Annotated in this window: 56 protein-coding genes (2 of these 56 cut by a window edge); 31 read left to right on the forward strand and 25 right to left on the reverse strand. The window is 64.9% G+C overall.

The features are described from left to right. Positions 1-120 carry the start of an LLM class flavin-dependent oxidoreductase gene (locus ACSR1C_RS02225; RefSeq protein ID WP_460257684.1) on the reverse strand. 873 nt of this gene lie to the left of the window's left edge, so only the first 120 of its 993 coding nucleotides appear in the window; its start codon is at positions 118-120; the stop codon falls past the left edge of the window. A 312-nt stretch (positions 121-432) separates the two neighbouring features. On the opposite strand from ACSR1C_RS02225, the gene ACSR1C_RS02230 reads away from it, so the two are divergent. Beyond that, entirely contained in the window at positions 433-657 is a 225-nt protein-coding gene (locus ACSR1C_RS02230; RefSeq protein WP_460257685.1) for a hypothetical protein, read from the forward strand. Between the two features lie 41 nt (positions 658-698). Here the strand turns inward: ACSR1C_RS02230 and holA are convergent, their stop codons facing one another. The 4 genes from holA to ACSR1C_RS02250 form a co-directional block, all read right to left on the reverse strand. Next, a complete protein-coding gene (gene holA / locus ACSR1C_RS02235) occupies positions 699-1,718 on the reverse strand; it encodes a DNA polymerase III subunit delta (RefSeq protein ID WP_460257686.1) in 1,020 nt (339 codons plus the stop codon). Next, entirely contained in the window at positions 1,715-2,209 is a 495-nt protein-coding gene (lptE, locus tag ACSR1C_RS02240) for an LPS assembly lipoprotein LptE (RefSeq protein ID WP_460257687.1), read from the reverse strand. The genes holA and lptE overlap by 4 nt, the downstream gene beginning before the upstream one ends. Continuing rightward, positions 2,196-4,748: a leucine--tRNA ligase gene (gene leuS, locus ACSR1C_RS02245; protein WP_460257688.1), complete on the reverse strand. Its 2,553-nt coding sequence runs from the start codon at positions 4,746-4,748 to the stop codon at positions 2,196-2,198. Before leuS ends, lptE begins: the two co-directional genes overlap by 14 nt. Positions 4,749-4,826: 78 nt before the next feature. After that, a complete protein-coding gene (locus tag ACSR1C_RS02250) occupies positions 4,827-5,330 on the reverse strand; it encodes a DUF3576 domain-containing protein (RefSeq protein WP_460257689.1) in 504 nt (167 codons plus the stop codon). 264 nt (positions 5,331-5,594) lie between these two features. On the opposite strand from ACSR1C_RS02250, the gene ACSR1C_RS02255 reads away from it, so the two are divergent. The 3 genes from ACSR1C_RS02255 (at position 5,595) to ACSR1C_RS02265 (ending at position 9,552) form a co-directional block, all read left to right on the forward strand. Then, positions 5,595-6,596 carry a porin gene (locus ACSR1C_RS02255; RefSeq protein WP_460257690.1) on the forward strand — a complete coding sequence of 334 codons (1,002 nt, stop codon included), beginning with the start codon at positions 5,595-5,597 and terminating at the stop codon, positions 6,594-6,596. Between the two features lie 134 nt (positions 6,597-6,730). Continuing rightward, the gene (locus tag ACSR1C_RS02260) at positions 6,731-8,887 is read left to right on the forward strand and encodes a sulfotransferase (RefSeq protein ID WP_460257691.1); all 2,157 of its coding nucleotides are present in this window, start codon (positions 6,731-6,733) and stop codon (positions 8,885-8,887) included. Positions 8,888-8,898: 11 nt separating this feature from the next. Then, a complete protein-coding gene (locus ACSR1C_RS02265) occupies positions 8,899-9,552 on the forward strand; it encodes a YggS family pyridoxal phosphate-dependent enzyme (protein ID WP_460257692.1) in 654 nt (217 codons plus the stop codon). Between the two features lie 70 nt (positions 9,553-9,622). Here the strand turns inward: ACSR1C_RS02265 and ACSR1C_RS02270 are convergent, their stop codons facing one another. Continuing rightward, entirely contained in the window at positions 9,623-10,129 is a 507-nt protein-coding gene (locus tag ACSR1C_RS02270) for a L,D-transpeptidase family protein (protein ID WP_460257693.1), read from the reverse strand. Beyond that, positions 10,126-11,217, reverse strand: coding sequence for a GTP cyclohydrolase II (ribA, locus tag ACSR1C_RS02275; protein ID WP_460257694.1), 1,092 nt, complete (start codon positions 11,215-11,217; stop codon positions 10,126-10,128). Before ribA ends, ACSR1C_RS02270 begins: the two co-directional genes overlap by 4 nt. A gap of 165 nt (positions 11,218-11,382) precedes the next feature. On the opposite strand from ribA, the gene ACSR1C_RS02280 reads away from it, so the two are divergent. The 5 genes from ACSR1C_RS02280 (at position 11,383) to ACSR1C_RS02300 (ending at position 14,871) form a co-directional block, all read left to right on the forward strand. Then, complete coding sequence (locus ACSR1C_RS02280; protein WP_460257695.1) at positions 11,383-12,069, forward strand: response regulator transcription factor; 687 nt, start codon at positions 11,383-11,385, stop codon at positions 12,067-12,069. 173 nt (positions 12,070-12,242) lie between these two features. Continuing rightward, on the forward strand, positions 12,243-13,031 hold the full coding sequence (locus ACSR1C_RS02285) for an exodeoxyribonuclease III (RefSeq protein ID WP_460257696.1): 789 nt from the start codon (positions 12,243-12,245) through the stop codon (positions 13,029-13,031). Between the two features lie 71 nt (positions 13,032-13,102). After that, the gene (trxA, locus tag ACSR1C_RS02290; RefSeq protein ID WP_460257697.1) at positions 13,103-14,020 is read left to right on the forward strand and encodes a thioredoxin; all 918 of its coding nucleotides are present in this window, start codon (positions 13,103-13,105) and stop codon (positions 14,018-14,020) included. A 27-nt stretch (positions 14,021-14,047) separates the two neighbouring features. Continuing rightward, a complete protein-coding gene (locus ACSR1C_RS02295; protein ID WP_460257933.1) occupies positions 14,048-14,692 on the forward strand; it encodes an LON peptidase substrate-binding domain-containing protein in 645 nt (214 codons plus the stop codon). Further along, on the forward strand, positions 14,689-14,871 hold the full coding sequence (locus ACSR1C_RS02300) for a Trm112 family protein (protein WP_460257698.1): 183 nt from the start codon (positions 14,689-14,691) through the stop codon (positions 14,869-14,871). Before ACSR1C_RS02295 ends, ACSR1C_RS02300 begins: the two co-directional genes overlap by 4 nt. Before the next feature lie 10 nt (positions 14,872-14,881). On the opposite strand, the gene ACSR1C_RS02305 is transcribed toward ACSR1C_RS02300, so the two are convergent. After that, entirely contained in the window at positions 14,882-16,144 is a 1,263-nt protein-coding gene (locus ACSR1C_RS02305; RefSeq protein ID WP_460257699.1) for a UbiH/UbiF/VisC/COQ6 family ubiquinone biosynthesis hydroxylase, read from the reverse strand. 45 nt (positions 16,145-16,189) lie between these two features. Here ACSR1C_RS02305 and ACSR1C_RS02310 point away from each other — a divergent pair, with 45 nt between their 5' ends. From ACSR1C_RS02310 to ACSR1C_RS02325, 4 genes are all read left to right on the forward strand, one after another. Beyond that, positions 16,190-17,521 (forward strand): amidase, encoded by a 1,332-nt coding sequence (locus tag ACSR1C_RS02310; protein WP_460257700.1) that lies wholly within the window; start codon positions 16,190-16,192, stop codon positions 17,519-17,521. A 129-nt stretch (positions 17,522-17,650) separates the two neighbouring features. After that, entirely contained in the window at positions 17,651-18,832 is a 1,182-nt protein-coding gene (locus tag ACSR1C_RS02315) for an aminotransferase class I/II-fold pyridoxal phosphate-dependent enzyme (RefSeq protein ID WP_460257701.1), read from the forward strand. Positions 18,833-18,840: 8 nt separating this feature from the next. After that, positions 18,841-21,669 carry a DNA translocase FtsK 4TM domain-containing protein gene (locus ACSR1C_RS02320; RefSeq protein ID WP_460257702.1) on the forward strand — a complete coding sequence of 943 codons (2,829 nt, stop codon included), beginning with the start codon at positions 18,841-18,843 and terminating at the stop codon, positions 21,667-21,669. A 58-nt stretch (positions 21,670-21,727) separates the two neighbouring features. Next, complete coding sequence (locus ACSR1C_RS02325; protein WP_460257703.1) at positions 21,728-22,336, forward strand: LolA family protein; 609 nt, start codon at positions 21,728-21,730, stop codon at positions 22,334-22,336. Here the strand turns inward: ACSR1C_RS02325 and ACSR1C_RS02330 are convergent. Continuing rightward, positions 22,333-22,920 carry a transglycosylase SLT domain-containing protein gene (locus tag ACSR1C_RS02330; RefSeq protein WP_460257704.1) on the reverse strand — a complete coding sequence of 196 codons (588 nt, stop codon included), beginning with the start codon at positions 22,918-22,920 and terminating at the stop codon, positions 22,333-22,335. The two genes, ACSR1C_RS02325 and ACSR1C_RS02330, sit on opposite strands and share 4 nt — an antisense overlap. Before the next feature lie 78 nt (positions 22,921-22,998). Further along, entirely contained in the window at positions 22,999-23,880 is an 882-nt protein-coding gene (locus ACSR1C_RS02335) for an AEC family transporter (protein ID WP_460257705.1), read from the reverse strand. An 84-nt stretch (positions 23,881-23,964) separates the two neighbouring features. On the opposite strand from ACSR1C_RS02335, the gene hspQ reads away from it, so the two are divergent. Next, positions 23,965-24,291: a heat shock protein HspQ gene (gene hspQ / locus ACSR1C_RS02340; RefSeq protein WP_460257706.1), complete on the forward strand. Its 327-nt coding sequence runs from the start codon at positions 23,965-23,967 to the stop codon at positions 24,289-24,291. Between the two features lie 17 nt (positions 24,292-24,308). Here the strand turns inward: hspQ and ACSR1C_RS02345 are convergent, their stop codons facing one another. The 3 genes from ACSR1C_RS02345 to ACSR1C_RS02355 form a co-directional block, all read right to left on the reverse strand. Beyond that, on the reverse strand, positions 24,309-25,889 hold the full coding sequence (locus tag ACSR1C_RS02345; protein WP_460257707.1) for a gamma-glutamyltransferase family protein: 1,581 nt from the start codon (positions 25,887-25,889) through the stop codon (positions 24,309-24,311). Positions 25,890-26,114: 225 nt separating this feature from the next. After that, a complete protein-coding gene (locus ACSR1C_RS02350) occupies positions 26,115-26,609 on the reverse strand; it encodes an ATP-binding protein (RefSeq protein ID WP_460257708.1) in 495 nt (164 codons plus the stop codon). Continuing rightward, positions 26,606-26,950: an STAS domain-containing protein gene (locus ACSR1C_RS02355; RefSeq protein WP_460257709.1), complete on the reverse strand. Its 345-nt coding sequence runs from the start codon at positions 26,948-26,950 to the stop codon at positions 26,606-26,608. The genes ACSR1C_RS02350 and ACSR1C_RS02355 overlap by 4 nt, the downstream gene beginning before the upstream one ends. 92 nt (positions 26,951-27,042) lie before the next feature. Here ACSR1C_RS02355 and ACSR1C_RS02360 point away from each other — a divergent pair, with 92 nt between their 5' ends. The 5 genes from ACSR1C_RS02360 (at position 27,043) to ACSR1C_RS02380 (ending at position 30,527) form a co-directional block, all read left to right on the forward strand. Then, positions 27,043-28,215 carry a thiolase family protein gene (locus ACSR1C_RS02360; RefSeq protein WP_460257710.1) on the forward strand — a complete coding sequence of 391 codons (1,173 nt, stop codon included), beginning with the start codon at positions 27,043-27,045 and terminating at the stop codon, positions 28,213-28,215. A gap of 104 nt (positions 28,216-28,319) precedes the next feature. Next, the gene (locus ACSR1C_RS02365; RefSeq protein WP_460257711.1) at positions 28,320-28,766 is read left to right on the forward strand and encodes a GAF domain-containing protein; all 447 of its coding nucleotides are present in this window, start codon (positions 28,320-28,322) and stop codon (positions 28,764-28,766) included. Positions 28,767-28,841: 75 nt separating this feature from the next. Continuing rightward, entirely contained in the window at positions 28,842-29,465 is a 624-nt protein-coding gene (locus ACSR1C_RS02370; protein WP_460257712.1) for a LysE family translocator, read from the forward strand. Between the two features lie 2 nt (positions 29,466-29,467). After that, a complete protein-coding gene (locus tag ACSR1C_RS02375) occupies positions 29,468-29,836 on the forward strand; it encodes a GFA family protein (RefSeq protein WP_460257934.1) in 369 nt (122 codons plus the stop codon). A 43-nt stretch (positions 29,837-29,879) separates the two neighbouring features. Continuing rightward, complete coding sequence (locus tag ACSR1C_RS02380) at positions 29,880-30,527, forward strand: RluA family pseudouridine synthase (protein ID WP_460257713.1); 648 nt, start codon at positions 29,880-29,882, stop codon at positions 30,525-30,527. Positions 30,528-30,669: 142 nt separating this feature from the next. On the opposite strand, the gene ACSR1C_RS02385 is transcribed toward ACSR1C_RS02380, so the two are convergent. After that, a complete protein-coding gene (locus ACSR1C_RS02385; protein WP_460257714.1) occupies positions 30,670-32,109 on the reverse strand; it encodes an aldehyde dehydrogenase family protein in 1,440 nt (479 codons plus the stop codon). A 142-nt stretch (positions 32,110-32,251) separates the two neighbouring features. Between ACSR1C_RS02385 and ACSR1C_RS02390 the strand changes: the two genes are divergently transcribed. Next, complete coding sequence (locus ACSR1C_RS02390) at positions 32,252-32,905, forward strand: peroxiredoxin (protein WP_460257715.1); 654 nt, start codon at positions 32,252-32,254, stop codon at positions 32,903-32,905. Between the two features lie 47 nt (positions 32,906-32,952). Here the strand turns inward: ACSR1C_RS02390 and ACSR1C_RS02395 are convergent, their stop codons facing one another. The 9 genes from ACSR1C_RS02395 to rbfA form a co-directional block, all read right to left on the reverse strand. Continuing rightward, a complete protein-coding gene (locus ACSR1C_RS02395; protein WP_460257716.1) occupies positions 32,953-33,732 on the reverse strand; it encodes a glycosyltransferase family 2 protein in 780 nt (259 codons plus the stop codon). A gap of 265 nt (positions 33,733-33,997) precedes the next feature. Then, entirely contained in the window at positions 33,998-36,136 is a 2,139-nt protein-coding gene (pnp, locus tag ACSR1C_RS02400) for a polyribonucleotide nucleotidyltransferase (RefSeq protein ID WP_460257717.1), read from the reverse strand. Positions 36,137-36,354: 218 nt separating this feature from the next. Continuing rightward, positions 36,355-36,624 carry a 30S ribosomal protein S15 gene (rpsO, locus tag ACSR1C_RS02405; protein WP_460257718.1) on the reverse strand — a complete coding sequence of 90 codons (270 nt, stop codon included), beginning with the start codon at positions 36,622-36,624 and terminating at the stop codon, positions 36,355-36,357. A 139-nt stretch (positions 36,625-36,763) separates the two neighbouring features. Then, entirely contained in the window at positions 36,764-37,063 is a 300-nt protein-coding gene (locus ACSR1C_RS02410) for a DUF5665 domain-containing protein (RefSeq protein ID WP_460257719.1), read from the reverse strand. Between the two features lie 73 nt (positions 37,064-37,136). Continuing rightward, on the reverse strand, positions 37,137-38,093 hold the full coding sequence (locus ACSR1C_RS02415) for a calcium-binding protein (RefSeq protein WP_460257720.1): 957 nt from the start codon (positions 38,091-38,093) through the stop codon (positions 37,137-37,139). A gap of 160 nt (positions 38,094-38,253) precedes the next feature. After that, positions 38,254-38,760: a DUF1643 domain-containing protein gene (locus tag ACSR1C_RS02420; protein WP_460257721.1), complete on the reverse strand. Its 507-nt coding sequence runs from the start codon at positions 38,758-38,760 to the stop codon at positions 38,254-38,256. A gap of 128 nt (positions 38,761-38,888) precedes the next feature. Further along, a complete protein-coding gene (gene truB, locus ACSR1C_RS02425) occupies positions 38,889-39,794 on the reverse strand; it encodes a tRNA pseudouridine(55) synthase TruB (protein ID WP_460257722.1) in 906 nt (301 codons plus the stop codon). Between the two features lie 35 nt (positions 39,795-39,829). Then, positions 39,830-40,579, reverse strand: a complete 750-nt coding sequence (locus ACSR1C_RS02430) for a phosphodiester glycosidase family protein (protein ID WP_460257723.1) — start codon at positions 40,577-40,579, stop codon at positions 39,830-39,832. Next, positions 40,566-40,979 carry a 30S ribosome-binding factor RbfA gene (rbfA, locus tag ACSR1C_RS02435; protein WP_460257724.1) on the reverse strand — a complete coding sequence of 138 codons (414 nt, stop codon included), beginning with the start codon at positions 40,977-40,979 and terminating at the stop codon, positions 40,566-40,568. Before rbfA ends, ACSR1C_RS02430 begins: the two co-directional genes overlap by 14 nt. Positions 40,980-41,078: 99 nt before the next feature. On the opposite strand from rbfA, the gene dapB reads away from it, so the two are divergent. Continuing rightward, positions 41,079-41,888: a 4-hydroxy-tetrahydrodipicolinate reductase gene (dapB, locus tag ACSR1C_RS02440; RefSeq protein WP_460257725.1), complete on the forward strand. Its 810-nt coding sequence runs from the start codon at positions 41,079-41,081 to the stop codon at positions 41,886-41,888. A gap of 12 nt (positions 41,889-41,900) precedes the next feature. On the opposite strand, the gene ACSR1C_RS02445 is transcribed toward dapB, so the two are convergent. After that, complete coding sequence (locus tag ACSR1C_RS02445) at positions 41,901-42,083, reverse strand: DUF1674 domain-containing protein (RefSeq protein WP_460257726.1); 183 nt, start codon at positions 42,081-42,083, stop codon at positions 41,901-41,903. A gap of 72 nt (positions 42,084-42,155) precedes the next feature. Between ACSR1C_RS02445 and ACSR1C_RS02450 the strand changes: the two genes are divergently transcribed. From ACSR1C_RS02450 to ACSR1C_RS02495, 10 genes are all read left to right on the forward strand, one after another. Further along, on the forward strand, positions 42,156-43,436 hold the full coding sequence (locus ACSR1C_RS02450; protein ID WP_460257727.1) for an RsmB/NOP family class I SAM-dependent RNA methyltransferase: 1,281 nt from the start codon (positions 42,156-42,158) through the stop codon (positions 43,434-43,436). Between the two features lie 140 nt (positions 43,437-43,576). Then, complete coding sequence (locus ACSR1C_RS02455) at positions 43,577-45,283, forward strand: heparinase II/III family protein (protein ID WP_460257728.1); 1,707 nt, start codon at positions 43,577-43,579, stop codon at positions 45,281-45,283. A gap of 21 nt (positions 45,284-45,304) precedes the next feature. Then, positions 45,305-46,891: a bifunctional phosphoribosylaminoimidazolecarboxamide formyltransferase/IMP cyclohydrolase gene (purH, locus tag ACSR1C_RS02460; protein ID WP_460257729.1), complete on the forward strand. Its 1,587-nt coding sequence runs from the start codon at positions 45,305-45,307 to the stop codon at positions 46,889-46,891. A gap of 7 nt (positions 46,892-46,898) precedes the next feature. Further along, positions 46,899-47,369 (forward strand): signal peptidase II, encoded by a 471-nt coding sequence (gene lspA / locus ACSR1C_RS02465; RefSeq protein WP_460257730.1) that lies wholly within the window; start codon positions 46,899-46,901, stop codon positions 47,367-47,369. 79 nt (positions 47,370-47,448) lie between these two features. Continuing rightward, on the forward strand, positions 47,449-47,979 hold the full coding sequence (locus tag ACSR1C_RS02470) for a DUF3035 domain-containing protein (RefSeq protein ID WP_460257731.1): 531 nt from the start codon (positions 47,449-47,451) through the stop codon (positions 47,977-47,979). An 80-nt stretch (positions 47,980-48,059) separates the two neighbouring features. Further along, a complete protein-coding gene (locus ACSR1C_RS02475; protein ID WP_460257732.1) occupies positions 48,060-49,412 on the forward strand; it encodes a M16 family metallopeptidase in 1,353 nt (450 codons plus the stop codon). After that, positions 49,409-50,722, forward strand: coding sequence for a M16 family metallopeptidase (locus tag ACSR1C_RS02480; RefSeq protein WP_460257733.1), 1,314 nt, complete (start codon positions 49,409-49,411; stop codon positions 50,720-50,722). Before ACSR1C_RS02475 ends, ACSR1C_RS02480 begins: the two co-directional genes overlap by 4 nt. A gap of 164 nt (positions 50,723-50,886) precedes the next feature. Then, positions 50,887-52,719, forward strand: a complete 1,833-nt coding sequence (mutL, locus tag ACSR1C_RS02485; protein ID WP_460257734.1) for a DNA mismatch repair endonuclease MutL — start codon at positions 50,887-50,889, stop codon at positions 52,717-52,719. Beyond that, entirely contained in the window at positions 52,716-53,885 is a 1,170-nt protein-coding gene (locus tag ACSR1C_RS02490) for a DNA recombination protein RmuC (protein WP_460257735.1), read from the forward strand. Before mutL ends, ACSR1C_RS02490 begins: the two co-directional genes overlap by 4 nt. Positions 53,886-53,953: 68 nt before the next feature. Continuing rightward, complete coding sequence (locus ACSR1C_RS02495; protein WP_460257736.1) at positions 53,954-54,346, forward strand: DUF3775 domain-containing protein; 393 nt, start codon at positions 53,954-53,956, stop codon at positions 54,344-54,346. 3 nt (positions 54,347-54,349) lie between these two features. Here ACSR1C_RS02495 and ACSR1C_RS02500 read toward each other — a convergent pair whose 3' ends face one another. Continuing rightward, positions 54,350-54,781, reverse strand: partial view of a saccharopine dehydrogenase C-terminal domain-containing protein gene (locus tag ACSR1C_RS02500; RefSeq protein WP_460257737.1) — the end only. 714 nt of this gene lie beyond the right edge of the window; the window shows 432 of its 1,146 coding nt (coding positions 715-1,146); its start codon lies off the right edge, out of view — the gene reads right to left on this strand; the stop codon is at positions 54,350-54,352.

Consider the following 54,781-nt stretch of genomic DNA (forward strand, 5'->3'; position numbering starts at 1 on the left):
GTAGCGGTGAAACCCCCAGTCTTCGGCATGGCGGGCCAGATCGCGGGTATTGGTCAGCGCGTCGGCGGTGCTGTGCCCGTCGGGAACGGGGGCGAGATCGAGCAGGGAATAGGGGGGCATTGCGGGCCTTTCTGTTCGCTTGAACAATGTGGTCCACGCGGCCCGAAAGGAAAGAGGCGTGTGGGCGCAAAATATTATACGGCCGTACCGGCATGTCCTTGAAAACGGGTTCGTCCAGGCGTAAATTTCAAGTGAGATGTGACAAAGCCTGCCAGGCAATGCAGGCAAGGATCTCGAAGGTCGTTGCCCGACCGAAGGTGCCCCTAGAAACTTTGTATCGGGCGACGCGAACGTTCTGAAAATACCCCCGGTCTGATCTGGTTGGATCAGGCAGGAATCGTTCTAGGCGTGTCCGCGCAGCATTCTGTGCGGATGATCGCGATGTCGTGGCCGTCGGCCGCCTGCCCGCAGCAAGCAAAGCTTGTTCTTTCCGGGGCGGTCGCACTTTCGAAAGGAAATCCAATGAGTAAAGGTAACAAGCAGCACGGCAACAAGGAAGCCAAGAAACCCAAGCAGGAAAAGCCGAAGGTTCTGGCCACCGCGAATTCCAACGCGGGCAAGGCGCCTCTTGTCGTGGCGGGTAAGAAAATCAAATAATCCAATCGCCTTGCGGGCCGGTGCAACACCGGCCCAACTGCCTAGCGCCCGCCCAGCATCGCCAGCCGGATCAATGTGCGTTCGATCACCGCCATGGCGGGCGCGCGCGAGGTGGAGCGCAGTTGCAGATCGGTATCGGTCAGGATACCCAGCGCCTGTTCCAGCCGGTGCACCCCCCATTTCGACGCCTGCCGGGTCATCCGGTCGCGCCGCGGGCCAAACACCGGCGGACGCATCCGGGCGATGCCCGCCGACGGGCCGCCGGGATCACAGGCCGCCGCGTGCAGGGTGCGGAAGTGGCGGGTGGCGCCGATGCACAGGCCGACGGGCTGCACGCCCTGGCTTTCCAGCTTGCGCATGATCGGGCCGATCTCGCCGGTGCGGGCCTCGGCCACGATATTCAGCACATCGTCCAGCGCGGCCTCGGTCGAGGTCGGCGCGCAGGCGGCGACATCCTCGCTGCTGGCGGGGGTGGGGTCGCCGTATTTATAAAGCGCCAGCTTTTCGACGGTCTGGCGGAAATCACCCGGATCCAGCATCCGCGACAGCGCGGTCAGATCGGTCATCGCGTCGCGGTCGGCGGTGACGCCGGCCTTTGCCAGCTCGGCCTCGATCTCTTCGCGGGTGGGCGGGTCGTCATAGATGCCGACGGCATAGGCGTTATTGTGTCCCTCGAACAGCTTGCGCAGGGCCGAGCGGGCGTTGAGCTGTTTGGCGGTGACGATCACCTGCGCGTCGCCCTCGCGCCAGTCGGACAGGGCGGTCTTGAGCACATCGGCCAGCGCGTCGCCGGCATCTTCCAGAAAGGCCACGCGCGGGCCGGGGAAAAAGCCCTGCGCCTTGATCGCGTCGGACAGCAGCGCCGGGTCCGAACGCAGGTCCGAGGCGCTGATCCGGGTCAGGCGCATTTCCTCTTCGCCCTGGGGTCCGACCAGTGCCGCGATGACCTGTTGCCGTTTCAGCGCCACGCGCATCGCGTCGCCGCCATAGATCAGCAGCCCGGTGCGCTGCGGTTCGGGCCTGGCGAAATAGCGTGTGGCGTCCCGGGCGGACAGTTTCATAGCGACAGCGACCCGGCGCTGGCGATCAGCCGGGCGACGATCTGATCGGCCAGAATTACCATCAGCCGCTCATGCGCGTCCTGCTCGGCCGCCCGGGTGGATACGGTGGTGCCGGTCGCGGAATAGCCGGCGAAGTTGTTGACCCTGCCGCTGAGTGCGGGCGCCCCGGTGCGCCGGTCGGTCAGGGTGAACGCCACCTCGCCCAGCAGGTTATAGCGCGTGGTGACCTGTTCGGGCGTAATCGCCAACCCCTCGCGCTGGACCTCCAGCTCATAGTTCAGATCGTAAAGCGGCGCGTCGGGGCGGCCCAGCCGCTCCTCCAGCCGGCCCACCAGCGCAAAACTGTCGCGGTTGGTCGGGTCGGCGGCGCGGATGCGGCCATGCAACCCCCGCGCCGCGCCGTCGGTGCCATAGGCGGGCGCAAATCCACAGCCCGCCAGCGACAGGGCGGCCAGACCAAGAAGAACAGTGCGGCGGTCAGATAACGACATTGATGATGCGGCCCGGCACGACGATCAGCTTTTTCGGGGCGCCGCCATCCAGCGCCCTGATCACAGCTTTATGGGCCAGCGCCAGCTTTTCAACCTCTTCCTTCGGCATGTCCTTGGGAACGGCGATTTCCGCGCGGCGTTTGCCGTTGATCTGTATCGGCAGCGTCACCGTATCCTCGATCAGCATCGCGGGGTCGGCCTGCGGCCAGGGCGCGTTCGCGATCAGCCCTTCGCCGCCCAGCATCTGCCAGATCTCTTCCGACAGGTGCGGGGTCATCGGCGACATAAGCTGGGCCATGACCTTCATCGCCGCGCGCCGGGTGGCGGCCCCGGCCTTGGACTTGTGAACTGTGTTCGTGAAGGCATAGAGCTTGGCCACGGAGGTATTGAAGCCGAAGCTTTCGATCCCCATCGTGACCTCGTGGATCGCCTTGTGCGTCGCGCGCATCAGGTCGTCGTCACCTTCGCCGCCTCCCTCTTGCGCGGCAATGTCGCTGGCCATGCGCCAGACCCGGCCCAGATGCCGGAACGCCGCCTCGGCGCCCGAGGCGGTCCATTCCACATCGCGTTCGGGCGGGCTGTCGGACAGCACGAACCAGCGTGCGGTGTCGGCGCCGTAGGCGTCGATGATGTTGACCGGATCGACGACGTTCTTTTTCGACTTCGACATCTTGGCCGAGGGGATCACCTCTACCTTTTCGCCGGTGGCCCCCAGGCAGGCGCCGCTTTCCGTCCATTCGATATGCTCGGGCAGGTGATAGACCGGGCGGTCACGGTCATCGCGCGTGACGTAAATCTCATGCGTGACCATGCCCTGGGTGAACAGCGCCTCGAACGGCTCGATCGCCTTGGCGGGCAGATGGCCGGTGATCTGCATCGCGCGGGCAAAGAAGCGTGAATAGAGCAGGTGCAAAATCGCATGCTCGACCCCGCCGATATACTGATCGACGTTCATCCAATATTCGGCTTCGGCCAGGTCGGTGGGCGTTTTGGCGTGCGGCGCGGTGAACCGGGCATAGTACCAGGACGAATCGACAAACGTGTCCATCGTGTCGGTTTCGCGCCGGGCCGGCGCGCCGCAGGTCGGGCAGGTGCAATCGCGCCAGGTCGGGTGGCGGTCCAGCGGATTGCCGGGCGTATCGAATGTCACATCCTTGGGCAGCTCGACCGGCAGGTTTTCCTTTTTCTCGGGTACCACGCCGCAGGTGTCGCAGTGGATCACCGGAATCGGGCAGCCCCAATAGCGTTGCCGCGACAGGCCCCAATCGCGCAGGCGGTACTTGGTCACGCCGTGGCCCACGCCATTCTTTTCGCAAAAGTCCACGGCGCTTTCCACCGCCGCGTCGCCGGTCTGTTCGGCCTCGCCGGCAAAGCCGCGCAGATAGCGGACCGTTTCCGATTTCTGCGGCACGAAGGCCGCGTCCGCAGGCGCGTCACCATCAAGCGGGGCAAAGACCGGGGGGATGGACAGGCCGTATTTGGTGGCGAACTCGAAATCGCGCTGGTCATGCGCCGGGCAGCCGAAAATCGCGCCGGTGCCGTAATCCATCAGGATGAAATTGGCGATATAGACCGGCAGCTCGCACGCGGTGTCGAACGGGTGGCGCACGGTGATGCCGGTGTCATAGCCCAGCTTTTCGGCTGTCTCGATCGCCTCTTCGGTGGTGCCGCCCTTGCGGCATTGGGCGTTGAAGGCGGCGATGTCGGCGTTGTGGGCCTCCAGCTGTTTGGCCAGCGGGTGGTCGGGCGAGATGCCGACGAACGAGGCCCCCATCAGTGTGTCGGGCCGGGTGGTATAGACCTCGATCCGGTCGAACCCGTCGGGCGCGTCCACCGTCGAAAACGCGAATTGCAGCCCGCGCGATTTGCCGATCCAGTTGCGCTGCATCAACTTGACCTTCTCGGGCCAGTTATCCAGCCCGTCCAGCGCATCAAGCAGGTCTTCGGAAAAGTCCGAGATCTTGAAAAACCACTGGGTCAGCTCACGCCGTTCCACCAAGGCGCCCGAGCGCCAGCCGCGCCCATCCTCGACCTGTTCATTGGCCAGAACGGTCATGTCGACCGGATCCCAGTTGACCACCGCGTTCTTGCGATACACCAGCCCCGCATGCATCATGTCGATAAACATGGCTTGCTGCTGGCCGTAGTATTCCGGGTCGCAGGTAGCGAATTCACGCGACCAGTCGATCGACAGGCCCAGCGGCTTCATCTGGGCGCGCATGTCGGCGATGTTCTGATAGGTCCAGTCGCCCGGATGGACATGCTTTTCCATCGCGGCGTTTTCGGCGGGCATCCCGAATGCATCCCAGCCCATCGGGTGCAGCACCGAAAACCCGCACGACCCCTTATAGCGCGCGATCACGTCGCCCATGGTATAGTTGCGCACATGACCCATATGGATGCGCCCCGACGGGTAGGGGAACATTTCCAACACATAGTATTTCGGCTTTGCGGTGTCATGGCGGGCGGTGAAGGTGCCGGCCTCATCCCAGGTGGCTTGCCATTTTGGCTCGATCGCGCGGGGATCAAAACGGGACATGTTGCGGGGTCCTTGTCGGTCAAACGCCGGGCGCGATGGCCCGGCGTGGTGATATTGGTGGCTCGGGTGGGCCTGGGATCAGAGGTTGCTGTCGCGGATGCGAATCTGGCGCGCGCGGGTCAGGATCGCATCTTCCACGGCGCGGGTGGTGGCGGCATCGACCGGGCCCGACTGCGTGGCCAGCGCCACCTTGAGCGAGCGGGCGTCCAGCGCGGGGTCCTGTACATAGACCGTCGCGCGATAGGCGCGTCCGCCGCCCGGCGGGGTGCCATAGCCGGTGATGATCACGCCCGAAAACGGATCGACCGTCTGGACCGGCAGGAAGTTCAGAACCTCAAGCGAGGCCTGCCACAGATACTTGTTCACCTCGATGGTGGTGTTTGGATTGTCCGCGTTGCTGAACAGATCCCAAAGGGTCGAGCCTTCCTTCTGCTCGCCGAGCGGGGTGTTCTCGCGCTGCCGGGCGATCGCCTCTTCCGAGGCCGGTTGTGATTTGTTGAACAGCCCGCTGTCGCCACAGCTGCTGACGGTCAGGGCCGACAGGGCAAGTGTTGCCGCACGCAAAATGCTCTGGAAGGTCATGTAGTCCCGCCCCCGTTTATTCCTTTCCGTTCTCTAGCCGAGCCGGTTGGGAGGGACAAGGATTTTCCCCGCTACCGTTATTATAGGCGCGCCGTGGGCCCGCGCGCCCGCCCGATGGCACGGTGTGGCAAAGCTGCATCATTCCAGCCAGCAATGCCGCGGAGCATTTCGGCTTTCTTGCAATTGAGCGGGCGAAGAGCGACACAACAGCATACTCAGTTCGCCACTGGATTGAGGTCACCTTTTAATGAATGAGGGAAAACCATGAAAAAGGTTCTTCTTGCTACCACGGCGCTGATGGCGTCTGCTGGTTTCGCTTCCGCTGAAATGTCCATCACCGGCTTCGCCGAAATGGGTGTCTTCGGTGGCGATTTCTACGGCTCCGACAACGACGGCATGCAGTTCCACAACGACTTCACCCTGACCTTCGACGGGTCGAGCGAATCCGACAACGGTCTGAGCTTTGGCTTCCACATTGAAATCGAAGAGTCGAACGGCGCGGGTGCCATCAACGGTAACGGTTCTTCCGACACCAGCACCCTTGCTGGTCGCCGCGATGCTTCCGGTGCTTCGTTCGACAACGAGGCCGTGTTCATTTCGGGTGCCTTCGGTACCTTGACCTTGGGTGAAACCGACGGCGCCTATGACAAGCGGCTGACCGAAGTTGCGCTGGCTGGCGGTACCATCGCTGACGATGAAACCACCCACGCCGGCTTCAACGGCAACGGTAACTCCGACGGCACCGAAGACAACCAGGTTCTGCGCTACGACTATTCGTTCGGTGATTTCGGTCTGTCCGTGTCGATGGAGCAGAACAACGATGGCGGTGACGATCCCGCCAACGACGACGACATCTTCGCTCTTGGTGTCTCCTACGACATGGACCTGGCCTCGGGTGTCGCGCTGGGCTTTGGCCTGGGTTACCAGTTCGGTGGTGATGATGACTTCGACCTCATCGGTACCTCGGTTTCCGCTGATTTCGGCAACGGCTTCCAGATCGCTGTGAACTACAGCGATTACGACGGCGATGACGACGATGTCACCCACTATGGCATTGGTGTGGCTTACACCATGGACGCGTGGACCTTTGCCGCCAACTACGGTGACTATGACCGCGATGTCGCAGAAGATTCGAGCGGCTATGGCCTGCTGGTGAACTACGATCTGGGCGGCGGTGCCGTTGTTCAGTTCGGTTACGGTTCCAGCGATTTCGACAGCTCCGAGGATACCGAATCCTACTCGCTGGGCGTTGCAATGTCTTTCTAATCGAAGACATTCTTGTCTTGGGAAGAGCGGGCCTTGGCCCGCTCTTTTCCGTTTCGGGCGGTTCAAAATCGACAAGCCCGCCCGTGCATGTTAGCGAAGGCTTCTCGCTGTGACCCTTGCACGGATATATACGCATGCTGCCTTTGAACCCTGCCCAGATCACCGGCCTTTATAACGAGGCGCTTCGCCTGCAGACGGCCGGAAAGCTGGCCGAGGCCGAGGCGAAATATCGCGCGATCCTGGGTGTGCGCCCGACCCTGCCCGAGGTGCATTTCCAGCTTGGGCGCATCGCGCTGGCCGCCGGCGATCCGGCCCGGGCCGCAACGCATTTCGACCGCGCCGCCGCCGCGAAACCGCGCGAGGCGGCGATCTGGCAGCACTATGCCCAGGCCATCGGCGCCCAGAACGACGCAGCCCTTACCAGCGGTTTTCTGAAAAAAGCCAAGGCGGCCCGCATCGACCCGCGATTGCTGGTCCGTCTGCAAGAACAGCTGTCGCCGGCGAAGACCCGCTCCAGAACAGGGATCGGCACCGCGCGGCCCGAGGATATCCAGGCGCTGATCGGGCTGATGAACAAGGGGGCCTTCGCCCAAGCCGAAACCGCGGCGGCAAAGCTGCGCGCGCGGCATCCCGACGTGGCGATCATCGCCGACATTCTGGCCAATGCGCAGGTGGCGCTGAACAAACCGGCCGCGGCAGAGGCGAATTTCGAGGCCGCGATCCGTCTGGACCCCGGATATGCCGAGGCACACAATAATTTCGGCCGTTTTCTGATTGAAACCGGCCGGATCGACGAGGGGATCGCGCAGGTGCGCGCGGCCCTGAAGCTGGTGCCGAAAATGCCGCTGGCGTTGCAGAACCTGGGCATCGCCCATGCCCGCCGGGGCGAGGCCAAGCTGGCAATCAAGGCATTGCAGGCGGCGCTTGCGGTCAAGCCCGACCTGATTGCGGCGCAGGTTCAGTTGGGACACCAACTGAGCAAGACGCGCGACCATGCGGGGGCGGTCCGGGCGTTTCAGGCGGCGATCCGACATGGCGACACGCGGGCGACGACGCTGGTGCATCTGGCACAGGCGCAGGCCGCCGACGGGCAGGATGCGGTGGCGGTTGCAGCGTTCGACAAGGCCATCGCGGTCGAGCCGGGCCTTGCGATGGCTTATGGCGCCAAGGCGAAGATGCTGCAAACCATGGGCCGCTTCGATGAGGCGGACACCCTGTTTCGCAAGGCGATCGAGCTGGACCCCGACAATGGCGAGCATTACCGGCTGTTCATCGCATCGTACAAGGTCCGGCCCGACGATCCGCTGATCGCGCAGATGCAGGCGCGGTTCGACGCGCCCGGCCTGAGCGATGACAGCCGGATGAATCTGGGTTTCGCGCTGGCCAAGGCGCTGGAGGATACCAAGCAGCATGACCGGGTGTTCAGCTATCTGAACCCGGCCAACGCCTTGATGCGAAAGAAATATCCCTATGACATCAGCGACCGCCGTGTTGAAATCGACGCGCTGAAAGCGGCGTTTTCCGATACCGATTTCAGCGCGCGCACCGTGGCCGGGACCAGCGATTTCGCGCCGATTTTCGTGACCGGCATGCCGCGGTCCGGCACCACATTGGTAGAGCAGATTCTGGCCAGCCATTCGCAGGTGACCGGCGCGGGCGAGGTCGGCGTCGCGGTCGAGCGCGCCTTTCATCTGTTGACTGATGTGGCGGGGGCGGGGTTTCAGCCCGTTTCGGCGCTGCCGGATCCGCAGATTGCCGCGCTCGGCACGCAGATCGAGGCGCATTTCGCCGCCCGTTTTCCGGGTGCCGACCGGGTTACCGACAAGTCGATTCAGACCTATCTGATGACCGGGCTGATCCATCTGGCGCTGCCCAAGGCGAAGGTAATCGTCGTGCGCCGCGATCCGCGCGATACGCTGCTGTCGATCTACAAGAACGTGTTTGCCGAAGGCACGCACCGCTATGGCTATAACTTGCGCGATCTGGGGCTTTATTACCGGATGTTCGAGGAGATGGTGGCGTTCTGGCGCGAAAAGCTGCCGGGCGGGTTTCACGAGGTCCAGTATGAGGATCTGATCGCCAATCCCGAGGACGAGGCGCGCAAGCTGATCGCCGCCGCCGGGCTGGAGTGGCAGGATCAGTGCCTGAACTTCCACCAGAACACGCGCCGCGTTTCGACGCTGAGCGTGTATCAGGTGCGCCAGCCGATCTATAAATCCTCGATGCAGGCGTGGCAGCGCTATGAGGATGATCTGGGCGAGTTGTTCGAGGCGCTGGGCGACGCGATATAGGAGAGGGGCAGATGGGGCTTTCTGAAATCAAAGAGCGCATCGCGAAGGCCGAGGCCGGGGCCGGGCGCGCGCCGGGATCGGTTACGCTGATTGCCGTGTCCAAGGTGCAGCCGCTGGAGCGGGTCGAGGCCGTTCTGGACCAGGGCCAGCGCGTGTTTGGCGAGAACCGGGTGCAAGAGGCCCAAGGCAAATGGCCCGCCTTCAAAGAGCGGTTCGATGGGATTCAGCTGCACCTGATCGGCCCGCTGCAAAGCAACAAGGTGCGCCAGGCGCTTGAGCTGTTCGATGTGATTCACACCGTCGACAGCGAAAAGCTGGCCCGCCGCATCGCCATGATCGGCGCCGAGATCGGGCGGGTGCCGCAGGTGTTCGTGCAGGTCAATACCGGGAATGAGCCGCAAAAGGCCGGTGTCGCGCTGGATCAGGTCGATGCCGTTGTGGCCCTGTGCCGTGAGCTGGGCCTGCCGCTGCTGGGGCTGATGTGCATCCCCCCGGCGGAAGAGGAGCCGAGCCTGCATTTCGCGCTGCTGGCGAAGATCGCGGCGCGCAACGGGCTGGAAGGGTTGTCGATGGGCATGAGCGGCGATTTCGAGCGCGCGATCGCGCTGGGCGCGACTCATGTGCGGGTGGGCAGCGCGATTTTCGGTGACCGCAGCGCGGGCTGAGGTCACGGCGATTTTTCTGCGAAAAATCGGGCCTCCGGCGGGAGTATTTGGCACCAAGAAGAAGCGGGTGTCAGGCCAGAACGACGATCCGGGCGCCGGGCCGCCAGGTTTGCGCGATCCAGCGCAGATCGGCGGGGGCGAAAGCGATACAACCTTCGGTCGGATGGCGCGGTTTGCGCCAGCGGTGCACGAAGATGGCCGAGCCCCTGCCGGGAGTGGCGTCGGGTCCGTTCCAGTCGGTCAGCAGCACCAGATCATAAAGGCGGTCGGCCCGGCGCAGCCGTTCGTGGCGAAACGGGTGCGGGGCGCGGACCAGATGGTTATAGGCAGGGTCGTCGCCATCGTCGGACCACAGATCGCGGGGGCCGATTGGCGCGGCCCCATGCGCGGGCGGCGGTATCCGGTCGGCGCGGTAGAGCATTCCGGCGATCTTGTGCACGCCCAGGGGCGTGGCGCCGTCGCCTTCGCGCTTATGCGCCGCGAGGCCACCCTTGCCGATCGCGCAAGGGATCCGGCGGCCGCGATAGCGCGCGCCCCAGCGGGTCACCACCAGATCGCCCCGGCGCGGAAGTGTCACAGAAGATGCCCCGATTTCGCGGCCTTGGTGGCCAGATAATGGGCGTTGTGGCAGGTTTCACCCACCTTCAACGGTACGCGCTCGGTGACGGCGATGCCATTGGCCTGCATCATCGCCACCTTGGCGGGGTTGTTGGTCAGAAGCCGGGCCCGTGAAAACCCCATTAGCCGGAGGATCGCGGCACCGATGCGGAAATCGCGCTCATCATCCTCGAAGCCGAGCCGGTGGTTGGCCTCGACCGTGTCGAAGCCCTGATCCTGAAGCGAATAGGCGCGCATCTTGTTGGCCAGGCCGATGCCGCGGCCTTCCTGGTTCAGATACAACAGCACTCCTGCGCCTTCCTTGCCCATCTGGTCCAGCGCGCCGCGCAGTTGCGGGCCGCAATCGCATTTCAGCGATCCCAGCAGATCGCCGGTGAAACAGGCCGAATGCAGCCGCGTCAGCACCGGCTTGTCGCGCGGCGGCTGGCCGATTTCGACGGCGTAATGCTCTTCGCCGCCGTCTTCGGGGCGGAAGACATGCAGCCGCCCGGCCTCGGACACCTCTAGCGGGACGCGGGCGCTGACGATCGGGTGCAGCGGGCTGCTGGCGGCGGCGGCGTGCTGGGCATCGGTCAGCGCCAGGACCGTCAGGTTGTTCTCGGTCGCGAAGGTCGCGGCGGCGGGCAGTTGCATTGTCAGAACGGCAGGCAGCAGGCGGGCGGATTTGGCGATGTTGATGGCGGCGCGGTGCAGGGCGGCATCGCCGCCGCGCAAGCTTTGGAACGGGCCCTTCATCGGCGCGTTCAGGTCGTCGGCCGGGTTGGCCACCGACTGAACCCAGCCGGGTGTGGCATCGGCGGGCACGTGCAGCCGGGCGATATCGCCGTCATAGGCGCGCGCCTTCAGCGTTTCGGCCCGGCGCGCGGTGATGACCAGCGTCAGCCCCGCGCCCATCGCGGTCATCCGGGCCAGCCGCTCGGGGGTCAGGGCCTCGGCCGCCAGAAAGACCAGACCGGCCGCACCGTCCGACAGCACGACGGGCACGCCCATGCGCAGATCGGCGCGGGCGCGGGCAAGGCGTTCAACGGGGTTCGGACCAAGGCTCATATGCGCCCTTTCTGCGGCAATCTTTGCAACAGGATGTAACCTGTTTGGTTGAAATATGAAACAAAGCCGGGGTTTGCCACACGGTTGCGTGATATTGTTGCAGAAAATCTTGTCGGCACGGGGCTGGGCGAACATGTCTAGCCCAACACAACATGGAGGGCCGACATGGGCAATCTGAAGAAAATCCTGCTTGTCGACGATGACGACGACCTGCGCGAGGCGCTGAGTGAACAGCTTGTCATGACCGAGGATTTCGACGTGTTCGAGGCCGCGAGCGGCGCGGGCGCGATGGAGAAGGCCAAGGAGGCGCTGTACGATCTGGTCATTCTGGATGTGGGCCTGCCCGACACCGACGGGCGCGAGCTGTGCCGCCTGCTGCGCAAGCAAGGCGTGAAATGCCCGATCCTGATGCTGACCGGCCATGATAGCGACGCCGACACCATTCTGGGCCTCGATGCGGGCGCCAACGACTATGTGACCAAGCCGTTCAAGTTTCCGGTCCTGCTGGCCCGGATCCGTGCGCAGCTGCGTCAGCATGAACAGTCGGAAGACGCGGTGTTCCAGCTTGGCCCCTATACGTTCAAGCCGGCGATGAAGATTCTGGTGGACGAGGCAGAGCGCAAGATCCGCCTGACCGAGAAAGAAACCAATATCCTGAAATTCCTGTATCGCGCGGCCGAAGGCGTGGTCGCCCGCGATGTGCTGCTGCATGAGGTCTGGGGCTATAATGCGGGGGTCACGACCCACACGCTGGAAACCCATATTTACCGGCTTCGCCAGAAAATCGAACCGGATCCGTCCAATGCGCGCCTTCTTGTGACCGAATCCGGCGGTTATAGATTGGTGGCATAAGGCATCCCGCCCGCGCCCGGGTTATGGCGCGAACCTCCCTGTTGGACTGGCCCGGGCTTTGCGTCCGGGCCTTTTTTGTGGCGTAGCCTGGCAGGCATCCGGCGCAACCACGGCTTGAGGCCCCGCGCCGCAGGCACTAGGTTTGCGCGACCCGATCCCAAGCGAGATGCGCCATGCCCTTTACCGTCGCCACCTGGAACATCAATTCCGTCCGCCTGCGCGAGCCGATCGTGCTGAAGCTGCTGGCCGAGGAGGCGCCCGATGTATTGTGCCTTCAGGAATGCAAAAGCCCGGTCGACAAGATCCCGCTCGATGGGTTCCGGGCACTGGGCTATGGCCATATCGTGGCGCGCGGGCAAAAGGGTTATAACGGCGTAGCGATCTTGTCGAAACTGCCGCTGGAGGATATGGGCGAGATGGATTTCGCGGGCCTTGGTCATGCCCGCCATGTCGCGGCGCGGCTGGAAAACGGCGTGGTGATCCAGAATTTCTATGTCCCTGCGGGCGGCGATGTGCCCGACCGCGACGTGAATGAGAAATTCGGCCAAAAACTTGATTACCTGACCGAAATGCGCGACTGGTTCCACGGCGACCGGCCGGAAAAATCCATTCTGGTGGGCGATCTGAACATCGCCCCGCGCGAGGATGACGTTTGGTCGCACAAGCAGCTTTTGAAAATCGTCAGCCACACCCCGATCGAGGTCGCACATCTGGCCGATACCCAGGAGGCCGGCAACTGGGTGGATATCACCCGCCAGGATATTCCCGAGGGGCAGCTTTACAGCTGGTGGTCCTACCGGGCGCGCGAATGGGATGTGGCGGACAAGGGGCGCAGGCTGGATCATATCTGGGCGACGCCGGATATCTCCAACGCGGGCCATGATTCGCGCATCCTGCGCACCGCGCGCGGCTGGGAAAAACCCAGCGATCACGCCCCGGTCTTTGCGACATTTGATCTCTGACATTCGCCCTTGGGTTTTTCGTCAAAAGCGCACATATAAGGCGCAAAGCATCTGAGCGGATGGAGACGGACATGCTGGAACTTGGTGGAACCCAGAACGCGGCGCCGCAGGGCGGCCTGATCAAGGACATCACGGAAGCGACCTTTCTGCAGGATGTGGTCGAGGCCAGCCGCGAGGTGCCGGTCATCGTCGATTTCTGGGCGCCGTGGTGCGGCCCGTGCAAATCGCTTGGCCCGATGCTGGAGCAGGCCGTGACCGAGGCCGGCGGCAAGGTCCGCATGGTCAAGGTCAATGTGGACGAAAGCCAGCAGATAGCGGCCCAGCTGCGCATTCAGTCGATCCCGACGGTTTACGCCTTTTTCGACGGTCAGCCGGTGGACGGCTTTCAGGGCGCGCTGCCCCCGGCCGAGATCAAGGCGTTCATCGAGCGGGTGATCGCCGCCGGTGGCGGTGAGGAGGACGGCGGCCTGGCCGAGGCGGTCGAGGCGGCCGAGCAGATGTTGGCCGAAGGCGCCGTCGTGGATGCGGCCCAGACATTTGCCGCGATTCTGGGCGAAGAGCCCGAAAATGCCGCCGCCTATGGCGGGCTGATCCGCGCCCATCTGGCGCTGGGCGAGGTAGACAAGGCCGAGGCGCTGCTGAAAGCCGCCCCCGCCGCCATTGCCACATCGCCCGAGGTCGAGGCCGCGAAGGCGCAGATCGAACTGGCCCGTCAGGCCGAACAGGCCGGCCCCGTGACCGAGCTGCGCGCGCAGGTCGATGCTGACCCCGACAACCATCAGGCGCGGTTCGATCTGGCGCTGGCACTGCATGCCAATGGCGATGTCGAGGCGGCCGTGGATGAACTGCTTGACCTGTTCCGCCGCGACCGCGAATGGAACGACGGTGCCGCCAAAGCCCAGCTTTTCACCATCTTCGACGCGCTGAAGCCCCAGGATCCGATCGTTCTGGCCGGCCGACGCAAATTGTCGTCGATGATATTTGCCTGACGGCGCGGCAGGTCTACCTTGCGGGCTATGTTCTCAGTTGCTGACCTGCCTTCGACCATTCCGGTCTTTCCGCTGCCCGGCGCGCTTTTGCTGCCGCGGGCGCGGTTGCCGCTGCATATTTTCGAGCCGCGCTATCTGGCGATGCTGGAGGATGTGCTCAAGACCCGCGATCGGCTGATTGGGATGATGCAGCCCTGTCAGGTGCCGGGCGGTGCGGCGAAACGGCTGCATTCCATCGGCTGCGCGGGTCGGGTCACGGCCTTTTCGGAAACCGAAGACGGGCGCTATATGATCACGCTGACCGGGATTTCGCGCTATCGGATCCTGCGCGAGATCAGCAGTTTCAGCCCCTATATCCGCGCCGATGTGTGTTGGAACGGGTTCGACCGTGATCTGGGCCACGCCGAAAAGGACGCAGGGTTCGACCGGGGCGGTTTCATGGGGCTGCTGGGGCGCTTCTTTCGCGAACGGAACCTGTCGACCGACTGGAGCAGCCTGAAAGGCGCCGATGATGAGTTGCTGATCAATTCGCTGTCGATGCTGTGCCCGTTCGAACCCGAAGACAAGCAGGCGCTGCTGGAGGCGCCGACCCTGACCAACCGGCGCGAAACGCTGACGACCCTGATCGAATTCGCCCTGCGTGGCGGCAACAACGAAGAAATGATGCAATGAGCGATGCGACGAAACCCGACCGCCGGATGCTGGAGGCGCTGGTTTGCCCGGTCACCCACGGTGTGCTGAGCTATGACGCCGAAAAGCAGGAACTGGTGTCGAAAGCGGCGCATCTGGCCTTTCCGATCCGCAATGGCATCCCGATCATGCTGGTGGACGAAGCGCGCCAGATCGACTGAATCCGGGCGTTCAGATCGGGCGGCCCGTCATCAGGCGCGGCAGATCACCATTCAGCCCGGCAGCTTCACGGATGAAATGGCGGCGCAGGCCGGGCAGGGCGTTTACCGCCCCCAGTCCGAGGTCGCGGATCCCGCGCAGTATCGGGTTATCATTTGAAAACAGACGGTTGATTCCGTCCGTCGCGGCGGCCAGCGTGGCGGTGTCCCAACGCCGCCAGCGCTGATAGCGGGCCAGCACATCGGTCGCGCCGATCTCTTCGCCGCGGCGGTGGGCGTCGACCAGCACCTCGGCCAGCGCGCCTACGTCGCGCAATCCCAGGTTCAGCCCTTGCCCCGCAATCGGATGCACCCCGTGCGCCGCATCGCCCACCAGCGCCAGCCGCTCGGCCACGAAGGCATTGGCCAGCGTCAGGGTCAGCGGATAGCTGAACCGCGCGCCGGCCAGCTGAATGTCGCCCAGAAAATCGCCGAACCGTGGCCGCAGCGCCGCCATATAGCCCGCATCGTCCAGCGCCTGTATCTGGGCCGCGCGGGTGTGGGTTTCGCTCCAGACGATGGAGCAGAAATTGCCGGGCAGCGGCAGGATGGCCAGCGGCCCCGGCGGCATGAAAAACTGATGCGCGATGCCGTGATGCGGCTTTTCATGGCCGATGGCACACACCAGCGCGGTCTGGCCGTAATCCCAGCCGGTGCGCCTGATGCCCGCGCGTTCGGCGGTGCCGCTGCGCCGCCCGTCGCAGCCGATCAGGATCCGCGCGCGCAGGGTCCGCCCCGAGGCCAGCGTGGCAGTCACGCCGCCCGGCTGCACCTCCTGCGTGACCACGGTTTCGCCGGAAATCTGGGTGATGCGCGGATCGGCCGCCATGCCATCCAGAAACGCGCGGCGCAAAAACCGATCTTCCAGCATATAGCCCATCGGGCCTTCCTCGATCTCGGCATGGTCGAAATCCAGCACGAAGGGCGAAGGGCCGGTGCCCGCGTGCCCGTCGCTGACCTTGATTTCCAGAATCGGCTGAGACTTGTCGGCGACGCCGGCCCATATCCCGATGGCCGACAGCAGCCGCTGCGACGCCAGCGCCAGCGCATAGCCGCGCCCGTCGAAGGCGTCGTCGCTGCGGGCCGCCACCGGCAGGGCGTCCACGACGGTCACGCTCAGCCCGCCCTGCGCCAAGGCCAGCGCCAGGGCCGGGCCGTTCAGCCCGCCGCCCACGATCAGAACATCGGAATCATATGTCATGCCCCGCACTATGCGCGCTGATGCGGGATTGTCCATGCGCCGCCCGGCCGCTACCGTCATTGGGATGGCAAGGAGGCGGCAATGGGCAAGGATTGGCTTTACATGGGCGCGGCGGCGCTGGGGCGTGGGATCGCGGCGGGGCAGATCGACCCGGCCGCGCTGACCCGCACCTATCTGGACGCGATCGAGGCGCATCCGCTGACCCCGCGCATCTATGCCCGCGTGACGCCCGAGCGCGCCATGGCCGAGGCCGAAGCCGCCAGCGCCCGCGCCGCAGCGGGCCACCGGCTGGGCCTGCTGGACGGTGTGCCGGTGTCGTGGAAGGATCTGTTCGACACTGCGGGCGTGGCGACCGAGGCGGGATCGGCCCTGTTGGCCGGGCGGGTGCCCAAGGACGACGCCGAGGTGCTGAAAAACGCCACCGCCGCCGGCACGGTCTGTCTGGGCAAGACGCATATGTCCGAGTTGGCCTTTTCCGGGCTGGGGCTGAATCCGATCACCGAAAGCCCGCCTTGCGTGAACGACGCCGAGGCGGTGGCGGGCGGGTCGTCTTCGGGGGCGGCGACATCGGTGGCGTTCGGGCTGGCGCCCTGTGCCGTGGGGTCCGATACCGGCGGATCGGCGCGCATTCCGGCGGCGTGGAATGATCTGGTCGGGCTGAAAACCACCTCGGGGCGGTTGTCGCTGAAGGGCGTGGTGCCGCTGGCCGAAAGTTTCGACACGGTGGGGCCGCTGTGCCGCACGGTCGAGGATGCGGCGCTACTGTTGGCGGTGCTGGAGGGCGGCACGCCTGCCGATCTGCGCGGTGCCAGCCTGAAGGGTGTGCGGTTCATGGTGCTGGAGACGTTGGCGATGGACGATCTGCGCGGTGCCCCCCGCGCGGCGTTCCAAAGCGCGGTCGAGCGGTTGCAGGCCGCCGGCGCCCTGGTCAAACGCCGCGAGGTGCCCGCGGTCGAGGCGGCGATGGCGTTGACCGCAGCCTTGTACACGACCGAGGCCTACGCCACCTGGAAAGACCTGATCGAGGCCGCACCGGAAAAGATGTTCCCCGAAATTCTGGAACGGTTCCGCGCGGGGGCGGCGTTTTCGGGGGTGGATTTCGTGGCCGCCTGGCAGCAATTGCACAAGCTGCGGCACATCTGGGCGGAACAGACCGCCGGGTTCGACGCAGTGATTCTGCCCAGTTCGGCGATCATGCCGCCCCATGCCGACCGGCTGATCACGGATCACGCCTATTACGTCGCCGAAAACCTGCTGGCGCTGCGCAACACGCGGATCGGTAACCTGATGGGCGGGGCGGCATTGACCCTGCCTACGGGCGTGCCGTCGACCGGGATCATGTTTCTGACCCCGCCGGGCAGCGAGGAACGGCTGCTTCGGGTCGGTGCGGCGGCCGAGGCGGCGCTGGCGTAAAAGCCACAGATTCGTCCGTCAAGGCGTGAAATTTGCGGGCTTTTTCTGGACCGGCGCGCCGGTTGCCGGTATCTTGGCAGTCAAACGGGGCGACATGACCCCGATCCCTGAGGCAGTACAGTCGGTCCCATGACCTATCCAGAGCGGTTTTCGAACCTGCCAGAATACGCATTCCCGCGTCTGCGCGGCCTTCTTGACGTGCATGCGCCGGGCGGCGAGGTCATGCCTATGACCATTGGCGAGCCGAAACACGCCTTTCCGGCCTGGGTCAGCGACATCATCGCCCAAAACGCCGCCGAGTTCGGGAAATATCCCCCGAACGAGGGCACGCCCGAATTGCGCGCCGCGATTTCCGGCTGGATCAACCGCCGCTTTGGTGTGGATGCCGATCCGGAAACCCGGATCGTGGCGCTGAACGGCACGCGCGAGGGGCTGTTCAACGCCGCCCTGGCGTTGTGCCCGGAACGGATACGCGGCAAGCGCCCGGTGATCCTGACGCCCAATCCGTTCTATCAGGTCTATGCGGTGGCCGCGCTGGCGGTGGGGGCCGACCCTGTCTATGTCCCGGCCGACGCGGATAACGGATTCCTGCCCGATTACGGCGCACTGGATGCGGATGTGCTGGACCGGGTGGCGATTGCCTATCTGTGTTCGCCCTCGAACCCGCAGGGCGCGGTGGCGACGCGGGATTACTGGGCCGATCTGATCGCGCTGGCGGAAAAGCACGATTTCAGGATTTTCGCGGATGAATGCTATTCCGAGATCTACCGCGACGCGGCCCCGGTGGGGGCCTTGCAGGTCGCGCGTGAGATGGGCGCGGATCCAGAGCGGGTACTGATCTTTCACTCGCTCTCGAAACGCTCGAACCTGCCGGGGCTGCGGTCGGGTTTTGTGGCGGGCGGGCCGGGCTGTATCGCGCGGATCAAGCAGTTGCGCGCCTATGCGGGGGCGCCGCTGCCGCTGCCGCTGCAACGGGCGTCGGAAAAGGTCTGGGCGGACGAGGCACATGTGGTCGAAAACCGTGCACTTTACCGCGAAAAATTCGCGGCGGCCGATCACATTCTTGCCGATGTTCCGGGGTATGCTGCCCCGCAGGCCGGGTTTTTCCTGTGGCTGCCGGTCGCGGATGGCGAGCAGGCCGCGCTGAAACTTTGGCGCGAAACCGGCGTGCGGGTCCTGCCCGGCGCCTATCTCGCCCGGGATGTGGGCGGGCACAATCCTGGCAAGGGATATATCCGGGTCGCCATGGTGGCCCCAATCACAGAAATGCAGCGCGGGCTGATCCAGCTTCGCGACTGTCTCTACAGGTAGGGTAAGAAATGGCATCGTATCAGATGAAACAGCGTGATCCGCTCTTCGATACCAACATACAGGCCGCGATCGAGCGGCGCGGCAAGGAATTGCTGGGCCTGAGCATGATCGTGCTGGGGTTGCTGACCGCGATGCTGCTGGGATCCTATGTGCCAGAGGACCCGTCCTGGCTGTCGGCGACGGATGCGCCGGCGGCGAACCTGCTGGGCCGGTTCGGCGCCTCGCTGGCGTCGCCGCTATATGTGATCGTCGGGCTCGGGGCCTGGGGGCTGGCGCTGGTTCTGGGGGCCTGGGGGGTGCGCTTCGTGCTGCATCGGGGCGAAGAGCGGGCGCTGGGCCGCGTGGTCTTTGCGCCGATCGCGATCGCGCTTGCCTCGGTCTATGCGGCGACGCTGGCCCCGGCGGCGGGCTGGACCCATGATTTCGGCATGGGCGGGCTGTTTGGCGACACGGTTCTGGGTGCGGTTCTGAGCATCGTGCCCGGCGCGGTTGCGTTCGGGGTCAAGCTGATGGCGGCGGTTGCGTTCCTGCTGTTGGTGGCGATGACGTTCTTCGTGCTTGGCTTCGACCGGTATGAAATGAAGACGCTGGGCCGGTTTCTGCTGGTCGGTCTGATCATGGCCTATGCCAGCGCGATGAGCCTGCTGGGCCAGGGCGCCAACGGTGCGGTTCGGGGCGCGCGCGCCCTGCATGCCCGCAACCAGGCGCGCAAAGAGGCCCGCGCAGCAGCCCCGGCCATGGCCGCCGCCCATGCGCGCGACCCCGTGGTGCGCCGTGCCGCCACCCCGGAACCCGCCGCCGTACCCGTGGCTGCCCCGCAGCCGAAACCGGGCCTGCTGGCCCGTGTGCCAACGCTGATGAAACGCGCGCCCGATCCCGAACCCGAACTGGTGGAACCGGTTCTGCCGCCGCAGGCGATGGCCGGCGCGGATATGTCCGAAGAGCGGATCAAGGCGCGCATCGCCGATGTGATCCGCAGCCGGGTACGTCAGGCCCCGTTGGTGCATACCGTCCGCGCCGAGCCGCCGCTGCGGGCGTTCGACGTTGCCGCCACGATTGCCCGGCGCCGTGGGCCCGACCCGCTGCTCGCCGATACCAGGCCACGTATGGCGCCGCCGCCGCAGCCGCTTGTGCCAGAGCCGCAGGATGAGGCCGAGCCGCTGTTCGAAGAGCCGCTGGCCGACCCCGCGATGGCCTATGAACTGCCGATGACGCAGGCCCGCAAGGTCGTGCAGCACCCGCCGAAAAAGCCGGTGCAGCCGTCGCGCCGCGCCCAGGAAGAGGCACAGCCCGCCCTGCAATTTGACGAATCCGCAACCGAGTACGAGCACCCGCCGCTGTCGCTGCTGACCAGCCCTGTGGTGGTCGAACGCCACCACCTGTCCGACGAGGCGCTGGAGGAAAACGCCCGGATGCTGGAAAACGTACTGGACGATTACGGTGTGAAGGGCGAGATCGTTTCGGTTCGCCCCGGCCCCGTGGTCACGATGTATGAGCTGGAACCGGCGCCGGGCCTCAAGGCCAGCCGGGTGATCGGCCTGGCCGACGATATTGCCCGCAGCATGTCGGCCCTGTCGGCGCGGGTTTCGACCGTGCCGGGGCGCAGCGTGATCGGGATCGAGCTGCCCAATGTGAACCGTGAAAAGGTCGTGCTGCGTGAAATCCTGTCGGCCCGCGATTTCGGCGACAGCAACATGCGGCTGCCGCTGGCGCTGGGCAAGGATATCGGTGGCGATCCGGTCGTCGCGAACCTGGCCAAGATGCCCCACCTGCTGATCGCGGGGACCACGGGATCGGGTAAGTCGGTGGCGATCAACACCATGATCCTGTCGCTGCTTTACAAGCTGACGCCTGCGGAATGCCGCCTGATCATGATCGACCCCAAAATGCTGGAGCTGTCCGTCTATGACGGCATTCCGCATCTTCTGTCGCCGGTTGTGACCGACCCGAAAAAGGCCGTGGTCGCCCTGAAATGGGTCGTGGGCGAGATGGAAGAGCGCTACCGCAAGATGTCGAAGATGGGTGTGCGCAACATCGAGGGTTTCAACGGCCGGGTACGCGATGCGCTGGCCAAGGGCGAGATGTTCAGCCGCACCGTGCAGACCGGGTTCGATGACGACACCGGCGAGCCCATGTTCGAGACCGAGGAATTCGCGCCCGAGGCGTTGCCCTATATCGTCGTCATCGTCGACGAGATGGCCGACCTGATGATGGTCGCCGGCAAAGAGATCGAGGCCTGCATCCAACGTCTGGCCCAGATGGCGCGGGCGTCGGGCATTCACCTGATCATGGCCACCCAGCGTCCGTCGGTCGATGTGATCACCGGCACGATCAAGGCCAACTTCCCGACCCGGATTTCATTCCAGGTGACCTCGAAAATCGACAGCCGCACCATTCTGGGCGAGCAGGGCGCCGAGCAGCTTCTGGGCATGGGTGACATGCTGTATATGGCTGGCGGTGCCAAGATCACCCGCGTGCATGGCCCCTTCGTCAGCGACGAAGAGGTCGAGGAAATCGTGACCTACCTCAAGGCGTTTGGCCCGCCCGACTACATGGGCGGTGTGACCGAAGGCCCGGACGAGGACCGCGAAAGCGATATCGACGCGGTGCTGGGCCTGTCGAGCGGTGGCAATACCGATATGGAAGACGCGCTGTACGACACCGCCGTGGCGATCGTTCTGAAGGACCGCAAATGCTCCACCTCCTATATCCAGCGCAAACTGGCGATCGGCTATAACAAGGCCGCGCGTCTGGTCGAACAGATGGAGGATCAGGGCGTGGTCAGCCCCGCCAACCATGTCGGCAAGCGTGAAATTCTGGTGCCCGAGCAGCAATAACGCGCCTGTCGCCATTTCGTGAGGTGCAAACCCTTCGGCGCGTACCTAGATTGGGAACATGAAATATTTGCGCCTTGTCTCACTGGCCGCTGCGGTCATCCTGTTCGCCCTGCCCGCCATGGCGGATAAAATCCCGCTGTCGCGGATTTCCAACTATTTCAATGGGTTCAGCACCGCCCAGGGGCAGTTCACCCAGATCAATGGCGATGGCACGATTTCCACGGGTACGCTTTACATCAAGCGGCCGGGGCGGGTGCGGTTCGAATATGATCCGCCCGAGGCGGCGCTGGTCATGGCCGGGGGCGGGCAGGTGGCGATCTTCGATTCGAAGACCAACCAACCGCCTGAGCAATACCCGCTGGCGCGCACGCCGCTGAACATCATCCTGGAACGGAATGTGGATCTGTCGCGGGCGAAGATGGTCGTGGGCCATGTCAGCGACGGCACCACCACCGCCGTGGTGGCGCAGGACCCCGTGCATCCTGAATACGGTACGATCCGGCTGGTCTTTTCCGACAACCCGGTGCAGCTGCGCCAATGGGTGATCTCGGATGACGTCGGCGGCGAAACCACCGTCATCCTGGGCGATCTGACCATGGGCGGGCAGCTTTCGTCGCGCCTGTTCAGCATCCCGGCGGAAACCAACGCACGGCTCGGCGTCGATTAACGCCGACAGCTATTTAGCTGGACCTGATAGGTTTCCGACCGCGCCGCGACCGAATTGGCCACGTTCAGCAGCCAGGGCTTGCCGTTATAGCTGCCGCGGGCATAGCCGGTCTGCCCTTCGTGATAGGCCAGATACTGATTGCGCGCATCGTGCAGCGGAATGCCGTTACGCTCGCGCGTTTTGTTCATGTACCAGCCCATGAAATCGGTGGCGTCGTCGATCCGGTCACGCTTGGCACCCCAGCGCCCGGTTTCGCGGCGGTACTCATCCCAGGTGGCATCCAGCGCCTGGCTGTAGCCATAGGCCGAACTTTGCCGGCCCATCGGGATCACCCCCAAGGCGAACCGGTACGGTGTGCGCGCATCGCCGTCGAATTTGCTTTCCTGATAGATCGTCGCCATCTGGACATGCACGGGCACGTCCCAGCGGCGCTCGGTCTTGTTCATGGCGCGCAGATAGTTCGGGCGCTGGCTGACGATGCTACAGGCGTTGTCCAGATTGCTGGGCGGTGATTTCGCACCGCCGCCGCATCCGGCCAGCCCGGCCAGGCCCAAAAATACTGCTACGCGAAGAAGTCTGCTCATTGGCCTCTCGCATTTCATTCTTTGTTTTGCAGCAGAATACGTGAATTCGGGCGGGCGGGCAAATGCTCTGCCGGTCTGTCAGATCAAAAATGCGAGGGTGAGCGGAATTGTCACCACCGACAGCAGCGTAGAGACCACCACAAGCCCGGCCACGGCATCCGAATCAGCGCCGTATTTTTCCGCCAGCAGATAGGATGTGACCGCCACCGGGGTCGAGATTTGCAGCACCAGCACCGCGAACGGCACCGGCGGCAGCGCGAACCAGTGCCCGACCGCCCAGGCCGCGCCCACGCACAGCACCACCTTGATCGCCGACAGCGCCAGCGCCCGGCCCAGCCGCCCCGGATGCAACCGCGCCACCGCCACGCCCAAGGTGATCAGCATGATCGGGATCGCCATCTGGCCGATCAGATCCAGCGCATTGGTCAGAAACCGCGGTGTCTGCCAGCCCTGCCACAGGAAAATCCCGCCCAGAACCGTGGCGCCGACCAGCGGCTCCCTGAGCACCTTCAGCGGTGATCCGCCGCCTGAAACCAGCCAGATCCCGAAGGTGAAGGAATAGATCGCCATCACCGCAAACACGACCACCGCATAGCCCAGGCCCGCCTCGCCGAATGCAAACAGGGCCAGCGGCAGGCCCATGTTGCCGGTGTTGCCGAAGATCAGCGGGGCAAGATAGGTGCGCCGGTCCAGCCGGGCGACGGCGATCAGCGCAAAGAACAGAACCGTCACCACGCCATAGGCCGCCAGCGACGCCAGCGACAGGGTGGCCAGCGCCTGTGGCTCGATTTCGGTTTTCATAAGGGACGTGAAGATCAGGCAGGGGACCGACAGGGTCATCGCCAGCCGGGTGACGAATTCAACCCGGTATTCGAAGCCCATCCTGACCCAGCCGAACCCGATCGAGGCCAGCAGAAAGACCGGTGCCACTACTTCCAACACTGTCAGGACGAGGTTCACAAACTGTTTCCCGAAATTGGCACCGCCTGCATGGACATTGCCCCTTCTGAGGCATTACTAATGGTCGCCGGGGGTTGCAACATTATGCTGAAGACACACGCGAAATATCATCTTGGCCAGGTGCTGCGGCATCGCAAGCACCCTTTTCGGGGTGTGGTTTTCGATGTGGACGCGATGTTTTCCAACACCGAAGACTGGTACGACGCGATTCCCGAAGACAGCCGTCCGTGCAAGGATCAGCCATTTTATCATCTGCTGGCCGAGAATGACCAAAGCTATTATGTGGCCTATGTGTCCGAGCAGAACCTGCTGCCCGACGAAACCGGCGAACCGGTGGACCACCCCGATCTGGATGATCTGTTCGGCGAATTCGAAGACGGGCACTACCCGCTTCAGTTTCAGCTGAACTGAAACGCCGGGCGCCAGGGTCAATACCCCAGCGCACAGCCATCCTTGCGCGGGTCAGACCCACCCTGAAGCACACCCGTTTCATCGTCGACCAAAATCGCCTGCGCCCCGCCGATCGGCGTGTCGGGCGTCGTCACCTTGTGGCCCATTTCGGCCAGTTCGGTGCGCACCGCGTCGGCATAGCCGCGCTCGATCTTCATTTCACCGGCGTCGGAAAAGCTGCGCGGGGCGTCGATGGCGGCCTGCGGGTGCATTCCGTAATCCACCACATTGGTCAGGAACCGCGCATGGCCGTTGGGCTGATAGGCGCCGCCCATCACCCCGAACGGCATGATCACCTTGCCGTTCTTGCGGATCATGCCGGGGATGATCGTGTGCATCGGGCGCTTGCCGCCCATCGCCTCGTTCGGGTGGCCCGCTTCCAGGGTGAAACCGGCGCCGCGGTTCTGGAAATTGACCCCGAACCTGTCCGAGGCCAGCCCCGCGCCGAAGCTGTGGAACACCGAATAGATCAGCGAGACCGCCATCCGGTCCTTGTCGACCACGGTGATATAGATGGTGTCCTTGTGCACCGCCTCGCTGATTGCGGCGGGGCTGTCCATCGCGCGTTTCGGGTCGATCAGCGCGGCAAGTTTTTGCGCGGTTTCCGGCGCCAGCATGTGGTCCAGCCGGGTGGCATAGGCGGCATCGGCGATGAAACGGTTGCGCGCGTCATAGGCCAGCTTCGCGGCCTCGGCCTCGATATGCGCGCGGGGGGCGCCGAAGGGATCCATGCCGGGCAGGTCGAAATGACCCAGGATATTGGCCATCAGAATCGCGGTGGCCCCCTGACCGTTGGGCGGATGCTCGACCAGATCGACATCCTTGTAGGTGCCGCTGACGGGTGTGGTGTAGTCACAGGCGGTGGCGGCGAAATCGTCCAGCGTATGCACCTCGCCCAGCGCGTTCAACGAGGCAACCATGTCTTCGGCGACTTCGCCCTCGTAGAACCCTGTGCGCCCCTCCATCGCGATGCGGCGCAACACCTCTGCCTGACCGGGCGCGCGGAACACCTGGCCCGGCTGGGGTGCCTTACCGTTCAACAGATAGTAGTCGCGTGCGACGCCCTGCAACGCGGGTTCCGCCGCCGCCCAGTCGAACGCTGTGCGTGGTGCGACTGGCACCCCGGCCTCGGCATAATGGATGGCGGGGGCCAGGCTGGCCTTCAACCCGATCCGGCCCCAATCCTTCGACAGGCGGCAGAACGCGTCGATCGCGCCGGGGACGGTTACGGCCTCGGGGGCGCCCAGCGGAATGGTCGCCAGTCCGCGATCGCGCATCGCCGCGGCGGACAGCGCGGCGGGCGCCCGGCCCGACCCGTTCAGGGCAACAACGGTGTCATCGCCCGCAGGTTTCAGCAGCACGAAGCAATCGCCGCCGATCCCGGTCATCTGTGGTTCGCAAATGCCCAGCAGAACCGCGCCCGCAATCGCGGCATCCACCGCGTTGCCGCCGGCCTCCAGGATCTGAACAGCCACCTTGGCCGCCAGCGGATGCGAGGTGGCACAGATACCGTTCTGGGCAAAAACCGGCGAGCGGCCGGGCAGGTGAAAATCGCGCATCAATCCCATCCTCCTGTCGCGAAGTTACAGGCTATGAGAGCGGGAATGAAATTCCAATGCGATTTTCGAAAGAGGCTGCAAAGGTAGACCTCGACGCCGCGCACTGGGTGGGGGCTGAAGACGCGACGCCGAGGGAAGCCATATGCAGCTACCCCTACGTTATCTTCAGCCAATCGGGCTGCGATGAGGTCGCTTTGTGGCGGCATTGCGGCAATTGCCGTCGCGTTATCCCTGCCGCGCCGTGTCTTCCAGCCGCAGCCGCAGTTTGAGGCAGTTCGTTGCCCCGTCGCGGCAGTAACACAGGTCGCGCGTCAGCGCATGGATCAGGAACCAGCCGAATCCGCCTTCCGACAGGTCCTGCGGTTCGGGGCATATCGGCGTCGCGTCCTGTGCCGGCAGGACGATGGCCGGAATCGCGCGGCCCTGATCTTGCAATTGCAGGCACAGCTCGCCCCGATGATGCGCGACTGACAGCTTCACAGGTCCGGTTTCGCCGCCGTCATAGGCGTGTTCGGTGATATTGTTCAGCACCTCGGCCAGCACGATTTCCACGTTGCCGCAATCACCGGGGCCGATCCCGTCGTCCCGAAGCCATCCCAGCACCTGACCAAGGGCCCGGCGCACCGCCATCGGTTCGCCCGGGAAACACAGATGCAGGCCGGGGGCCGTCTGACAGGGTGTTCCGCCGCAGTCGATCATGGGCGCAGCCCTGCCGGTCATGCAGCATCCGCGCCTGGGGGCAAGGCGGCGGCAAGGCTGTCGTGAATGGTAAAGATCGTGTCCATCCGCGTCAGGCGGAACACTTTTGCGACCGTCGGGGTCAGCCCGGCCAGGTCCAGACTGCGCCCGGGCGTCAGCAGTTTCATCACCGCCACCACCGCGCCCAGCCCGCTGCTGTCCAGAAATGCCACGCGCGACAGATCCATCACCACGCGGGGATGTGGGGTCGCGGTCAGTTCGCGCATCCGGTCCTTGAACTGGATCGCGACGGCGGCATCCACGCGATCGTCCATCACGGTTACAAGCAGCGTATCGCCGCGCTCTTCGGTCAGAAGCTCCATCCAACTCTCCTTGGGTCGTTTCAGCAAAGGCTAGACGGCAATCCTTACCATTCGGTATCCATGAAAGAGCAAGCTTGGGGGAGGAAATCCAGATGCAGGATGTGGTGATTTGCGGCGCGGCGCGCACGCCGATGGGCGGCTTTCAGGGGGCCTTCGACGGTGTCGATGCGCCAACGCTTGGCGGTGCCGCGATCCGCGCGGCAATGGACGGTGCGGGGGTGGCGCATATCGACGAGTTGCTGATGGGCTGCGTTCTGCCCGCCGGTCTGGGGCAGGCCCCCGCGCGGCAGGCGGGATTCAAGGCCGGGTTGGGCGACGATGTGCCCGCAACCACGGTGAACAAGATGTGCGGCTCGGGCATGAAAACGGTGATGATGGCGCATGACCAACTGGCGCTTGGCCACACCGCGCTGATGGTCGCGGGCGGCATGGAAAGCATGACCAATGCGCCCTATCTGTTGCCCGGGATGCGCGGCGGGGCGCGGCTTGGCCATGGTCAGGTGATCGACCACATGTTCCTGGACGGGCTGGAAGATGCCTATGACAAGGGCCGCCTGATGGGCACCTTCGCCGAGGATTGCGCCGAAACTTTTCAATTCACCCGCAGCGCGCAGGACGACTATGCGCTGCAATCGCTGTCCAACGCGCTGGCGGCGCAGAAATCCGGCGCTTTCGCGGCCGAGATAACCCCGGTTATCGTTCCCACCCGCAAGGGCGACCTGACCGTGGCCGAGGATGAGCAGCCAGCGCTGGCCCGGCCCGAGAAGATTCCGCATCTCAAGCCCGCCTTCCGCCAGGGCGGCACGGTGACGCCGGCCAATTCCTCCTCGATCTCCGACGGGGCGGCGGCGCTGGTACTGGCCACCGGGGCCCACGCCGCGGCCTGCGGCCTGCCGGTCCGCGCGCGGATCATCGGGCATGCCAGCCATGCCCAGGCGCCGGGCTGGTTCACCACCGCGCCGGTGCCCGCCGCGCAAAAGCTGCTGGCGCGGATCGGCTGGGCGCCCGAAGACGTGGATCTGTGGGAGGTGAACGAAGCCTTCGCCGTCGTTCCCATGGCCTTCATGCGCGAACTCGACCTGCCGCGCGACAAGGTGAACGTCAACGGCGGCGCCTGCGCGCTGGGCCACCCGATCGGTGCCTCGGGCGCGCGGATCATCGTCACCCTGCTGAATGCGCTGGAAACACGCGGGCTGACGCGCGGGGTGGCCGCGATCTGCATCGGCGGCGGCGAAGGCACCGCGATCGCCATTGAACGCCCCTGACCTCTGGCCTTTTCTTTTTCGCGAAAATATCCTCGGGGGTGAAAGGCCCGGCACGGGCCTGAGGGGGCAGACAGCCCCCTTTTCCCCATCTCGGAAAGCCCGCCATGATCGACTACCGGATGCTCGCCAAAACCATTGCCGCCCTGACCGAGGGCGAAACCGATGTGGTTTCCCTGATGGCCACGCTTGTGTGCGAGTTGCATCACGCCGACGACCGCTTCGACTGGACCGGATTCTATCGCAATGTCGGTAACGAAACGCTGAAAATCGGCCCCTATCAGGGCGGACATGGCTGCCTTGTGATCCCGTTTTCGCGCGGGGTCTGCGGGGCGGCGGCGCGTACCGGAACGGTGCAACTGGTCGATGATGTTGCGGCCTTCCCCGGCCATATCGCCTGCGCCGCCTCGACCCGGTCGGAAATCGTGCTGCCGGTGCGCAACGGCGCGGGCGCGCTGCTGGGCGTGCTTGATATCGACAGCAACCGGCCTGCCGCCTTCACCCAGACGGACGCGCAGGAATTGCAGGCCATTCTGGATGCGACCTTCCGCTGAACCCGCCGGGCGCCGGGAAAACCGGTTGCCGTGCGCGGCGGATTGCGCCTTGATGCAAAGGCAGGAGGACAGGATATGAGCTTTCACGGCTGGATCGTTTTTGCGCTGTTTTGGGTGGTCTTCGTGACCACGCCGGGGCCGAACGCGGTGAATTGCATCACCAACGGCATGACCTACGGCTTTCGCCGCGCGCTTTGGGGGGTGCTGGGGATCCTGACCCAGGCAATGCTGTTCCTGACCCTGTCGGCACTGGGCATCACCGCGCTGATCGCGGCCTCGCCCACGGTGTTCTTCTGGGTGAAACTGGCGGGGGCCGGGTTTCTGATCTGGTTGGGGGTTCGCGGCTGGCTGAATGCGCCTGTCGCGGTGGCGCCGCGCGGGGCCTCGGGGGGGTCGATCTACGGCAAGGCGGTCCTGATCGCCACGATCAACGCCAAAAGCGTGGCGGGCTATCTGGCGGCCTTTTCGCAATTCGTGCAGCCGGACGTGCCGATCTGGGATCAGATGGGGGCAATCTTTCCGACCGCGCTGTGCATCACCGCCCTGTCCTATACCGGCTATACCGCCTTGGGGGCGGGGCTGGGCCGGCTGGCGCTGGGGGCCGTGCTGAATGCCTGGTTCCGCCGGGCCATGGCGGTGTGTTTCGTGATCTACGGGGTGGCGCTGGGAACCAGCACGCCCCTGCCGGCGAAAGGATGACCATGTTGAACGGATCATGCCTGTGCGGGGCGGTGTCCTTTACGGTCCGTGGCGCGGTGCCCGGCCCGTCGATCTGCCATTGCAGCCAGTGCCGCAAGCAGTCGGGCCATGTCTGGGCCTCGACCTACGCGCCACGCGATGATGTGGAAATCCGCGGCGATGTGACCTGGTTTCGCGCGTCCGAACTGGCCGAGCGCGGGTTTTGCGGCACCTGCGGATCGTTCCTGTTCTGGCGCCGCGACGATGAAGACACGATCTCTTTCGCGATGGGATCGCTACAGGCCCCGACCGGCCTGACGCTGGCCAAACATATCTTCACCGCCGACAAGGGCGACTATTACCAGATTGCCGACGGGGTGCCGCAATCCTGACCGGTGCTTGTGGGCCGCGCCGGAATTGGGTACCCGCGCAGGCATGAACGATACCTACACCCCGCCCGACACCCCGCTGGAGGTCCTGTATCAGGACCACGAGTTGCTGCTCGTCAACAAGCCCGCCGGGCTGTTGTCGGTGCCGGGCAAGGGCGCGCATCTGGCCGATTGCCTGCTGTCGCGCATTCAGACGGCCTTTCCCGAGGCGCTGCTGGTGCACCGGCTGGACCGCGACACATCCGGCGTGATGGTGTTTGCCCTGACCCCCGCCGCGCAGCGCCACCTGGGCCTGCAGTTTGAGAAGCGTCAGGTGAAAAAGACCTACGTCGCGCGGGTCTGGGGCCGGCTGGAGCCGAAAGTGGGCACCATTGATCTGCCCCTGATCGTGGATTGGCCGAACCGTCCGAAACAGAAGGTGGACCACGAAAACGGCAGGTCCGCCATCACCGACTGGCGTGTGGTGCGCTATGAGGAGCACACGACGCGGGTGCGGCTCTATCCCAAGACCGGGCGCAGCCATCAGCTGCGGGTGCATATGCTGGCGCTGGGCCACCCGATTCTGGGTGACCCGTTCTATGCCGAGGGCGCGGCCCGCCACGCCCCCCGCCTGATGCTGCATGCCGAAAATCTGCGCCTGCGCCACCCCGATGGCGGCATGGGGCTCAGCTTTTCGGCCAAATGCCCGTTCTAGTCAAAACCGGCGGTGCCTCCGGCGGGGATATTTAGCCCAAAGCAAAACACGAAGCATCGCGCTTCAATTGCTTTGGTGCAAATATCCCGGGGTTTGGGGCAGCGCCCCAATCGAACGCATGTCGTGCGCCGCAGGCGCGCCTTTATTCTGCCGCCCAGCCGCCCACCGATTTGACCTCGCAGAAATCCTCCAGCCCCCAGGTGCCGCCTTCGCGCCCGTTGCCCGATTGTTTCATGCCGCCAAACGGCGCCCCGGCCGCGCGGGACTTGCCGTTGATCTCGACCATGCCGGACCGCAGCTCCCGCGCCAGACGGTTGCAGCGCGCGCTGTCTTGCGACTGCACATAGTTGGTCAGGCCGTATTCGGTGTCGTTGGCGATGGTCAGCGCCTCTTCTTCACTTTCAAACGGGATGATCGACAGCACCGGGCCGAAGATTTCCTGCCGCGCGATGGTCATGTCGTTGGTCACATCGGCAAACACCGTGGGGCGCACGAAATACCCGCGGTTGAAGCCTTCGGGCCGGCCCAAACCACCGGCGACCAGCCGCGCGCCTTCGGCGATGCCGGTTTCGATCATTCCCTGGATCTTGTCGAACTGCGCGGCACTGACCACCGGGCCGATATGGCGGCCTGTGTCATGCGCCGATCCCACGGCCAGTGTCTTGGCGACCTGGGCCGCGGTTTCCACCGCCGCGTCATACACTTCGCGCTGGACCAGCATCCGGGTCGGCGCGTTGCACGACTGCCCGGTGTTGTTGAAGCAATGCAGCGCGCCGCGGGTGACCGCCGCCTCGTCCGCATCGGCGAAGATGATGTTGGCGCCCTTGCCGCCCAGTTCCAGATGCACGGGTTTCAGCGTGTCGGCGGCGTTCTTCGAGATCGCGATCCCGGCGCGGGTCGAGCCGGTGAAGCTGATCATGTCCACATCCTTGTGGCCCGACAACTGGGTGCCGACGCCCGGTCCGTCGCCATTGACCAGGTTGAACACCCCGGCGGGGACCCCGGCCTCGTCCAGTATCTCGGCGAACAGCAGCGACGACAGCGGCGCGATTTCCGAGGGTTTCAACACCATGGTGCAGCCCGTCGCCAGCGCCGGGATTACCTTCAGCGTGACCTGATTCATCGGCCAGTTCCACGGCGTGATCATGCCGACCACGCCGACCGGATCCATCAGGATGCGGTCATTGGGGGCGTGATCGCCCAGCGGGCGCTCGAATTCGAACGCCTTGAGCGCGGTGATGAAATTGCGGATATGCCAGCTGCCGGCGCCGACCTGATTGGCGCAGGCAAAGTCGATCGGCGCGCCCATTTCAAGGCTGATCGCGGCGCCCATTTCATCGGCGCGGCGGGTGTAGATCGCCAGAATCCGCTCGATCAGGGCCAGGCGGTCGGCCTTCGATGTGCGGGCATATCCGGCAAAGGCGGCCCGCGCGGCGGCGACGGCGGCATCGGTATCGGCCTGCCCGCCGAGCGAGATCACCGCGCAGCTTTCCTCGGTCGAGGGGTCGATCACGGTGCAATCGCGGGGCGCGGCCGGGTCGACCCACATGCCGTTGATATAGAATTGGCGCTTCTCGATCATGGGAACCTCCTGTGGCGCATCGTGGCGCTGTCGCGCGACACAGTGTCACCAACAATATTTGCCTGCAAGCAGGTGTAGAAGCGCACAGAATATCCTATCATAATACTGGGACATGTTTCCGAATATGAGGAAAGGATACGCCATGGCGCTCCGCATCAATGACACGGCCCCGAATTTCACGGCCGACACGACCGAAGGAACCATCGATTTTCACGAATGGATCGGCGACAGCTACGCCATCCTGTTTTCCCACCCCAAGGATTTCACCCCGGTATGCACCACCGAATTCGGTGCGGCGGCCCAGCTTGCGGGCGAATTCGCCAAACGCAACACCAAGGTGATCGGGATTTCCGTGGACGGTGTGGAAGAGCACATGAAGTGGAAAGCCGACGTCGAAAGCTTTGCCGGCGTCAAGATGGGCTTCCCGATCATCGCCGATGACGGGCTCAAGATTGCCAAGCTTTATGACATGCTGCCGGCAGAGGCCTATCTGCCCGATGGCCGCACCCCCGCCGATACCGCCACGGTGCGCACGACCTTTATCATCAACCCCGACAAGAAGATCGAGCTGATGCTGATCTATCCGATGTCGGTGGGCCGCAACTTCGACGAAATCCTGCGCGCGCTGGACGCGATTCAGGCGTCGAAGGGTGTTCCGATCGCCACGCCGGCCAACTGGAGGCCGGGCGATGACGTGATCGTGGCGCTGTCGCTGACCACCGAACAGGCGAAAGAGAAGTTCGGCGCGGTGAAGGAAATCTTCCCCTACCTGCGCACGGTCAAGGCGCCGGACTAAGCCGTTCAGGGACGTGGCGGGCGCATTTGTCGCGCCCGCCTATCCCGTCACTGCCAGATGCCGTATTTTTCCTGAAAATACCGGACGCACTGGATGTTCGCCGCCATTCTGCCGACGCCCTCTTCGCTGTGCGTGGTCAGCGGTGCGACGTCATGCGGGGCTTCCGGGTCGAGCAGGGCACGCATCGGGTTGCTGGTTGTCCGAAGGGCATGGCCCGTGCGGGTAAGATGCCCGGAAAGCCAGATATCATCGACTGTCCACAATATTTCGGGGATGTCGAACACCTCGTCGTCGAAGAAGCGCGGCTTGACCGATATTCCGCGGAAGCCTTCGACGATGTCGACATAGGCCCAGGAACCATAGGCGGGACGGGGCGGCGTATACATGCCAAGGCTCAACACACGTTTGGCCCGATGGATCTTTCGCTGGGTCCAGGTGATCTTGCGCAGGCGTGGCTGCGGCGGGTTCGGGGGGATCGGCAGGCCGAGATATTGAAAATCGAACCCATGTTCGCAAAGCACGGCGTCAGGACATTTCCTGCGGTCCGCAGCGAACCTGCCGGCCCAGAACCGATCATAACGCTGGTCATCATCGCAAAACAGTATGTCGATATCCTTGTCCCGCCATTTGTGGACGGCCGGCAGGATCTTGGTTGCCGGACCGAAGTCCTGCTCTGCGGTGATGACGGTCACCCAGTCGGGCAGTTCGGGCAGGCTTGGGACCGCGCCGGGGAAGCGGCGATAGGTTTTGGCAACGTAAAGTTCGACAGCGTCGGGCCGGTGCCGCTGTTTGCCGAGCTCTTTGAAGAACGCGGGCAGATAGCGCATCCTGGGCGGGATGCTCGTGCAGGTTATGATCATGGCATGGTTCCAACACGGACCGTAAGAGTGGCATTGAACATGGGTTGCCCGCCCCGACAGGTACGGCGGGCATTAGCGGTGCCAATGTGCTGATCTGACAAAGTATTTTTTCTAAAAGTCACTTGTGCGAATGCACGTTAGCGACAACCGGGGAACCCTCAATAAGAAAAAAGCCCCGATGGAAACACCGGGGCTTTCGTATTCTCAGAAATTGCTCAGAAACCGGCGCGGATTACTCTGCGGTGGTAGCTTCCTCGCTTGTCAGCTCTTCGCCGGTCTCCTGGTTGACCATCTTCATCGCCAGGCGCACCTTGCCGCGATCGTCGAAGCCCAACAGCTTGACCCACACTTCCTGACCTTCCTTCAGAACGTCCGAAGGATGGTTCAGGCGGCGGTTTTCGATCTGGCTGACATGGACCAGCCCGTCACGCTTGCCAAAGAAGTTCACGAAGGCGCCGAAATCGACGATTTTCACGACCTTGCCCTTGTAGATCTTGCCCTCTTCCGGCTCGGCCACGATCGAATAGATCATGTCATAGGCCTTCTGGATGGCGTCGGCATTGGCCGAGGCGATCTTGATCACGCCATCGTCGTTGATATCGACCTTGGCGCCCGACACTTCCACGATCTCGCGGATGACCTTGCCGCCCGAGCCGATCACTTCGCGGATCTTGTCGGTGGGCACGGTCATCGTTTCGATCCGCGGCGCGTGGGCCGAGAATTCGCCGGCTTCGGTCAGCGCCTTGGCCATTTCGCCCAGGATGTGCAGACGGCCGGCCTTGGCCTGTGCCAGGGCTTTTTCCATGATCTCGGACGTGATGCCCGCAACCTTGATATCCATCTGCAGCGAGGTGATGCCGTTTTCGGTGCCTGCAACCTTGAAGTCCATGTCGCCGAGGTGATCCTCGTCGCCCAGGATGTCGGTCAGAACGGCATAACGGCCGTCATCTTCCAGGATCAGGCCCATGGCCACACCGGCAACCGGCGCTTTCAGCGGCACGCCCGCATCCATCATCGACAGCGAACCGCCGCAGACAGACGCCATCGAGCTGGAGCCGTTGGATTCGGTGATCTCCGACACGATGCGGATCGTGTAGGGGAAATCGGTCGCGGCGGGCAGAACGGCCTGAAGGGCGCGCCATGCCAGTTTGCCATGGCCGATTTCGCGGCGGCCGGGCGATCCAACGCGGCCAACTTCGCCCACCGAATAGGGGGGGAAGTTGTAATGCAGCAGGAAATTGGATTTGAAGTTGCCGTGCAGCGCGTCGATGAACTGTTCATCGTCGCCGGTGCCCAGCGTGGTCACGACCAGGCCCTGGGTTTCGCCACGGGTGAACAGGGCAGAGCCATGGGTGCGCGGCAGCAGGCCGGTTTCGCAGACGATCGGGCGCACGGTATCCAGTGCGCGGCCGTCGATCCGCTTGCCGTTGGTCACCACATCGCCCCGCAGAACGGCGCTTTCCAGCTTTTTCAGGGCGGCGCCGAGGTTCGTATCTTCCAGCTCTTCCTCGGACAGGCCCGCCTTGGCGGTCTCCTTGGCGGCGGCAACGGCGGCGGTGCGCTCTTGCTTGTCGGTGATCGCATAGGCGGCGTGCATGGCCGCTTCGCCGGCGGCTTTCACCTTGGCATACAGGTCCGAATAATCGGGGGCCTGGAAGTCAAAGGGCTCTTTCGCCGACGCTTCGGCCAGGCTGATGATCAGGTCAATCACCGGCTGGATCTGCTCATGCGCGAAGGTCACGGCGCCCAGCATTTCGGCCTCGGACAGCTCATAGGCTTCCGATTCGACCATCATCACGGCGTCTTTGGTGCCGGCGACAACCAGATCAAGCCGCTGCTCGGGGTTGTTGCGCAGGTTCTGCATGTCGTCGACTTCGGGGTTCAGGATGTATTCGCCATCCACGAAACCAACGCGGCAACCGGCGATCGGGCCCATGAAGGGCGCGCCGGAAATGGTCAGCGCGGCCGAGGCGGCGATCATCGCCACGATATCGGGATCGTTGACCAGATCGTGGCTCAGCACGGTGCACATCACCAGAACTTCGTTCTTGAAGCCGGGTACGAACAGCGGGCGGATCGGCCGGTCGATCAGACGCGCGGTCAGCGTCTCTTTTTCGGTCGGGCGCGCCTCGCGCTTGAAGAAACCGCCCGGGATTTTACCGGCGGCATAGTATTTTTCCTGATAGTGGACCGTCAGCGGGAAGAAATCCTGACCCGGCTTCGGTTCCTTGGCGAAGGTCACGTTGGCCATGACCGAGGTTTCGCCGAGGGTGGCGATGACAGAGCCATCGGCCTGGCGGGCAACCTTGCCCGTTTCAAGTGTGAGGGTCTCGTCGCCCCACTGCATCGATTTTGTCGTAACGTTAAACATTTCGTTTCCTATGTTGGGGGTGGGACCCTCCCGTTCCCCCGATTGCGTACGGGGCCGTATGCCCCGTGGCCTCTTGGTCTTTCCATCCTGCCCACCCCACAAGGCCCGGTAGGGCAGGCTGCGGACGTCTGACAGAGCTGCCGGGCCTTCGGGCCGCTGCGGCAGATGCCATGATCTGAAAGAAGAACGCGCCCCCGGATCGGAGGCGCGGCCTTGTCTTAGCGGCGAATGCCGAGGCGCTGGATGAGGTTGGTGTAGCGCGCCTCTTCCTTGCCTTTGAGGTAATCCAGAAGTTTCCGGCGCTGGGCGACCATCATCAGCAGACCACGGCGGGAATGGTTATCCTTTTTGTGGTCTTTGAAGTGTTCGGTCAGCGTGGAAATCCGCGAGGTCAGGATGGCCACCTGCACTTCGGGCGAACCGGTGTCGCCTTCCTTGGTGGCGTATTCCTTGATCAGGCGATTTTTCTCTTCAGCAGTAATCGACATCGGGGTCTCCTTTAAGCAAAGGGTGAATGGCACAAGCCGGGATGTCGTCCAGCAGGGCCCGTGGAGAAGTTGACCGCCAATTGACAGGCGGATGCGCGCGTATAGGGGATTTCGCGGCAAAAGGAAAGGGGGCAGAGGTTTACTGCACCGGCTCCATCTGTCCGTGGTTGATTTCCTGCGCGATGATCCCGGCCCAGTCGCCGATGATCGGGATAAAGTCGATCTGGGCCAGGAAATAGGCGGCGACCGACACCAGGATCGTGGCGCCCACCACCGTGCCCAGCCCCATCGCGACTCCGCGCATGAACTGATAGCCCAGAAGCCGCCAGAACGAATTCTGCACTTGCACGAACCGGTGTTGGTTGAAGGTTCTGATCTCTTCGCGCAAACCTGCGATCTCGTCGGTCAGGCGGTCGGGCTGGGGGTCAATCTTGGTCACGGCGCAATCGTCCCGATGGCTGTTCGCCGCCACCCTAGCCCTGCGGCACGGCGCGGCCAACCCCGCGCGGATATCAGGCGGCCACACCCATTTCCATGGCAAGGGCGCTTTGCGCCACCAACGAGATGTGGGACAGGTCGAGCCCGGCGGCGTCGGTCAGTTCCACCAGCGGCATTCCGTCCAGAAACACCATCGTAGCATCGGGGTCAGTGTCCGAAGGTTCGATGGACAGTTCCGGGTCGGGATGGGCCACATCGTCGTACAGAACGATCAGCGCGTCCTCTTCGCTGTTGTAATCCTCGATCAGGGCGGGGCCGCCGTCGTCGATCCAGTCGCCCAGGGTAAAGGTGTCGGCCCCGTCGCCGCCGGTGGCGTTGTCGCCGCCGCCGATCACCAGCAGATCGTCACCATCGCCGCCGTTCAGATAGTCGCGGGCGCCGTCATCCTCGATCGCGCCGGTGTCGGGGTCTGTGTTGACCCCGGCGATCGTGTCATCGCCCAGATTGCCGTTCAGCACGTCGGCGCCGTTCCCGCCGGTCAGGCTGTCGTCGCCTTCGCCGCCCATCAGACCGTCATCGCCGGGGCCGCCATTCATCTGATCGTCGCCGGGGCCGCCGATCAGCGTGTCGTCGCCCGCGCCGCCGTCCAGAATATCGTCGCCGGCCTGGCCCAGCAGCTCGTCATTACCATCGCCACCGTTCAGAGTATCGTCGCCGGTGCCGCCTTCCAGCGCGTCTTCGCCGTCTTCGCCCATCAGGAAATCGTCGTCTTCGGCGCCCAGCAACAGGTCGTCGCCGCCCGCGCCGTTCAGCGTATCATCGCCGCCGCCGCCGAAAAGCACATCGTCACCCATATGGGACAAAAGCGAGTCGGCCTCATCCGTGCCTTCCAGCGTTTCATTCTCGGGCACCTCGTCCGAAAGCGTATCGCCGTCAGGATTGTCTTCGTCCGCGGTCGGTTCAGCAATGTCGCTGACATCGACCGAAAAACCGACCATCAAAAGCCCAAGCAGACCTGCCAAGCCAAACATGACCCATACCCCTTGTCACCCATGCCGCCGCACAGGATGCGGGGCACTCTCCACCATCTGCAGAATACGGGGCAGGCACCGGAGGGCTACTGGTTTCCAAGTCATTGGTTAACCAGTTCTAAAGGTTTAACCAATTTTGAAGCATTGGCCGGCGCGGCGGTCAGCCCCAGGATTCGGGCTGGCGGGCATAGGCGATGTAAAGCGGATGCTTGGGGTGGCCCGCCTGACTGAGCCCGAGGTGATAAAGCGGCAGGCCGGTGGCGCGCAGCAGGCGTTCGACCTGCGGGCCGCGGCCCAGATGCGCGCCATGGGTGCCCCAGGCACAGATGATCCGGTCGGCCCAGGGGCAGCTTTCCAGAATCGCGGCGTCGTTTTCGGGCCCCACCGGATCGGTCGCCGCGCGCATCTTTTTCGGGTCAGTGTCGCGCCAGGCGAAAATGTTGGTCACCCGGAACCCCCCGAAACCCAGTGCGCGGGCGCGCCGTTCGCAGCGTTCCACGGTGGGATCGTTCTGCACCTCGGTCGCGGTGGAGGGGTTGAGCATGATGAACAGTGCCTTTTGCCCCTCGGGGTTCCAGACGCGGGTCAGGGTATAGCGGTAGCGTTCGCAGGGTGAATAGACGGCGGTCGAGGCGGCGTCGCCCTTGAGATGGGTGCGTGTGATCATGGCCCGGTTTTGGCGGCGCTTGGCTATTTGCGCAAGGGGTTGCGCTTTTTCCGCGAAAAAGCGGGGCGAAAATTCTGCGAATTTTCGGGCCTCCGGCGGGGATATTTGAACGGAAAAGAAGCCGGGGGTTACGGGTTGAACACCCGGCTGGGATGCAGTTCGCCCGATTTGTAGATACCGACCGCCACCGCCTTGCCATCGAGCGAGGCCCAGGCCTCGTCGCCATATTCAACGTCCGAGGTCAGCACCATGCCGGGATTGCCGTTGCGCAGTTTCGCCGCGCCCTCGGGGGTGCAGCGCAGTTCGGGCAGGTCTTCGAGCCCCTGTTCCAGCGGGCGCAGGTAGTTGTCCAGTTCGGGGGTTCTGGCCAGTTTTTCGACCAGTTCCATGCTGATCCCGTCCTCGGCGTCGAAGGGGCCCGACCAGGTGCGCCGAAGGGCGCGCACATGGCCGTGGCAGCCCAGCACCGCGCCCAGATCGCGGGCGATGGCGCGGACATAGCCGCCCTTGCCGCAGACCATTTCCAGCGTCACATGGTCGGCATCGTCGCGGGCGATCATTTCCAGGCTGTCGACATAGAGCGGGCGGGCGGCGATCTCGAACTCTTCGTCGTCGCGGGCCAGTTTATAGGCGCGCTCGCCATCAATCTTCACGGCCGAAAACTTCGGCGGCACCTGCATGATGTCGCCGGTGAACTGCGGCAGGGCGGCGCGGATTTCGTCGTCCGTGGGGCGGGCGCTGCTTTCGGCGATCACCTCGCCCTCGGCATCGTCGGTATTGGTGGCCTGCCCCAGCCGCACGGTAAACACATAGGCCTTCAGCGCGTCGGTGATATAGGGCACGGTCTTGGTCGCCTCGCCCAGGGCCACGGCCAGCACGCCGGTGGCTTCGGGGTCGAGGGTACCGGCATGGCCCGCCTTCCTGGCGCCGAACGCCCAGCGGACCTTGTTCACCACCGCGTTCGAACTGATGCCGGCGGGTTTGTCGACCACCAGCCAGCCTGAAATGTCGCGTCCCTTACGGCTGCGGCCCATGGGTTTGTCTCCGGTCCTTGTGCAAGGCCCGCGTGCTAGCGAAGCGGGGCGGCGGCGTCAACGGTGCCGATGATCGGCCCCATCGGAAAGCCGCCATCGCTGCGGCCCAGGTCGGGGGAATACAGGCGCGAGATATTGCCGTCGAGGAACAGCGCCTCGGGCGTGTGCAGCGCATCGCGGAACAGGGTGGCGAATTCATGGAACGTCACCGGGCGTTCGGAAATCGCGAAGACGACCGTGCCGGTTTCGGTCACGCCCACCCCGTTACGGATATAACGCGAGGTGCTGTCGGGCAGGAAACGCGGATGCAGTGCACCGCCGGTGACCAGCATCGGCCCCGATTGGGTGGCAAAGCGGCAGGCGGGCGGGTTGGCCAGATAGGCGCGGGTTTCGATCACCTGCGCGGCGCCGTCGGTGATGCAAAGCACCCCGTTGGGCAGCATCCCGAAATTGCCGGGTCCGGCCGAAGGGATGGCGCGCATCTGTTGTGTGCCGTTTTCGATATACAGGCCCACCGGCGCACGATCCTGATGGTACATCCCGGCGTTCATGGCGAAGGTCAGGTCTTTGCCCTGCCCGGCCAGCATATCGCGCAGGCGTTCGAAACTGCCCAGCACCTGACCGCTCGCATCCAGCCGGAACAGGCGCAGATCCTCGGTGGCGGGGTCGATGGTGCAGACGGTATAGGGCAGACCGTCATGGGCGAGGGGCGCGCAGGTCGCATGGGCCAGCGCCGGAAGCAGGACAAGCGGAAGGACGGACAGGAGGCGCTTAAGCCTCGTCATCCTCTTCCCCTTCCAGATCGCGGCGCACGTTGTCTTGCGACAGCAGGCGGCGGGTTTCGTCCATCCGGTCGAATGTTTCGTCAATGGCAAAGCGGATCTCGGGCGAGAATTTCAGCGTCAGCGCCTTGGACACCGCGCGGCGCAGCTCGAACCGGTTGCGGCGCAGGGCGGCCAGGGCTTCTTCGGCGTGGTCACCGCCCAGCGGCAGCACGAAGGCGGTGGCCACCTTGAGGTCGGGCGAGGTCCGCACCTCGCCCACGGTGATCGACATGCGGTTGAGATCGGGGTCATGTATGTCGCCGCGCGCCAGCACGTCGGACAGCGTGCGGCGGATCAGCTCGCCCACGCGAAGCTGGCGCTGGGAAGGGCCTGCGCCCGTGTTGAACCTGTTTTTTGCCATGACGTGCATCTAGGCGATGGCGCGGCGTCGCGCAAGCGGGGCTTTGCTTATGCCGGGCGGCTCGGCTAAACCGGGCCGATGGATAGGATGGAGAACAAGATGACCGATCGTCCCGGAATTGTGATCGCAGGCGCGTCGGGCCGGATGGGGCGGATGCTGATCCGTACGGTGCTGGAAAGCGATGCCGCGCGGCTGGTCGGCGCGGTGGAACGCGCGGGCAGCGACTGGATCGGGCAGGATGCGGGCGCGCTGGTGGGCGAGCCGGATACCGGGGTGATCGTGACCGACGATCCGCTGGCGGCGATGGCCAGGGCGCAGGCGGTGATCGACTTCACCGCGCCCGCCGCGACGGTGGAATTCGCCACATTGGCGGCGCAGGCCCGCGCGGTGCATGTGATCGGCACGACCGGGCTGATGGCCGACGATCTGGCCAGGATTGCCGCCGCCGCGCGCCATGCGGTGGTGGTGCGGGCGGGCAACATGAGCCTGGGCGTCAACCTTTTGGTGCAACTGACCAGGCGGGTCGCGGCGGCGCTGGATGCCGATTACGACATCGAGGTGATCGAGGCGCATCACCGCCACAAGGTCGATGCGCCCTCGGGCACGGCGCTGATGCTGGGCCGGGCTGCGGCCGAGGGGCGCGGCGTGGATCACGATGCGGTGGCCGAGCGTGGCCGCGACGGCATCACCGGCGCGCGCGATCGGGGGGCGATCGGTTATAGTGCCATTCGCGGCGGCGATATCGTGGGCGAGCATGACGTGCTGTTCGCGGGCGAGGGCGAGCGGATCATCCTGCGCCATGTAGCGACCGACCGGCGCATCTTTGCCCGCGGCGCGCTGAAGGCGGCGCTTTGGGGGCAGGACATGCACCCGGGCGAGTATGACATGGTGGACGTGCTGGGGATCTGAGCCGGCCCGCCCTCAGAAGTCTATGGCGAGGCCCTTCTTTTCCCAGTCGCCATAGCGCACGGGTTCGGGGCCGTCGCGCCCACCCAGTTCCTTGGGCAGGGCGGCCCGGTCGGCGGCCTTCTTGCGCCGCTCCTCGGCCTCGGCCAGGGCGCGGATCGCGGCGGGCGGCAGGTCTTTGCGGGGGTCGTCGCTCATGTCGGCACTCCTTGTGGGCCTGGTTCCCTTGATATACGGGCGGGGCAGCATAGCGGCAAGACGGGATGGCAGATGGCAGACGGCTTTGACACGGCAAGGGGCGCGGCGGCAGACCTGTTGCATCTGGTGCTGCAAGAGCACCGGCAGATGGCCGAACTGACCGGCGAGGATGGCCCGCTGGCGCGGCTGGAGCCGTCAGAGCGGGCCCGGGCGCAGCGGCTGGCGCTGTCGACGCTGCGGCATATGGGCCGGGCCGATGCGGTGCTGGCGCCGATGCTGCGCAAGCCGCCACCGGCCGAGGCGCATAACGTGTTGCGCCTGGCGGTGGTCGAGATGCTGGAAGAGGGCGCCGCCCCGCACGGGGTGGTCAATTCCGCCGTTGCGCTGCTGCGCAAGGGGCAAAAGACCCAGCATCTGGCCGGGTTGGCCAATGCGGTGCTGCGCAAGGCGGCCGAGACCCCGGCCGATGTCTGGGCCGCCCTGCCGCCGCAGCGGATGCCGGGCTGGCTGCGCGGGCGACTCGAAAGCCTTTATGGCCGGGCTGGTGTGCTGGCGTTGGAAGCGGCCCACGCCAGGGGCGCGCCGCTGGATTTGACCCCGAAGGATGGCGATGGTGCCGGGCTGGCCGAAGCGGTAGGCGGCGATCTGTTGCCGACGGGGTCGGTGCGGATCAGCGGGCCGGTGCAGGTGTCGGCCCTGCCGGGCTATGGCGATGGCGCGTGGTGGGTGCAGGATGCCGCCGCCGCGCTGCCTGCCAGGCTGCTGGCGGCGCAACCGGGCGAGCGTGTGGCCGATCTGTGCGCGGCGCCGGGGGGCAAGACGATGCAGCTTGCCGCCGCCGGGGCCGATGTGACCGCGCTGGACATATCCGAGCAGCGGCTGGCGCGGCTTGAGGAAAACCTCGCCCGAACCGAACTGGAGGCGCGGATCGTCGTCGCCGATGCGCTGACATGGCAGCCCGAGGCGCCGTTTGATGCGATCCTGCTGGATGCGCCCTGTTCGGCGACCGGCACCCTGCGCCGCCATCCCGATCAGCCCTTTGCGCGCACCGGCAAGGACATCAAACCGCTGTTCGCGCTTCAGGCGCGGATGATCGACCGGGCGCTGGATTTTCTCAAACCCGGCGGGCGGCTGGTGTTTTGCACCTGCAGCCTGCTGCCTGAAGAAGGCGAGAAACAGATCGCGGACGCCCTTACCCGTCACCCCGGCCTGACCGCCGCGCCGCCCGACGCGCCCTGGGTCGAGGATGGTTGGCGCGATGCGCAGGGCGGGGTCCGCCTGCGCCCCGATTTCTGGCCCGACCGGGGCGGAATGGACGGGTTCTATATCGCCGTGTTGCGCAAACCCGCCTGAGCCGGGTTTTCGCCGGTGACAGGCCGCGCGCCGAACGGTATGGTCGCGCTTAAAATCGGGTCCCCCGCCCAGAGCAGATAACGGACAGGATGGCAGGCGTTTCGCACACCGGAAGCTGGCAGGCCAGGCGCAGCGGTTTCATGGACCGTCTTCACGCGCGTCTGTCGACCATGGCGAAACCGGCCACCGGCTTTACCTCGCAGCCCGAGCCGCGCACCATCGGGTCGTTTGCCCGCGGGCGGCAGCTGATCGGCGGGAATTTCCTGTTCGCGGGCTATCTGGTCGAGGCGCCGGAAACCGCGATCTGGGATCTGCCGATGCCGTCATCCGTTTTCGAGGAAGAGCTGCACGGCTTTACCTGGCTGGACGATCTGGCCGCAGTGGGCGACGCCGCCGCACGGACCCGCGCGCAGGGCTGGACCGCCGAATGGATCGCGCGCCACGGGCGTGGACGCGGGCCGGGCTGGTCGCCCGACCTGACCGGGCGGCGGCTGATCCGCTGGATCAATCACGCGATCTTTCTGCTGGGCGGGCAGGAAAGCAACGGGTCCGAGGCTTATTTCCGCTCGCTGGGTCAACAGACCATCTTTCTGTCACGCCGCTGGAAAAGCGCGGCCCCCGGCCTGCCGCGATTCGAGGCGCTGACCGGGCTGATCTATGCCGGGCTGGCGCTGAGCGGTATGGACCGGCATGTGGCCCCGGCGGCACGGGCGCTGGCCCGCGAATGCCGCGAGCAGATCGACGCCGAGGGCGGCATCCCCACCCGCAACCCCGAGGAATTGCTGGAGGTGTTCACCCTGCTGACCTGGGCCGCCGCGGCGTTGTCGGGGGCGGGGCAGGTCACGCCACGCGACCATGTGCAGGCGATCGAGCGGATCGCGCCGACCCTGCGTGCGTTGCGTCACGCCGATGGCGGGCTGGCGCGGTTCCATGGTGGCGGGCGCGGGGTCGAGGGGCGGCTGGATCATGCGCTGGCGGCCTCGGGCGTGCGGGCCACGGCGAATACCGGCCTGGCCATGGGCTATGCCCGGCTGTCCGAAGGGCGCACCAGTGTCATCACCGACGCCAGCGCGCCGCCCGCGCCGGCGGTGTCCTATAACGCCCATGCCTCGACCCTGGCGTTCGAGCTGACCTCGGGGCGGCGGCCGGTGGTGGTCAACTGCGGCTCGGGCGCGTCCTTTGGCGAGGAATGGCGCCGCGCCGGGCGGGCGACGCAATCGCATTCGACGCTGGCGATCGCGGGCTATTCGTCGGCCCGGCTGGGGGCTGCGCGTCTGATCGGGGGGCGCCGCCGCGAATTGCTGGCGGATGCGCCCAAGGATGTGGGCGCCCAGCAAAGCGCCGGCCCCGAGGGGCAAAGCCTGACCGCCTGGCACGATGGCTATGCCACGACCCACGGGCTGATCCATGCGCGGCGGCTGGATCTGTCGTATAACGGCCGCGCACTGAGCGGCGAGGACACGCTGGGCGCGTTTTCCGACCGCCAGCGCAAGGTTTTCGATCAGGCGATGGACCGGGCCCGGCTGCAGGGCATCGCCTATGCGCTGCGCTTTCATCTGCACCCGGATGTGGACGCCGCGCTGGATATGGGCGGCACCGCGATTTCGCTGGCATTGAAAAGCGGCGAGATCTGGGTGTTCCGCCATGACGGCCACGCCGAGCTACGGCTGGAACCCAGCGTCTATCTGGAAACCGGCCGGCTGAAGCCGCGCGCGACCCAGCAGATCGTGCTGGCATCGCGGGTGCTGAACTATGCGGGACAGATAAACTGGACGCTCGCCAAGGCGCAGGATACACCGCTCGGGATTCGGGATCTGGTGCCGGATGACGGCCCGCTGTCCGTGTGAAACTGAACAGGATGACTCTGTATGACTGACCTCGTGCCCCTTTGCCGCGCGCTTCTCTCCGTTTCCGACAAGACCGGGCTGATCGATTTCGCCCGCTCGCTTGACGCACGGGGGGTGGAACTTCTGTCCACCGGCGGCACCGCAAGGGCGCTGCGCGAGGCGGGGCTGAGCGTGCGCGACGTGGCCGATGTGACGGGCTTTCCCGAAATGATGGATGGCCGGGTCAAGACGCTGCACCCCAAGGTGCATGGCGGGCTGCTGGCGCTGCGCGACGATCAGGAACATCTGGCCGCGATGGAGGCGCATCAGATCGCCGCGATCGATCTGCTGGTGGTCAATCTGTATCCGTTCGAGGAAACCGTGGCCAAGGGCGGCGACTATGCCGATTGTATCGAGAATATCGATATCGGCGGTCCGGCGATGATCCGCGCGGCGGCCAAGAACCATGAATTCGTCACCGTGGTGGTCGATGTCGAGGATTACCACGTCGTCCTGGCCGAACTGGATCGCAACGACGACCACACCACGCTGGAAACCCGCAAGCGCATGGCGCAGACCGCCTATGCCCGCACCGCGGCCTATGATGCGGCGGTGTCGACCTGGATGGCGGGCGCGATCGGGGTCGAAACCCCGCGCCGCCGCGCCTTTGCCGGCGATCTGGCGCAAAGCCTGCGCTATGGCGAAAATCCGCATCAGAAGGCGGCGTTCTATACTGATGGCTCGGCCCGGCCCGGCGTGGCGACGGCGCGCAAATGGCAGGGCAAGGAACTGTCCTATAACAACATCAACGATACCGACGCCGCGTTCGAACTGGTTGCCGAATTCGCGGGGGCCGGCCCGGCCTGTGCGATCATCAAGCACGCCAACCCCTGCGGCGTGGCCACCGGGGCGACCCTGACCGAGGCGTATAGCCGCGCGTTCGATTGCGACCGGACCTCGGCCTTTGGCGGAATCATCGCGCTGAACCAGCCGCTGGACGGCCCCACCGCCGAAGAGATCGCCAAGATCTTCACCGAAGTGGTGATCGCGCCGGGGGCCGACGGCGCCGCGCGCGAGGTGTTCGCGAAGAAGAAGAACCTGCGCCTGCTGACCACCGATGGGCTGCCCGATCCGGCGGCGGCCGCGATTGCGTTCAAGCAGGTGTCGGGCGGGTTTCTGGTGCAGGACAAGGACAATGGCGAAATCAGCGCCGCCGACCTGAAAGTGGTCACCAAACGCGCGCCGACCGAGCAGGAGATCGCCGATCTGCTGTTTGCTTGGACCGTTGCCAAACACGTCAAGTCGAACGCCATCGTCTATGTCAAGGACGGCGCCACCGTGGGCGTGGGGGCGGGCCAGATGAGCCGCGTCGACAGCACCCGCATCGCCGCGCGCAAGGCACAGGACATGGCCGAGGCGCTGGGCCTGCCCGCGCCGCTGACCCATGGCTCGGTCGTGGCGTCGGATGCGTTCTTTCCGTTCCCCGACGGGTTGCTGACCGCGGCCGAGGCGGGGGCCACCGCGGTAATCCAGCCCGGCGGCTCGATGCGCGACGACGAGGTCATCGCGGCGGCGGACGAGGCGGGGCTGGCCATGGTGTTCACCGGCATGCGCCATTTCCGGCACTGAGGCCCCGATGCGCTTGCTGACCCTGACGGCAATTCTGGTTTTCGTGGTCGATCAGGCCACGAAATACCTTGTGGTCTTCGGGCTGGATCTGCGTACCAGACTGTCGATCGACGTGGTGCCGCCATTCCTGAATTTCCGCATGGCGTGGAATCGCGGCGTAAATTTCGGCCTGTTCACCCAAGAGACCGATATCATGCGCTGGGTGCTGGTGGCGCTGGCGCTGGGGATCGCGGGGTGGGTCGCCTTCTGGGCCCGCCGGGCCCCGCGCGCGCCGCGGGTTCTGCTGTCGGCCGGTCTTTTGGTCGGGGGCGCGCTGGGCAATGTGGCGGACCGGATCTTTCTGGGCGCGGTGGCGGATTTTCTGAACATGTCGTGCTGCGGGATTCGGAATCCCTATTCCTTCAACGTGGCCGATATCGCCATTTTCGCGGGGGCGGCGGGGCTGCTCCTGTTCACCGAGGGCAAGAAGACCCCGTGACGCGCCCCCGGCCATGCGCTAAAGAAGGCCGAAGACAGGTGCCAAGATCGGGTGCAAAAGACGTGTGGAGGAGGCCGGGATGCGTGGTTCGCGCGTGGTGATTATGATCTCTGTGATGGCGGCGCTGGCGCTGGCCGGCTGCGCGGGCGACAAGCAGCCCGAGCTGATGAACATCCGTGCCTCCACCATCACACCGGATGAATTCGCGATCCTGCCGAACAAGCCCATCGCCATGCCCGAGGATCTGGCCGCCCTGCCGGCGCCCACACCGGGCGGGTCGAACCGGGTGGACCCCACCCCCGAGGCCGACGCCGTCGCCGCGCTTGGCGGCAATCCCGCGCGGCTGGCGGTGACCGCCATTCCGGCCTCTGACGGCGCGCTGATGGCGCAGGCCACGCGGTTCGGCACGGCCACGGATATCCGTCAGACCCTGGCGGCCGAGGATCTGGACTATCGCCGGCGCAACGACGGCCGGCTGCTGGAACGGGTGTTCAACGTCAATGTCTATTACAAGGCCTACCGCAAGCAATCGCTCGACCAGCACGCGGAGCTGAACCGCTGGCGCCAGTTGGGCGTGCGTAACGTGGGCGCCCCGCCCGCGCCGGAATAGCACGCTCACAACCCTGTGGTCGGCCTTGCACCCGCGCGATATTGTCATAGCTTAACCGTGCATCAACCCGGAGTCCTGCCATGCTGCGCCATATCGGCCGGTGCCTGAGCACCTTTGTCCTTTTGCCGCTTCTGGTCCCGGCCGCGTTTGCGGATACGGTGACGGATTTCACCCTTGATAACGGGATGCAGGTCGTGGTGATCGAGGATCACCGCGCCCCGGTCGTCGTCCACATGGTCTGGTACAAGGTCGGCGCTGCGGACGAACCTGCGGGCAAATCCGGGATCGCGCATTTTCTGGAACATCTGATGTTCAAGGGCACCGATGCCTATCCGGCGGGGACGTTTTCCGACATTGTCGAGGCAAATGGCGGGTCCGACAACGCGTTCACCTCGTGGGATTATACGGCCTATTTTCAGCGCATCGCGGCCGACCGTCTGGCCCTGATGATGCAGATGGAGGCCGACCGGATGGAGGGGCTGACCCTGTCGGAAACCGACGTGCTGACCGAACGCGACGTGATTCTGGAAGAGCGCAACCAGCGTACCGAGAACAGCGCCGCCGCCTTGTTCAGCGAACAAAGCCGCGCGGCGCAGTACATGAACCACCCCTATGGCATCCCGATCATCGGCTGGCGGGCCGAGATGGAAACCCTGTCGCGCGCCGACGCGCTGGCCTTCTACCGTGCCAACTATGCCCCGAGTAACGCGATTCTGGTGGTGGCGGGCGATGTGACCCCCGATGCGGTGCGCGCGCTGGCCGAAGACTATTACGGCCCGCTGGCGCCCAGCGACGCGGCCATGCCCCGCGCCCGCCCGCAAGAGCCGCCGCAACTGGCCGAGCGGCGGCTGCGCTTTGCCGATCCGCGCGTGGCACAGCCCTATGTCATGCGCACCTATCTGGCGCCCGAGCGGGACGCGAGCGACCAAAAGACCGCGGCGGCGCTGGTCTATCTGGCCGAATTGCTGGGCGGCGACGGCGCGACCTCGCTTCTGGGTGAGCGGCTGCAATTCGACACCCAGACCGCGCTTTACACCGCCGCGTTCTATGATGGCGGGTCGATGGATGACACGACCTTCGGTCTGGTGGTGGTGCCGGCCGAGGGCGTCAGCCTGCAACAGGCCGAGGACGCGATGGACGGGGTGATCGCCGAATTTCTGGACACCGGTGTGGATGCGCAGAAATTCGACAGCCTGAAAATGCAGATGCGGGCCGCGAATATCTATGCCGACGACAACATTCAGGGCCTGGCCCGCAAATATGGCGAGGCGCTGGCCATAGGGTTGCGGGTGCGGGACGTGCAGGACTGGCCCGAGGTGCTGCAACAGGTTACGCCCGACGATGTGATGACGGCGGCCCATATGGTCTTTGACCGCGACAAGGCCGTGACCGGCTGGCTGATGCGCGACGATGCGCCGGAGGTGACCCAATGATCCGTTTCGCCGTTGCCTGTGTTCTGACACTTCTGGTGTCGCTGCCCGTTCGCGCGGCGGTGGACATTCAGGAAATCACCTCGCCCGGCGGGATCGACGCCTGGCTGGTGGAAAGCCACGAGATCCCCTTCGTCGCGCTGGAGATCCGGTTCAAGGGCGGTGCCAGTCTGGACGCGCCGGGCAAGCGCGGGGCGATCAACCTGATGACCGGACTGCTGGAGGAAGGCGCGGGCGATCTGGATGCGCGCGGCTTCGCCACCGCGCGCGATGCGCTGGCCGCGTCGTTCAAGTTCGATGTCTATAACGATGCGCTGTCGGTTTCGGCGCAGGTCCTGACCGAAAACCGGGATCAGGCGGTCGATCTGCTGCATCAGGCGCTGATTGCGCCGCGGTTTGACGACGACGCGGTGGAACGTGTGCGCGGGCAGGTCCTGTCGTCGATCCGGTCGGATGAAAAGGACCCCGACAAGATCGCCTCGCAGACCTTCAACGCGCTGGCCTTCGGCGATCACCCTTACGGTACGGCACCGGATGGGACAGCGGACAGTCTGGCCGCACTGACCCGCGACGACCTGATCGCCGCCAAGGACCGGGTGATGGCGCGCGACAGGCTGTACGTCTCGGCGGTGGGGGACATTTCGGCGGCGGAACTGGGCGCGCTGCTGGACCGGCTGTTTGCCGGGCTGCCGGACACCGGCGCGCCGATGCCCGGCCCGGCCGACTATCAACTGGGCGGCGGCGTGACCGTGGTGCCGTTCGACACACCGCAATCGGTGGCTGTGTTCGGCCACGAAGGCATCGCGCGGCGCGATCCCGATTTCTTTCCGGCCTTCGTTCTGAACAGCGTTCTGGGCAGCGGCGGGTTTTCGTCGCGGCTGATGGAGGAGGTGCGCGAAAAGCGCGGGCTGACCTACGGTGTCTATTCTTACCTCTACACGATGGACCATGCCAATCTGGTGCTGGGGCAGGTGGCGTCGGCCAACAATCGCGTGGCCGAGGCGATCGGCGTGATCCGGGACGAATGGGCCAAGGCCGCGGCCGAAGGTGTGACGCAAGACGAGCTGGACGCGGTCAAGACCTATCTGACCGGCGCCTATCCGCTGCGGTTCGACGGCAACGAGCGGATTGCCAACATCATGGTGGGCATGCAGATGGAGGGGTTGGGCGTGGATTACATCGCCACCCGCAACGACAAGGTGAATGCCGTGACGCAGGCGGATCTGCGCCGGGTGGCGGCCCGCCTGCTGGATGCCGACGCGCTGCATTTTGTGGTGGTGGGGCAGCCCAAGGGGCTGGAGAGCACCAACTGAACCGGTGGTTTTTTCGAAATGCCGCCCGTTCCGGGCGATTCCTTTCATCTCGCCGCCAAGGGCGGCTCGGGTATGCCTCCGGCGGGGATATTTGTGCGAAGAAGAAGCAGGGGGTGTGAAACCCCCATGGTCGAATCGGGATTGGGCGTGCTAATTCTTGTGGTATGAATTCGCCCCACCCCAACATAAGCGCTGAGCCGCCGGTCATTCGGCAGCTGGACGAGGCCGCGATCAACCGGATCGCGGCCGGTGAGGTGGTCGAGCGCCCGGCCTCGGCGGTCAAGGAACTGGTCGAGAATGCGCTGGATGCCGGGGCGCGGCGTGTCGAGGTGGCGATTTCGGATGGCGGCAAGACGCTGATCCGGGTCAGCGATGACGGGCACGGGATCGCGGCGCGGGATCTGCCGCTGGCGCTGTCGCGCCATGCCACGTCCAAGATCGACGGTTCGGATCTGTTGAATATCCACACCTTTGGTTTCCGGGGCGAGGCGCTGCCGTCGCTGGGGGCGGTCGGGCGGTTGAAGATCACCTCGCGCGCGGGTGGCGCCGCGGCAGAGATCGCGGTGTCGGGCGGGCAGGTGGCGCCGGTGAAGCCTGCGGCACTGACGCGCGGCACGGTGGTCGAGCTGCGCGATTTGTTCTATGCCACGCCTGCGCGACTGAAGTTTCTGCGTTCCGACCGGGCCGAGACCCAGGCGATTTCCGATGTGGTCAAGCGGCTGGCCATGGCCGAGCCGTTTGTCGGCTTTACCCTGCGCGATCTGTCGGGCGGTGGCGAGGGGCGGGTGACGTTCCGGGCCGATGCCGAATCCGGCGACATGTTCGACGCGCTGCACGGGCGGCTGGCGCGGGTGCTGGGCACCGAGTTCGCCGAGAACAGCCTGCCCATCGATGCCGAGCGCGAGGGGCTGCATCTGACCGGCTATGCCGCGTTGCCGACCTATTCGCGGGGGTCTGCGGTGGCGCAGTATCTGTTCGTCAACGGGCGGCCGGTGCGCGACAAGCTGTTGGTGGGGGCGTTGCGCGGCGCCTATGCCGATTTCCTGAGCCGGGACCGGCATCCGGCGGCGGCGCTGTTTCTGGATTGCGATCCGCATCTGGTGGATGTGAACGTGCATCCGGCCAAGGCCGAGGTCCGGTTCCGCGATCCGGGGGTGGCGCGCGGGTTGATCGTGTCGGCGCTGCGCCATGCGCTGGCGGCGGCGGGGCACCGGGCGTCGAGCACCGTGGCCGGGGCGACGCTGGGCGCGATGCGGGTGGAACCCGTGGGGCCGGCGCGGGTCTATCAGATGGATCGCCCGTCGCCCGGCGCATTGCGGGCCAGCCATGGCGCGCAGGCGCCGCAGGATATGCCGGGTTTTGCCGAGGCGGCGGCACCATCGGGCCGGGTCGAGGAGACCGGGGTCGAGGCCGCCGATCTGCCGCTGGGCGCGGCACGGGCGCAGGTGCATGAAAATTACATCATCGCCCAGACGGCGGGCGGCATCGTGATCGTTGATCAGCACGCGGCGCATGAGCGGCTGGTCTATGAAAAGCTCAAGCGTCAGATGGCCGAAAACGGTGTGGCGGCGCAGGCGTTGCTGATCCCCGAGATCGTCGAGATGTCGCAAGGCGATTGCGCGCGGTTGTTGGAGGTTGCGGGCGATCTGGCGCAGCTGGGGCTGGTGATCGAGCCGTTTGGCGGCGGGGCGGTGGCGGTGCGTGAAACCCCGGCCATTTTGGGCGAGGTGAACGCGGGTGCGATGCTGCACGACATTCTGGATGAGCTGGACGATCTGGGCGACAGCCAAAGCGTGAAGGCGCGGATCGAGGCGATCCTGAGCCGCGTGGCCTGTCATGGCTCGATCCGGTCGGGCCGCTGGATGCGCGGCGAGGAGATGAACGCGCTGCTGCGCGAAATGGAGGCCACGCCGCATTCGGGCCAGTGCAATCACGGGCGGCCCACCTATGTGGAACTGAAACTGTCTGACATCGAAAGGCTGTTCGGACGCACATGATCCAGATCGGCGATCAGAGCTATATGTTGAACGACCCGCTGGTGCTGGCGGTGCTGGTCGTGGCGGGCGTTATCGGGCTGGTGCTGATACTGCTGGTGATGGCGGTGCGCCGGGCCGGGCAGTCGGCGCAGATGAGCGCGCCGCTGATCTATCAGATGGATCAGCTGGGCCGCAGCGTTCAGATGCTGTCGGACGGGCAGCAGCAGCTTGCCGGCGGGCTGAACCATGTGTCAGAGGCGCAGGCGGCAAGCCAGACCAACATGCTGCACCTGATGGAGCAGCGCCTGGCTGACGTGACCCGCGTGATGGGCGAGAACCTGCAGGGCACCGCCACCCGCACGGCGCGCAGTCTGGGCGATTTGCAGCAACGGCTGGAAACCATCGACAAGGCGCAGGCGAATATCGAGAAACTGTCGGGCGATGTCCTGTCCTTGCAGGATATTCTGTCGAACAAGCAGACCCGCGGCGCGTTCGGCGAGATTCAGTTGAATGATATCGTCGGCAAGGCGCTGCCGTCGGACAGCTATACGTTGCAGGCGACGCTTTCGAATGGCAAGCGGGCCGATTGCCTGATCCATCTGCCGAACCCGCCGGGGCCGATCGTGGTCGACAGCAAATTCCCGCTGGAGGCGTACGAGGCGCTGCGCCGCGCCAACACGCAGTGGGAACTGAACGAGGCCGCCAAGCAGTTGCGCACCTCGGTCAAGGGGCATATCCGCGCGATTTCCGAGCGCTACATCATCGAAGGCGAAACCGCCGACGGCGCGCTGATGTTCCTGCCGTCCGAGGCCGTTTACGCCGAATTGCACGCCAATTTCCCCGAACTGGTGCGCGAAGGCTTTGCCGCGCGGGTCTGGATCGTGTCGCCGACCACCTGCATGGCCACGCTGCACACGATGCGCGCGATCTTGAAGGATGCGCGGATGCGCGAACAGGCCGGCGCCATCCGCAAGACTCTGCGCCAGCTTCACCGCGATGTGGAAATCGTGGTCGAGCGGGTGGGCAAGCTTAACACCCATTTCGCCCAGGCGCGCGGCGATCTGGACGGGATCAGCACCGCCGCCGAGCGGGCGGGCAAGCGCGCGGCACGGCTGGACAATTTCGATTTCGAAGAGGTCCCCCCCGAGAGCGTGGAACCGGTTGTGCCGCTGGCAAAGCACGACTGACATGTATCTCCTCTTGTGCATCTGTGCTGAAGGGGCGAAACTGCCCTGACCCTGTCGGGAGGAATGAAATGCTTGAAATCAACCCCAGTAAAGTTGCCTACGTGATCCTTCGCGCGCGTGAAATCGACGTGAAGGTGGGCCGTTGGGACAGCCCCGGCGACACGGCGGATGCCGATACGATCCTTGAGGCACGCGCAGGCGATGCCACCGAAGCCGAGCTGCGCGCCTTCATCGACGCGCTGAACGCGGATGAAAAGGCCAGTCTGGTGGCGCTGATGTGGATCGGCCGCGATACCTATAGCGTGGACGATCTGGACGAGGCGATCCAGACCGCCAGGGACGAGGCGACCACCCCCACGGCAGACTATCTGCTGGGGGTGCCGCTGCTGCCGGACTATCTGGAAGACGGGCTTGATAAGCTCGACCTGTCGGTGACCGACCTCGAAGAAGACCTGTACTAGGGCTCAGCCCTTCAGGTGGTCGACCACATGAAGATGCTGTGCAAGCCGGCCGGTGGTTTCCATCCAGCGGGCCACCAGTTTCGGGTCGCTTGGTGCCGCGCTGACCCCGGCGGGGATTTCACGGTTCAGAACCGCCTCGACCGCCAGCGACACAGGCACCGACACCAGCCGCGCCATCGCGGTGCTGCGTACGTCGCCCCAGGCGTCCATCACATAGGTCTTGTGATATACGGGGGCGCCGTTGCGCGTGACCTTTAGCGCGACGCACAGCACCACGCGGTCGGGTTCGCCTTCGTCATAGGCGTTTTCGGTCCAGAACTGATCCGACATCTCTTTCAGCCGCGCGTCGCCTTCGGGGCCTTCCAGCGTCTCGACCTCTTTGAATACATCGCCCCAGGCGTCGGCCCAGCCGTTCAGCCGCAGGGTGCCGCGCAC

The sequence above is a fragment of the Actibacterium sp. D185-2 genome, assembly GCF_054954595.1.

What these genes read in the sequence shown, in the direction of transcription:
- trxA (WP_460257697.1), top strand. Translation starts at nt 13,103, where the DNA reads ATGCTGGAACTTGGTGGAACCCAGAACGCGGCGCCGCAGGGCGGCCTG.
- pnp (WP_460257717.1), bottom strand. Translation starts at nt 36,136, where the DNA reads ATGTTTAACGTTACGACAAAATCGATGCAGTGGGGCGACGAGACCCTC.
- ACSR1C_RS02495 (WP_460257736.1), top strand. Translation starts at nt 53,954, where the DNA reads ATGCTTGAAATCAACCCCAGTAAAGTTGCCTACGTGATCCTTCGCGCG.
- purH (WP_460257729.1), top strand. Translation starts at nt 45,305, where the DNA reads ATGACTGACCTCGTGCCCCTTTGCCGCGCGCTTCTCTCCGTTTCCGAC.
- leuS (WP_460257688.1), bottom strand. Translation starts at nt 4,748, where the DNA reads ATGTCCCGTTTTGATCCCCGCGCGATCGAGCCAAAATGGCAAGCCACC.
- ACSR1C_RS02380 (WP_460257713.1), top strand. Translation starts at nt 29,880, where the DNA reads ATGAACGATACCTACACCCCGCCCGACACCCCGCTGGAGGTCCTGTAT.
- ACSR1C_RS02285 (WP_460257696.1), top strand. Translation starts at nt 12,243, where the DNA reads ATGCCCTTTACCGTCGCCACCTGGAACATCAATTCCGTCCGCCTGCGC.
- ACSR1C_RS02455 (WP_460257728.1), top strand. Translation starts at nt 43,577, where the DNA reads ATGGACCGTCTTCACGCGCGTCTGTCGACCATGGCGAAACCGGCCACC.
- ACSR1C_RS02310 (WP_460257700.1), top strand. Translation starts at nt 16,190, where the DNA reads ATGGGCAAGGATTGGCTTTACATGGGCGCGGCGGCGCTGGGGCGTGGG.
- ACSR1C_RS02490 (WP_460257735.1), top strand. Translation starts at nt 52,716, where the DNA reads ATGATCCAGATCGGCGATCAGAGCTATATGTTGAACGACCCGCTGGTG.
- ACSR1C_RS02370 (WP_460257712.1), top strand. Translation starts at nt 28,842, where the DNA reads ATGAGCTTTCACGGCTGGATCGTTTTTGCGCTGTTTTGGGTGGTCTTC.
- ACSR1C_RS02325 (WP_460257703.1), top strand. Translation starts at nt 21,728, where the DNA reads ATGAAATATTTGCGCCTTGTCTCACTGGCCGCTGCGGTCATCCTGTTC.
- ACSR1C_RS02365 (WP_460257711.1), top strand. Translation starts at nt 28,320, where the DNA reads ATGATCGACTACCGGATGCTCGCCAAAACCATTGCCGCCCTGACCGAG.
- mutL (WP_460257734.1), top strand. Translation starts at nt 50,887, where the DNA reads ATGAATTCGCCCCACCCCAACATAAGCGCTGAGCCGCCGGTCATTCGG.
- ACSR1C_RS02315 (WP_460257701.1), top strand. Translation starts at nt 17,651, where the DNA reads ATGACCTATCCAGAGCGGTTTTCGAACCTGCCAGAATACGCATTCCCG.
- ACSR1C_RS02475 (WP_460257732.1), top strand. Translation starts at nt 48,060, where the DNA reads ATGCTGCGCCATATCGGCCGGTGCCTGAGCACCTTTGTCCTTTTGCCG.
- ACSR1C_RS02385 (WP_460257714.1), bottom strand. Translation starts at nt 32,109, where the DNA reads ATGATCGAGAAGCGCCAATTCTATATCAACGGCATGTGGGTCGACCCG.
- ACSR1C_RS02320 (WP_460257702.1), top strand. Translation starts at nt 18,841, where the DNA reads ATGGCATCGTATCAGATGAAACAGCGTGATCCGCTCTTCGATACCAAC.
- ACSR1C_RS02375 (WP_460257934.1), top strand. Translation starts at nt 29,468, where the DNA reads ATGTTGAACGGATCATGCCTGTGCGGGGCGGTGTCCTTTACGGTCCGT.
- dapB (WP_460257725.1), top strand. Translation starts at nt 41,079, where the DNA reads ATGACCGATCGTCCCGGAATTGTGATCGCAGGCGCGTCGGGCCGGATG.
- ACSR1C_RS02420 (WP_460257721.1), bottom strand. Translation starts at nt 38,760, where the DNA reads ATGATCACACGCACCCATCTCAAGGGCGACGCCGCCTCGACCGCCGTC.
- holA (WP_460257686.1), bottom strand. Translation starts at nt 1,718, where the DNA reads ATGAAACTGTCCGCCCGGGACGCCACACGCTATTTCGCCAGGCCCGAA.
- ACSR1C_RS02250 (WP_460257689.1), bottom strand. Translation starts at nt 5,330, where the DNA reads ATGACCTTCCAGAGCATTTTGCGTGCGGCAACACTTGCCCTGTCGGCC.
- ACSR1C_RS02255 (WP_460257690.1), top strand. Translation starts at nt 5,595, where the DNA reads ATGAAAAAGGTTCTTCTTGCTACCACGGCGCTGATGGCGTCTGCTGGT.
- ACSR1C_RS02330 (WP_460257704.1), bottom strand. Translation starts at nt 22,920, where the DNA reads ATGAGCAGACTTCTTCGCGTAGCAGTATTTTTGGGCCTGGCCGGGCTG.
- ACSR1C_RS02350 (WP_460257708.1), bottom strand. Translation starts at nt 26,609, where the DNA reads ATGACCGGCAGGGCTGCGCCCATGATCGACTGCGGCGGAACACCCTGT.
- ACSR1C_RS02300 (WP_460257698.1), top strand. Translation starts at nt 14,689, where the DNA reads ATGAGCGATGCGACGAAACCCGACCGCCGGATGCTGGAGGCGCTGGTT.
- rpsO (WP_460257718.1), bottom strand. Translation starts at nt 36,624, where the DNA reads ATGTCGATTACTGCTGAAGAGAAAAATCGCCTGATCAAGGAATACGCC.
- ACSR1C_RS02305 (WP_460257699.1), bottom strand. Translation starts at nt 16,144, where the DNA reads ATGGACAATCCCGCATCAGCGCGCATAGTGCGGGGCATGACATATGAT.
- ACSR1C_RS02430 (WP_460257723.1), bottom strand. Translation starts at nt 40,579, where the DNA reads ATGACGAGGCTTAAGCGCCTCCTGTCCGTCCTTCCGCTTGTCCTGCTT.
- ACSR1C_RS02390 (WP_460257715.1), top strand. Translation starts at nt 32,252, where the DNA reads ATGGCGCTCCGCATCAATGACACGGCCCCGAATTTCACGGCCGACACG.
- ACSR1C_RS02345 (WP_460257707.1), bottom strand. Translation starts at nt 25,889, where the DNA reads ATGCGCGATTTTCACCTGCCCGGCCGCTCGCCGGTTTTTGCCCAGAAC.
- ACSR1C_RS02295 (WP_460257933.1), top strand. Translation starts at nt 14,048, where the DNA reads ATGTTCTCAGTTGCTGACCTGCCTTCGACCATTCCGGTCTTTCCGCTG.
- hspQ (WP_460257706.1), top strand. Translation starts at nt 23,965, where the DNA reads ATGCTGAAGACACACGCGAAATATCATCTTGGCCAGGTGCTGCGGCAT.
- rbfA (WP_460257724.1), bottom strand. Translation starts at nt 40,979, where the DNA reads ATGGCAAAAAACAGGTTCAACACGGGCGCAGGCCCTTCCCAGCGCCAG.
- ACSR1C_RS02450 (WP_460257727.1), top strand. Translation starts at nt 42,156, where the DNA reads ATGGCAGACGGCTTTGACACGGCAAGGGGCGCGGCGGCAGACCTGTTG.
- lspA (WP_460257730.1), top strand. Translation starts at nt 46,899, where the DNA reads ATGCGCTTGCTGACCCTGACGGCAATTCTGGTTTTCGTGGTCGATCAG.
- ACSR1C_RS02470 (WP_460257731.1), top strand. Translation starts at nt 47,449, where the DNA reads ATGCGTGGTTCGCGCGTGGTGATTATGATCTCTGTGATGGCGGCGCTG.
- ACSR1C_RS02230 (WP_460257685.1), top strand. Translation starts at nt 433, where the DNA reads ATGATCGCGATGTCGTGGCCGTCGGCCGCCTGCCCGCAGCAAGCAAAG.
- ACSR1C_RS02360 (WP_460257710.1), top strand. Translation starts at nt 27,043, where the DNA reads ATGCAGGATGTGGTGATTTGCGGCGCGGCGCGCACGCCGATGGGCGGC.
- ACSR1C_RS02415 (WP_460257720.1), bottom strand. Translation starts at nt 38,093, where the DNA reads ATGTTTGGCTTGGCAGGTCTGCTTGGGCTTTTGATGGTCGGTTTTTCG.
- ribA (WP_460257694.1), bottom strand. Translation starts at nt 11,217, where the DNA reads ATGAGCCTTGGTCCGAACCCCGTTGAACGCCTTGCCCGCGCCCGCGCC.
- ACSR1C_RS02280 (WP_460257695.1), top strand. Translation starts at nt 11,383, where the DNA reads ATGGGCAATCTGAAGAAAATCCTGCTTGTCGACGATGACGACGACCTG.
- lptE (WP_460257687.1), bottom strand. Translation starts at nt 2,209, where the DNA reads ATGTCGTTATCTGACCGCCGCACTGTTCTTCTTGGTCTGGCCGCCCTG.
- ACSR1C_RS02265 (WP_460257692.1), top strand. Translation starts at nt 8,899, where the DNA reads ATGGGGCTTTCTGAAATCAAAGAGCGCATCGCGAAGGCCGAGGCCGGG.
- ACSR1C_RS02480 (WP_460257733.1), top strand. Translation starts at nt 49,409, where the DNA reads ATGATCCGTTTCGCCGTTGCCTGTGTTCTGACACTTCTGGTGTCGCTG.
- ACSR1C_RS02260 (WP_460257691.1), top strand. Translation starts at nt 6,731, where the DNA reads ATGCTGCCTTTGAACCCTGCCCAGATCACCGGCCTTTATAACGAGGCG.
- ACSR1C_RS02445 (WP_460257726.1), bottom strand. Translation starts at nt 42,083, where the DNA reads ATGAGCGACGACCCCCGCAAAGACCTGCCGCCCGCCGCGATCCGCGCC.
- ACSR1C_RS02355 (WP_460257709.1), bottom strand. Translation starts at nt 26,950, where the DNA reads ATGGAGCTTCTGACCGAAGAGCGCGGCGATACGCTGCTTGTAACCGTG.
- ACSR1C_RS02395 (WP_460257716.1), bottom strand. Translation starts at nt 33,732, where the DNA reads ATGCGCTATCTGCCCGCGTTCTTCAAAGAGCTCGGCAAACAGCGGCAC.
- truB (WP_460257722.1), bottom strand. Translation starts at nt 39,794, where the DNA reads ATGGGCCGCAGCCGTAAGGGACGCGACATTTCAGGCTGGCTGGTGGTC.